General features: G+C 43.5%; 46 protein-coding genes and 4 tRNA genes (1 of these 50 only partly in view). 14 read left to right on the forward strand and 36 right to left on the reverse strand.

The annotated features are described in order from the left end of the window. The 11 genes from ACYTPF_RS16230 to ACYTPF_RS16280 all read right to left on the reverse strand — a co-directional run. Positions 1 to 41: transfer RNA gene (locus ACYTPF_RS16230), tRNA-Gly, on the reverse strand (it extends 35 nt beyond the left edge of the window). Between the two features lie 169 nt (positions 42 to 210). After that, the gene (gene pgsA, locus ACYTPF_RS16235) at positions 211 to 783 is read right to left on the reverse strand and encodes a CDP-diacylglycerol--glycerol-3-phosphate 3-phosphatidyltransferase (RefSeq protein ID WP_179983518.1); all 573 of its coding nucleotides are present in this window, start codon (positions 781 to 783) and stop codon (positions 211 to 213) included. Between the two features lie 122 nt (positions 784 to 905). After that, positions 906 to 2,723, reverse strand: a complete 1,818-nt coding sequence (uvrC, locus tag ACYTPF_RS16240) for an excinuclease ABC subunit UvrC (RefSeq protein ID WP_461852942.1) — start codon at positions 2,721 to 2,723, stop codon at positions 906 to 908. Between the two features lie 31 nt (positions 2,724 to 2,754). Continuing rightward, a complete protein-coding gene (gene uvrY, locus ACYTPF_RS16245) occupies positions 2,755 to 3,399 on the reverse strand; it encodes a UvrY/SirA/GacA family response regulator transcription factor (RefSeq protein ID WP_269917018.1) in 645 nt (214 codons plus the stop codon). Between the two features lie 180 nt (positions 3,400 to 3,579). Continuing rightward, entirely contained in the window at positions 3,580 to 4,299 is a 720-nt protein-coding gene (locus tag ACYTPF_RS16250) for a pirin family protein (RefSeq protein ID WP_461852943.1), read from the reverse strand. Positions 4,300 to 4,522: 223 nt separating this feature from the next. Further along, a complete protein-coding gene (locus ACYTPF_RS16255; protein WP_461852944.1) occupies positions 4,523 to 5,932 on the reverse strand; it encodes an aminotransferase class I/II-fold pyridoxal phosphate-dependent enzyme in 1,410 nt (469 codons plus the stop codon). Positions 5,933 to 6,272: 340 nt separating this feature from the next. After that, positions 6,273 to 8,387: a 5-histidylcysteine sulfoxide synthase gene (gene ovoA / locus ACYTPF_RS16260; RefSeq protein WP_461852945.1), complete on the reverse strand. Its 2,115-nt coding sequence runs from the start codon at positions 8,385 to 8,387 to the stop codon at positions 6,273 to 6,275. Positions 8,388 to 8,642: 255 nt separating this feature from the next. Next, positions 8,643 to 8,734 (reverse strand) — tRNA-Ser (locus ACYTPF_RS16265). 319 nt (positions 8,735 to 9,053) lie between these two features. Continuing rightward, positions 9,054 to 9,145, reverse strand: a tRNA-Ser gene (locus ACYTPF_RS16270). A gap of 159 nt (positions 9,146 to 9,304) precedes the next feature. Then, positions 9,305 to 10,201, reverse strand: a complete 897-nt coding sequence (locus ACYTPF_RS16275; RefSeq protein WP_461852946.1) for a DODA-type extradiol aromatic ring-opening family dioxygenase — start codon at positions 10,199 to 10,201, stop codon at positions 9,305 to 9,307. A 90-nt stretch (positions 10,202 to 10,291) separates the two neighbouring features. Further along, the gene (locus tag ACYTPF_RS16280) at positions 10,292 to 10,741 is read right to left on the reverse strand and encodes a DoxX family protein (RefSeq protein WP_179983524.1); all 450 of its coding nucleotides are present in this window, start codon (positions 10,739 to 10,741) and stop codon (positions 10,292 to 10,294) included. A gap of 194 nt (positions 10,742 to 10,935) precedes the next feature. Here ACYTPF_RS16280 and ACYTPF_RS16285 point away from each other — a divergent pair, with 194 nt between their 5' ends. Continuing rightward, the gene (locus tag ACYTPF_RS16285; RefSeq protein WP_461852947.1) at positions 10,936 to 11,841 is read left to right on the forward strand and encodes a LysR family transcriptional regulator; all 906 of its coding nucleotides are present in this window, start codon (positions 10,936 to 10,938) and stop codon (positions 11,839 to 11,841) included. Between the two features lie 198 nt (positions 11,842 to 12,039). On the opposite strand, the gene ACYTPF_RS16290 is transcribed toward ACYTPF_RS16285, so the two are convergent. Then, the gene (locus ACYTPF_RS16290; protein WP_461852948.1) at positions 12,040 to 13,506 is read right to left on the reverse strand and encodes a DUF3360 family protein; all 1,467 of its coding nucleotides are present in this window, start codon (positions 13,504 to 13,506) and stop codon (positions 12,040 to 12,042) included. A gap of 143 nt (positions 13,507 to 13,649) precedes the next feature. Next, a tRNA-Ser gene (locus ACYTPF_RS16295) sits at positions 13,650 to 13,741 on the reverse strand. Positions 13,742 to 13,980: 239 nt separating this feature from the next. Between ACYTPF_RS16295 and ACYTPF_RS16300 the strand changes: the two genes are divergently transcribed. The 5 genes from ACYTPF_RS16300 to ACYTPF_RS16320 are packed head-to-tail and all read left to right on the forward strand — an operon-like array spanning position 13,981 to position 16,115. Next, the gene (locus tag ACYTPF_RS16300) at positions 13,981 to 14,646 is read left to right on the forward strand and encodes a Bax inhibitor-1/YccA family protein (protein WP_014949619.1); all 666 of its coding nucleotides are present in this window, start codon (positions 13,981 to 13,983) and stop codon (positions 14,644 to 14,646) included. A 56-nt stretch (positions 14,647 to 14,702) separates the two neighbouring features. After that, positions 14,703 to 15,092: a sulfurtransferase complex subunit TusD gene (tusD, locus tag ACYTPF_RS16305; protein ID WP_461852949.1), complete on the forward strand. Its 390-nt coding sequence runs from the start codon at positions 14,703 to 14,705 to the stop codon at positions 15,090 to 15,092. Continuing rightward, positions 15,092 to 15,460 (forward strand): DsrE family protein, encoded by a 369-nt coding sequence (locus ACYTPF_RS16310; RefSeq protein WP_461852950.1) that lies wholly within the window; start codon positions 15,092 to 15,094, stop codon positions 15,458 to 15,460. The genes tusD and ACYTPF_RS16310 overlap by 1 nt, the downstream gene beginning before the upstream one ends. Then, entirely contained in the window at positions 15,460 to 15,768 is a 309-nt protein-coding gene (locus ACYTPF_RS16315; protein ID WP_461852951.1) for a hypothetical protein, read from the forward strand. Before ACYTPF_RS16310 ends, ACYTPF_RS16315 begins: the two co-directional genes overlap by 1 nt. Then, complete coding sequence (locus tag ACYTPF_RS16320; RefSeq protein WP_461852952.1) at positions 15,768 to 16,115, forward strand: TusE/DsrC/DsvC family sulfur relay protein; 348 nt, start codon at positions 15,768 to 15,770, stop codon at positions 16,113 to 16,115. The genes ACYTPF_RS16315 and ACYTPF_RS16320 overlap by 1 nt, the downstream gene beginning before the upstream one ends. Positions 16,116 to 16,159: 44 nt before the next feature. On the opposite strand, the gene ACYTPF_RS16325 is transcribed toward ACYTPF_RS16320, so the two are convergent. Then, on the reverse strand, positions 16,160 to 16,936 hold the full coding sequence (locus ACYTPF_RS16325) for a hypothetical protein (protein ID WP_461852953.1): 777 nt from the start codon (positions 16,934 to 16,936) through the stop codon (positions 16,160 to 16,162). A gap of 355 nt (positions 16,937 to 17,291) precedes the next feature. Here ACYTPF_RS16325 and ACYTPF_RS16330 point away from each other — a divergent pair, with 355 nt between their 5' ends. Next, entirely contained in the window at positions 17,292 to 17,729 is a 438-nt protein-coding gene (locus ACYTPF_RS16330) for a host attachment protein (RefSeq protein ID WP_179983531.1), read from the forward strand. A gap of 87 nt (positions 17,730 to 17,816) precedes the next feature. Here ACYTPF_RS16330 and ACYTPF_RS16335 read toward each other — a convergent pair whose 3' ends face one another. The 9 genes from ACYTPF_RS16335 to lrp form a co-directional block, all read right to left on the reverse strand. Then, on the reverse strand, positions 17,817 to 18,521 hold the full coding sequence (locus tag ACYTPF_RS16335; RefSeq protein WP_461852954.1) for an SOS response-associated peptidase family protein: 705 nt from the start codon (positions 18,519 to 18,521) through the stop codon (positions 17,817 to 17,819). Positions 18,522 to 18,657: 136 nt separating this feature from the next. Further along, the gene (locus tag ACYTPF_RS16340) at positions 18,658 to 20,625 is read right to left on the reverse strand and encodes an alpha/beta hydrolase family protein (protein ID WP_461852955.1); all 1,968 of its coding nucleotides are present in this window, start codon (positions 20,623 to 20,625) and stop codon (positions 18,658 to 18,660) included. Between the two features lie 65 nt (positions 20,626 to 20,690). Continuing rightward, positions 20,691 to 23,690, reverse strand: a complete 3,000-nt coding sequence (locus ACYTPF_RS16345) for a TonB-dependent receptor domain-containing protein (protein ID WP_461852956.1) — start codon at positions 23,688 to 23,690, stop codon at positions 20,691 to 20,693. Positions 23,691 to 24,120: 430 nt separating this feature from the next. Next, positions 24,121 to 25,422, reverse strand: a complete 1,302-nt coding sequence (serS, locus tag ACYTPF_RS16350; protein ID WP_461852957.1) for a serine--tRNA ligase — start codon at positions 25,420 to 25,422, stop codon at positions 24,121 to 24,123. A gap of 10 nt (positions 25,423 to 25,432) precedes the next feature. Beyond that, positions 25,433 to 25,816 carry a fluoride efflux transporter CrcB gene (gene crcB / locus ACYTPF_RS16355; RefSeq protein WP_136781676.1) on the reverse strand — a complete coding sequence of 128 codons (384 nt, stop codon included), beginning with the start codon at positions 25,814 to 25,816 and terminating at the stop codon, positions 25,433 to 25,435. A 75-nt stretch (positions 25,817 to 25,891) separates the two neighbouring features. After that, positions 25,892 to 27,199, reverse strand: a complete 1,308-nt coding sequence (locus tag ACYTPF_RS16360) for a replication-associated recombination protein A (RefSeq protein WP_461852958.1) — start codon at positions 27,197 to 27,199, stop codon at positions 25,892 to 25,894. Continuing rightward, complete coding sequence (lolA, locus tag ACYTPF_RS16365; RefSeq protein WP_461852959.1) at positions 27,186 to 27,983, reverse strand: outer membrane lipoprotein chaperone LolA; 798 nt, start codon at positions 27,981 to 27,983, stop codon at positions 27,186 to 27,188. Before lolA ends, ACYTPF_RS16360 begins: the two co-directional genes overlap by 14 nt. A gap of 16 nt (positions 27,984 to 27,999) precedes the next feature. After that, complete coding sequence (locus ACYTPF_RS16370; RefSeq protein ID WP_461852960.1) at positions 28,000 to 30,825, reverse strand: DNA translocase FtsK 4TM domain-containing protein; 2,826 nt, start codon at positions 30,823 to 30,825, stop codon at positions 28,000 to 28,002. 289 nt (positions 30,826 to 31,114) lie between these two features. After that, the gene (gene lrp, locus ACYTPF_RS16375; protein WP_179983537.1) at positions 31,115 to 31,600 is read right to left on the reverse strand and encodes a leucine-responsive transcriptional regulator Lrp; all 486 of its coding nucleotides are present in this window, start codon (positions 31,598 to 31,600) and stop codon (positions 31,115 to 31,117) included. A gap of 185 nt (positions 31,601 to 31,785) precedes the next feature. On the opposite strand from lrp, the gene ald reads away from it, so the two are divergent. Further along, entirely contained in the window at positions 31,786 to 32,919 is a 1,134-nt protein-coding gene (gene ald / locus ACYTPF_RS16380; protein WP_179983538.1) for an alanine dehydrogenase, read from the forward strand. A gap of 254 nt (positions 32,920 to 33,173) precedes the next feature. Here ald and pyrF read toward each other — a convergent pair whose 3' ends face one another. From pyrF to gyrA, 10 genes are all read right to left on the reverse strand, one after another. Then, a complete protein-coding gene (gene pyrF, locus ACYTPF_RS16385; RefSeq protein WP_461852961.1) occupies positions 33,174 to 33,872 on the reverse strand; it encodes an orotidine-5'-phosphate decarboxylase in 699 nt (232 codons plus the stop codon). A gap of 6 nt (positions 33,873 to 33,878) precedes the next feature. Continuing rightward, positions 33,879 to 35,048, reverse strand: a complete 1,170-nt coding sequence (lapB, locus tag ACYTPF_RS16390) for a lipopolysaccharide assembly protein LapB (protein ID WP_179983540.1) — start codon at positions 35,046 to 35,048, stop codon at positions 33,879 to 33,881. Then, positions 35,048 to 35,305, reverse strand: coding sequence for a LapA family protein (locus ACYTPF_RS16395; protein WP_179985207.1), 258 nt, complete (start codon positions 35,303 to 35,305; stop codon positions 35,048 to 35,050). The genes lapB and ACYTPF_RS16395 overlap by 1 nt, the downstream gene beginning before the upstream one ends. Before the next feature lie 80 nt (positions 35,306 to 35,385). Then, positions 35,386 to 37,728, reverse strand: a complete 2,343-nt coding sequence (locus ACYTPF_RS16400) for a PilZ domain-containing protein (protein ID WP_461852962.1) — start codon at positions 37,726 to 37,728, stop codon at positions 35,386 to 35,388. A 202-nt stretch (positions 37,729 to 37,930) separates the two neighbouring features. Beyond that, positions 37,931 to 38,218 carry an integration host factor subunit beta gene (gene ihfB, locus ACYTPF_RS16405; protein ID WP_014949641.1) on the reverse strand — a complete coding sequence of 96 codons (288 nt, stop codon included), beginning with the start codon at positions 38,216 to 38,218 and terminating at the stop codon, positions 37,931 to 37,933. A gap of 76 nt (positions 38,219 to 38,294) precedes the next feature. Beyond that, positions 38,295 to 39,965, reverse strand: coding sequence for a 30S ribosomal protein S1 (rpsA, locus tag ACYTPF_RS16410; protein WP_179983542.1), 1,671 nt, complete (start codon positions 39,963 to 39,965; stop codon positions 38,295 to 38,297). Between the two features lie 118 nt (positions 39,966 to 40,083). Continuing rightward, positions 40,084 to 40,755 carry a (d)CMP kinase gene (gene cmk, locus ACYTPF_RS16415; RefSeq protein ID WP_014976668.1) on the reverse strand — a complete coding sequence of 224 codons (672 nt, stop codon included), beginning with the start codon at positions 40,753 to 40,755 and terminating at the stop codon, positions 40,084 to 40,086. A gap of 184 nt (positions 40,756 to 40,939) precedes the next feature. Continuing rightward, on the reverse strand, positions 40,940 to 42,223 hold the full coding sequence (gene aroA, locus ACYTPF_RS16420) for a 3-phosphoshikimate 1-carboxyvinyltransferase (RefSeq protein WP_461852963.1): 1,284 nt from the start codon (positions 42,221 to 42,223) through the stop codon (positions 40,940 to 40,942). A 1-nt stretch (position 42,224) separates the two neighbouring features. After that, a complete protein-coding gene (serC, locus tag ACYTPF_RS16425) occupies positions 42,225 to 43,310 on the reverse strand; it encodes a 3-phosphoserine/phosphohydroxythreonine transaminase (RefSeq protein WP_461852964.1) in 1,086 nt (361 codons plus the stop codon). A gap of 145 nt (positions 43,311 to 43,455) precedes the next feature. Then, positions 43,456 to 46,170 (reverse strand): DNA topoisomerase (ATP-hydrolyzing) subunit A, encoded by a 2,715-nt coding sequence (gene gyrA / locus ACYTPF_RS16430; protein WP_461852965.1) that lies wholly within the window; start codon positions 46,168 to 46,170, stop codon positions 43,456 to 43,458. 302 nt (positions 46,171 to 46,472) lie between these two features. Here gyrA and ubiG point away from each other — a divergent pair, with 302 nt between their 5' ends. The 4 genes from ubiG (at position 46,473) to yfaE (ending at position 51,588) form a co-directional block, all read left to right on the forward strand. Continuing rightward, positions 46,473 to 47,177 carry a bifunctional 2-polyprenyl-6-hydroxyphenol methylase/3-demethylubiquinol 3-O-methyltransferase UbiG gene (ubiG, locus tag ACYTPF_RS16435; protein WP_179983545.1) on the forward strand — a complete coding sequence of 235 codons (705 nt, stop codon included), beginning with the start codon at positions 46,473 to 46,475 and terminating at the stop codon, positions 47,175 to 47,177. Between the two features lie 547 nt (positions 47,178 to 47,724). Further along, positions 47,725 to 50,046: a class 1a ribonucleoside-diphosphate reductase subunit alpha gene (nrdA, locus tag ACYTPF_RS16440; protein WP_179983546.1), complete on the forward strand. Its 2,322-nt coding sequence runs from the start codon at positions 47,725 to 47,727 to the stop codon at positions 50,044 to 50,046. A 126-nt stretch (positions 50,047 to 50,172) separates the two neighbouring features. After that, complete coding sequence (nrdB, locus tag ACYTPF_RS16445; RefSeq protein ID WP_136781688.1) at positions 50,173 to 51,303, forward strand: class Ia ribonucleoside-diphosphate reductase subunit beta; 1,131 nt, start codon at positions 50,173 to 50,175, stop codon at positions 51,301 to 51,303. Positions 51,304 to 51,315: 12 nt separating this feature from the next. Further along, entirely contained in the window at positions 51,316 to 51,588 is a 273-nt protein-coding gene (gene yfaE / locus ACYTPF_RS16450; protein WP_461852966.1) for a class I ribonucleotide reductase maintenance protein YfaE, read from the forward strand. Between the two features lie 109 nt (positions 51,589 to 51,697). Here the strand turns inward: yfaE and ACYTPF_RS16455 are convergent, their stop codons facing one another. Beyond that, positions 51,698 to 51,940 carry a DUF2164 domain-containing protein gene (locus tag ACYTPF_RS16455; RefSeq protein WP_461852967.1) on the reverse strand — a complete coding sequence of 81 codons (243 nt, stop codon included), beginning with the start codon at positions 51,938 to 51,940 and terminating at the stop codon, positions 51,698 to 51,700. A 373-nt stretch (positions 51,941 to 52,313) separates the two neighbouring features. Between ACYTPF_RS16455 and ACYTPF_RS16460 the strand changes: the two genes are divergently transcribed. Next, positions 52,314 to 52,628, forward strand: coding sequence for a hypothetical protein (locus tag ACYTPF_RS16460; protein ID WP_461852968.1), 315 nt, complete (start codon positions 52,314 to 52,316; stop codon positions 52,626 to 52,628). Positions 52,629 to 52,914: 286 nt separating this feature from the next. Continuing rightward, the gene (locus tag ACYTPF_RS16465) at positions 52,915 to 54,012 is read left to right on the forward strand and encodes an NADH:flavin oxidoreductase (RefSeq protein WP_461852969.1); all 1,098 of its coding nucleotides are present in this window, start codon (positions 52,915 to 52,917) and stop codon (positions 54,010 to 54,012) included. 39 nt (positions 54,013 to 54,051) lie between these two features. On the opposite strand, the gene ACYTPF_RS16470 is transcribed toward ACYTPF_RS16465, so the two are convergent. Together ACYTPF_RS16470 and ACYTPF_RS16475 are read right to left on the reverse strand one after the other, a co-directional pair. After that, positions 54,052 to 56,406, reverse strand: coding sequence for a sensor domain-containing phosphodiesterase (locus tag ACYTPF_RS16470; protein ID WP_461852970.1), 2,355 nt, complete (start codon positions 56,404 to 56,406; stop codon positions 54,052 to 54,054). Positions 56,407 to 56,658: 252 nt separating this feature from the next. After that, entirely contained in the window at positions 56,659 to 57,525 is an 867-nt protein-coding gene (locus ACYTPF_RS16475; RefSeq protein ID WP_461852971.1) for a DMT family transporter, read from the reverse strand. Positions 57,526 to 57,671 lie beyond the last annotated feature (146 nt).

Below are 57,671 nucleotides of genomic sequence, written 5' to 3' on the forward strand. Positions count from 1 at the left end.
ACCTTGGCAAGGTCGTGCTCTACCAACTGAGCTATTCCCGCATGTCTTAATCGACCATTTCGTTTGGTTGATGTCCTCTCGAAATGTGGGGTGCATTCTACCTACCCATTCAAAACTGTCAACACAAAAAAGCGTTTAAATTGAGATAAATGCGGTTTTTTATGATCGTTTGCTATTTTTTTATTCACTTTGATTAAACCGCGATCAATTCTACTTTGCTGCGCCACTTCGAAGGTGTGGCCACGCCGCTTTTGTATAAACAAACATTGACCAAATTGACAGCACTGCAGAGAAATATAAAAGGATATAACCTAAAGAAACCCAATAAATTGTTACGCCCATAAAAGTTTCTAACCCTGAAAGTAATCCAATTAAGGCTAACATTTGAGCAGTTGTTTTAGCTTTACCTATAAAAGACACTTTAACAGCGTCTCTTACGCCGTTTGACCCCATCCATTCTCGTAGTGCCGATACATAAATTTCACGCACTAAAAGCGCAATGGATGGCAAAGTTATCCAAAGGTTTGCATAACTATGTGTGATCATAAGAAGCGCGGCACCAACGATAAGTTTATCTGCTACTGGGTCTAAGAAGGCGCCAAAGGGTGTAGATTGCTGAAGTTTTCTAGCTAAATAACCATCAAACCAGTCGGTAATGGCTGCCAGCCAAAAGATAAAGGCCCCTGCCTCGTGCGCCCAGCGCCAATCAAGAAAATAAACAACCACAAAAACAGGTATAAGGATTACTCGAAATAAAGTAATACAGTTTGGAACAGTCCACATAAAAATTACATCTCGGTGTTATGCCTCTATGGGCGTTTTAGCGCAGTAGCTTTTAACTCAGCTTCTTGCATTTTCACAACACATTACCTTAATTTGCAATGTATTGCTTGTTACTCAGTCATTTATTGATGAAGGTGGTCGTAAATAGTGTCCGCCAGTTCTGGGCTTATGCCTGGTACACTTGCTATTTCATCTTTACTGGCCTTTTTAAGACCTTGTAAGCCGCCCATAAACTTCAACAACGTTTGTCTGCGCTTAGCGCCTATACCAGGAATACTTTCAAGGCTTGAGGTCGTTTTCACTTTCTGACGGCGGTTGCGGTGCCCAGTGATAGCAAATCGGTGTGATTCATCGCGAATATGCTGAATAAGGTGAAGCCCAGGCGAATGGCTATCCATTGGAAGCACTTGATGACTGCCTGCCAAAATCAGGGTTTCTAAGCCGGGCTTACGGGTAGTGCCCTTTGCTACACCTAAAAGCATGGGCTTTTTATCATGAGGCCAGTCTTCAAAGAACGCCTCAGCTTGGGCAAGCTGACCTTTACCACCATCTATTAATAGAAGGTCCGGAATTTTCTGCACTTCTTTAACGGACTTATAGCGACGCTTTAATGCTTGCGCCATAGCCGCATAATCATCTCCAGGTGTGATGCCTTCAATGTTGTAGCGACGGTAGTCACTTTTATGTGGCCCTTCTCGATTGAATACCACGCAGGACGCCACTGTTTGTTGACCAGAAGTGTGAGAAATATCAAAACATTCCATGCGCTGAATAGGGGTATCCACTTCAAGGGCCGCTTCTAAGTCTAAATAACGGGCAAACACAGACTTTTGTTGGCTATATTGAGCATCTAACGCGGTTTGTGCATTTGATTGGGCAAGCTGAAGATACTTACGCTTCTCTTCCCTCGCCCCTTTGAAGAAATGCACCTTGTGCCCTGCTTCACTGGCAAGTACATCTGCAATAGCATCTTCATCACTAAGTGTGTTGCTTAACACGATTTGTTTAGGAATGACTTTGTTGCCAGCTAAATAAAATTGTAGGAAGAAAGATTCGAAAACTTCTTGCTCGTCTGCTGTATTGGGTACTTTAGGGAAATACGCTTTACTGCCTAATAACTGCCCTTCGCGAATAAACATAACCTGGATACAGGCCATGTTGCCTTTGAACGCGAAGCCAAACACATCCATTTCGTCTTGGGTACCGGCAACCCATTGTCGCTCTTGTACTTTTCTTAATGCGTTTATCTGATCGCGATAACGCGCCGCGGCCTCAAAGTTTAATGCTTCGCTCGCTTTTTCCATTTTGTCCACCAGCCCACCAATGACTTGCTGGTTTTTACCTTTTAAGAATAAGCGAGCAAAATTGACCTGTTCTTTATATTCCTCATCGCTCACATAGCCTTCAACGCAAGGCGCGCTGCATCGCTGCATCTGATACTGAAGGCAAGGTCTGCTGCGCGCACGGTAATAGCTGTCTTCGCATTGACGTACAGGAAAAATACGCTGCATAGAGCGTAAGCTTTCTCGCACTGACCATGCACTCGGGTATGGCCCGAAATATTCGCCCTTTTTCTTTTGAGGGCCGCGATGGAAAGAAAGCCGAGGATGTTCGTGATCTGATAAAAAGATAAAAGGGTAAGATTTGTCGTCACGCATTACCACGTTGTAACGTGGCTTATACTTCTTAATGAAGTTGTTCTCTAGTAGAAACGCTTCGGTCTCACTATTTACAACGGTGACATCCATGTTCGCAATCTGGCCAACTAGCGAACGAGTTTTAGCGTTATCAAGGTTAGTACGAAAGTAACTTGATACTCGCTTTTTAAGGTTTTTGGCTTTTCCTACGTAAATAACCTCTTCCTGGCTGTTATACATACGGTACACACCAGGTTGAGAGGTTAAATTCTTAAGAAATGCTGCTGAATCAAATGCAGACATAATCACTTTGACGTTATGCGTCTAGTGACGCTTAAAAGGTATTAGGACTGATTAGCTTATGACGGTAGGCTAAGTGTGTTAACTCTACGTCAGACGTCACGCCTAATTTTTGGAACATACGATAACGGTAGGTATTAACCGTTTTTGAATTGATGCTAAGTTCTCGAGCAATATCTGGCACTTTATGACCTTCGGTTAATCTCATGGCTATTGTAAGTTCTCTACTCGATAGCTCATCAAATGGATTATCCGAACTTGGCAATAACTTACTTATCGCAATGCTATTGGCCATTTCATTGTCGAGATACATTTGCCCCGCCGCTACTTTATGAATGGCAAGAATGACCTCATCTGGCTTTGCGTCTTTGGTAAGAAATCCAAACGCCCCCGCTTCCATTACCTGCATAGGTATTGGGCTTTCTTTGTGCATTGAAACACATATCACCCGCGTATTTTCTGACATGCGAACAATTCTCTTTGTCGCCTCGAGTCCGCCAATACCGGGCATGTTCACGTCCATGAGTACCACATCTGGCGCATTTTTTCGGCACATTTGTACCGCATCTTCACCGTTACTCGCTTCATCGATAACAGTAAAATCTTCTACGTCTTCCAGAATTCGGCGTATCCCTCTTCTGACCAAATCGTGGTCATCTGCTAGGATTATTTTTATCACTCTAGTATCTCACTGACTTCAGTTTTCTAAACAACTAGGTTAAAGACTGTCAATATTCGTTAATGATAACTATTAACAGCCTAAAACCTTATCATAGCCATCATACCACGAGATAAAGATTCTTGAAGTAGAGATACACAAATTGAAACTAAATTATTGATCTAGATTACCTTTAGCCAATTAAATTGGTAAATCAAACCAAAGGGCAATTAAATCTTGAGAGGCAGTGAGCGTAATACTATCGTCCTCATAGATCCCAACAGCATCGCCAGATTCCAGTTCAACTATTTGACGTGCACTTTTCGCCGAAGCTTTTGCCCCACCTGAAATGATATGAAGATACCCTTTTTGCCCTTCAGCATTTCGTTGCCAAACTTCTTGAGCCTTCAAGGTCAAGCGACTTATTGACGCATTCTGTTTAATTTTCAACGAACCATCTTTGCCGTCACCACTTACGAGCAACTCCAGCTTTTCATTACCACCCGCATTACTACCGAAGGTTTTCTGGGTATAACCTGGGGCCCCACCTTTTTCATTTGGCACAATCCAAATTTGAAGAAAGTTCACAGGTTCTTCACTAGAGGGATTAAACTCTGAGTGCATAATACCGTGACCCGCACTCATCACTTGTATATCACCCGCAGGTACCACGTACTCATTGCCCGTGTTGTCTTCGTGTTTCAAAGCACCGCTCACTACATATGAAATTATTTCCATATCTCTATGGCCGTGAGTCTCAAAGCCTCTACCTGCTTGAACAATGTCATCATTAATCACCCTTAACGCTGAAAAGCCCATGTGCTTAGCATCATAATAGTGCCCAAATGAAAAACTGTGTCGGCTTTCTAGCCAGCCAAAATTAACTTTTCCTCTTTCGTTCGCTTTTCGCAAGTACATCATTTTGATTCCTTAAACCTTTCTGCTCTTACAACACCTTTTAACTTTCCACATGCCACGTAGGAGCTTCTATATTGATTGATTTGATTCACAATACAGTTAGTTTAATTCTTTTTAGTAGGAATAAAATGCGGAATTATAGAGTTGGTTATTCTACTATTTAGAATGTAAAAAGATCGATTAGAAACTTATTGGCGTGTAATTCAAGTTAAGCAGTAACTAAGAGTTACAACGTAAAGCACAAACGCTGCAGTGCGGTTTCGATAACCGCGGGATGACAGGCCAAATTAAGCCTTATATAATTTGGCGCGCCGAAGGGGGCTCCGTCGTTACCTACTACGCCCCGCTCTATACACTGTTCCACACTTGCAACAGGTGAATAACGAAGAAACTGTTCAGTCTCCTTTCCCATTGAATCTTTTGCCGTTTCCATAGAAACCATTGGTTGTGAGATCTTCAATGGAAATGAGGCGAGATCTAGCCAGAGGAAGTAGCCAGCGCTTCCCATGGTATAGCTTACATTGATGCCGTAGTGCTTGAAAAAGCGCACAACTAGCTTTCTATTAAAGGCTAACGCACTTTTAACCGTATCCAACCAGTTGCTGCCATTCTCGTAGGCGGCAATAAGAGCAACTTTGCCCAAATTGCTTGCGTTAAGGTGCCGGGCACTAATTGCTTGTGAAAATTTATCACGGGTTCTTTGATCTTTAATAACTGCGTACGAAGCACCGGGAACACTGGCTAGGTTGAAGGCCTTAGAAGCACTATTAAGGTGGATAATTCGCGGTGTGTGACCGATATTTTTATCTATCGGTTTATCTTGCTCACTTTTTTCAGCTTCGTTCAAACCTGCGCTATCAAGTTCACAGCCAAAGATAGGGATAAGGGTCGGCTCGTTATGTGAGTTAAAGGCAAATTCACTGAGTACTTCATCAGTGATCAACAAAATATTGTGATAAGCGCAAAAATCCACGATTTTACGTTGTGCTGAAGCGCTTAATACTGTGCCAGTAGGGTTGTTGGGGTGACAGATAACAAATGCAACTGCAGATTTGTCTAAAGCGTCAAGGTCTATGTCGTTAAACGAATCATCGATACTTTGCTCATTACTAGTGTGTGACCAAGCTACATCAGTATATTTCTCTTCATTGGTAAAGTCCGGCTGCCCTACTGGTATGTATATTGGTTCTAAATCATTGTTTTTCACCGTTTCGACTATGGGCGAATAGGTCGGTGTTAACACCATCACCTTCTGTCTGGCTTTACAAAATGTTCGAAGCGCTACGTCTATTGCGCCAATAACACTGGCCACATCAACTACATCACTGCTCTTTACCTCAAAACGGCTGTATTTCGGTGAACTGCGTTCAAAACGTTTAGCCACAGCCTCACCAATATCAAGAGACTGATACCCATATGTTGAGCGAAGGTTTTTTGTAACTGCACTTAGAATATAATCGCATGGTGGTACATCCATATCGGCTATCCACATAGCAATAGGCTCTTGCTGAGAATCTATGACCGATGTTTGCTGAGCCACCGTGCTATAAAAGCGAGGCAATATTGCTGAATACTTTAGCCGAGTTTGGTCGAGTTTCAGGTGAGCGGGAGCCTGCCACACATCTTTGTGAGGCATAAACTCGTGCTCAAATGCGCTGAACACTGGGAGTTGATTTTGCCCTTCGTTCACCCTCGACTTACTCACTACTTACTATTCTGGCAGTATTTTGCCCTTTTGCCTGCTCTGCTAATTTTGTGCTTTTGAGTTTCCCTGTTGACTCGAGCTAAGGGCTTCTTGGCACTGTAATAAGCATAACGCGTTCTCAGTTATTATTTGTATAGGTGCTAATTTAAACAACATGCCACCTCTGATATCAAGCCACGCTTTGTTTAATGTTATAACCCAAAGCGCGGCTCCAAAACGAGGCACCAAGGCATGGCCCTAAAGCATGACACAAGCGTCTTTTATCTAGCCTTTAATCGCTTACCTTTTCAAATACGTTGAACTCGGAAAGCGTGTGCTGATATTTACGTTTGGTTTCTCGAATGACAAACGGCAGCTCTGTGGGCTCGCCAACGCGCTTAAAGCCGCTACCTAGCGCATCTTCTAGTGCTTGCGTAGAACTCAGTGTTTCACCATTTTCATCTTTATAGCCCCCTAACCACTCGCTTCTCTCTGTGTATTCTTCAAGCCATGTGAAGGGGCTGGCAACAACAAGCAAACCGCCTTTGTTTAAACGTTTTGCCATATCAGCCAGTACTTTCCTAGGGCTATAGACCCTATCAATTAAATTCCCCATAAAGATAAGGTCGTAGCCCGTATACTGAGGTTTTAAGTTACACGCATCGCCCTGAGCAAAAGTAACCTTTTCTGCACTTTCTTCTAAACCTAAAGCGGATAGTTTCCTTGCCTTAAATGACGTTAATTCACCTTCTTCTATTAGGTTGTAGCGGATCTCACCACGCTCTTGCATATCAAATGCGGTTTTAATGAAGCGAGCAGAAAAATCAATGCCATCAACGTGGTCGAAGTGTTTGGCAAGTTCAAACGTTGAACGACCCACAGCACAGCCTAGATCTAATGCTTTGCTATGTTCACGTCCTTGCATATTGTTAACACAAAACTGAGCACTGGCTTTAGCGAAATTGGGCACACCATAATATTCGTCACCATAGTGAAACTCGCTATATTGCGACACTTGTGTATCGCTTTCATAATCAAAATCGTTCACTGCTATAACTCGCTTTCCTTGAACATATCTAAATCCGGCATGCTGAAAGAAATGTCGCCTAAATGCGTAACGGCTGTCTTTCATTGCCTCGTTACCAGTAGATACCCAGCTACCACCTTTAATGAGGTTATGCTTGTTATCATACGTTGGCGTAGTAAAGTCGTCGTACAGAGGGTGCACTTTAAAACCTTCAAACGGATAGATAGGTGTTTCAGTCCACTGCCATACGTTCCCTACTACATCAAAAAACTCGCCTGACTCATTTACATTAACAGGCTCACTCGATGCATATTTTTGCAGAGCGATGTTGAATCCATCGGCGTAAATCGGTTGTGATACACCAGCGTACTGACGCAGCGCTTGCCACTCATTTTCAGTGGGCAAGCGAATAAGCGACCCAGTCTTCTCGCTTAAGTAATTACAAAAGGCTTTTGCTTCATGATAATTAACGTCTACTGGCCAATCTAAAGGGAGTGGGTGTTCTTCAAGCATACTGCGATACACATAGTCATCGCCTTTTTTAACCCAAAACACAGGAAGTTGGGCTTGGGTATATTCACGCCACTTATTGCCTTCGGCTTCCCAATACTTCGCATTATGATAGCCGCCGTCTTTAACGAAAGCTAAATACTCGCCATTGCTTACCAGATACTTAGATGCACTAAACTCGCTTACAGATTCTTGCTGAGTTCCATATTCATTGTCCCAGCCGTAGTAGGCACTATCCCAAGTCTTATCATTAATTACCGTTTGCGCTGGAACCGTAATTAATGCGTTGTGATCAAGCTCTTCAGGCTTAGTGAGCATTGTAGGGCAAACAGGCCAATCTGAACCAGGTCGCACAGATGAAATAGGTAATTGCCTAATAAGTACAGACGAGGTTTCTAAATGAATGCGTTCGTGCTCTATTCCCATCACTAAAGGCCACATTGGGCTGTCCCAGTCGATAGGCATGCTAAACGGCATGGTATCTATAAGGTCACATACCAAGGTGCGCACCTGATTTCGATATTGACGCACCTCTTCAACCTGCGGCCAATCGTAGTTTTCATCATTGAGGTCATCCCAACTCATTTCATCAACGCCAATAGCGAAGAGCGATTCAAACTTAGGGTTAATACGCTCGTTGATGGCCTTTGAAAGCACGAGCTTATTGATAAAAAACGTGGCTGTGTGGCCAAAATAAAAAATTAACGGATGACGCAGCTTTTCAGGTCGCTCGTAATAGACCTCGTCATTCGCTAGGCAAGAGAAAAGTGATTCATATGTGTTGAATGAGTCGAGGAAATACGCCTTTATTTCCTGTCTTTTTTGTTCAACCGTACCTTCCCGAAGATTAAGTGTGGGCATTGCCTGCATAATGTCCTCTTGAATTCTTGTTATTACTACCAACTGCGTAGGACCAACGATACACGTGTGAGTACACCGCTTTAATATGCCGTAATGATTTCAGTTGATTGTAAACCTTTTTATATATATCAAGCTTTTGTGAATAAAGCGCGACATAACTTGGTTTTTATGAAATGTTTTGTAATTACAAGATACAGACAGGATGAGATCAGAAAATATTTCACCCATAAAAAAACCCGCAACAATGTGCGGGTTTTCGTAATGTGGCGGAGAGTGAGGGATTCGAACCCCCGGTGGGTTTGACCCCACGTCTGATTTCAAGTCAGGTGCATTAAACCGGGCTCTGCCAACTCTCCTGAAGTGGTGCTTATCTTAATGATTTACGGCACGCTGTAAAGCACTAATTTCAATTAAATCAATCAACTGGTGAAATATTCATCTTTTTGCAAGAAGCTTAATCACCTTTGGTTAAAACGGCACCAATTTTCATTGCTAACGCGCTTATTGTTTCTAGCTAATGATTCCGTAATGTACAACTAAATGGATATAAATGCCCTTTCCACAGCGCCAGTCTTTCGCGTTTATTAGTCGAGGGACGGCGCTCCTACTCTCACTCAACAAAACATTTATTTTAGCCATAAAAAAACCCGCAACTATGTGCGGGTTTTTCGAATATGGCGGAGAGTGAGGGATTCGAACCCCCGGTGGGTTTGACCCCACGTCTGATTTCAAGTCAGGTGCATTAAACCGGGCTCTGCCAACTCTCCTTGAGTGCTGCGTATCTTAATGATTTCTGAGGGCCTGTAAAGCACTAATTTCAAGATTTCGACCTAAGCGAACAATTGATAAACAAAGTGCTCAAAATTTAATTGCTCTGGTTTAAATTACACATTATTTGATCATACGTTACATTGACGCAGCACTGGTTAATCACTCCACACAAACATGCTTGCAGGTTTGGTTAAAAGCGTTAAAGACATGGCTTTATCAGCTGCTCTGTTATTAACACCATAGCAAACATGGAGTGGAAGAAGGTGCTCTTCTCTAGGATGTGCATATCGCGCATCCGGTGCGCTGTACCATTCAACAAGCCGAGTTTTGCGTTCATTCTCACTATAGGCACTGGTTTGCATGGTTGTCTGAAGCCAGTTATTAAAGCGCGTAGCTTTACGCATTGCATCATCAGAGCTATCAAAAAAGCCATGCATATTGTGAAATGAAGAACCCGAGCCCAATACTAAAATATTCACTTGGTCCGTTGCATCACTATTTACAGGCCTTATCCCGCGTTCTACAGCTTTCCTAATTGCTTCTCCCAATAGCACATGCTTTTCCGTATTCAAACACGACGTAATGGATACTTGAATACAGGGTACATCAGCGTTGGGATACATGATACTTAGTGGGATAAACATTCCGTGATCGAAGCCACGTGCCCTATCCTCCCGCACAGCAATGCCTTGTTCCGTTAAACGCTTTAATAGCAAAGTTGCAAGTGAAACTTCTCCTTTCGCCGGGTATTTAAGAGAGTACGCCTCTTGAGAAAAGCCATAATAGTCATAAACCAAAGAAGGCTCTGAGTGAGTAGTCACACTAACTTCTGTTTCTTCCCAATGAGCGCTAATTACTATGATTACATCAGGCCTGGGTAAATCTGCTGATAACATTTTGAGCGCTTCAATCATTTCCTTGTGATACTGGGGGGAATTCGCTTCACCATTTGTCTGCATTTCAAGCAGTGGTAGCGGACCTCCGCCATGAGATATATACGCTGTACTAATTTGTACTGGCAATGGCGTTGTAATTTCGATTGGCTGTTTCATAGCACTACTCTAAATCGTATCCGTGTGGGGGGCTTACCATAGAAACCGGCTGTTTAAAGCCGGCTTCAAAAAAAATGGGCGTAGCTCGCCTTACTTATAAAGCTTGTCACTGATCAGAGAGTCTATAGAAAATTTACCCCCTCCCTGAATTACGAGAGCCGTTGTTGCTGCAAGCAGTGCTAACGCAAACTCATAACCATTGTTGGTCATAAACAGACCGTTGGCTGCGTGCACGCTAAAAATTGCAATCACCATAGTGAATGCACTTACCAAAGCGGCCGGGCGTGTTAGAAAACCTACAATAAGTGCTAATCCACCAAAAAACTCAGCACTACCGGCCAGCAATGCCATTAAAAAGCCTGGCGCTAGTCCAATGCTTTCCATCCATTGCCCAGTGCCTTCTAATCCGTAACCACCAAACCAAGCGAAGAGTTTTTGTGCGCCGTGTGCAGTAAGAATAATGCCAACTGGCACACGTAAAACCAAACTAGAAAAACTGCTGTTAGAAGTAAAAATGTTTTTCAAAAATTGCTTACTCATTTGTCGAATCCTTAAAGTCTTTGTGATTGAAAGTGTCATATCAAAAAAATGATGAACGCAGTGCCTGTCTTCATAGCGTTGGCACTGCGCTAACCTGATGCATACAGAATAGTTACCAACATCTATTGAATAAAGCGCTATAATATTGAATGATTACCAACACCATGTTGTTTATTAGAATGATAGGCTGAGCGATGGATAAATTATTGCTATTGAAAACTTTCAGCGTTGTTGCAAATGAAGGCAGCTTTACAAAAGCTGCAGAAAAGCTAGACACGTCAAATCAGCTGGTAAGCAAATATGTTGCAGAACTAGAGAAGCAACTTGATACGCGCTTATTCAATCGCACTACAAGAAAAATCCACTTAACCGAGGCAGGACAACAATGCTTGCAGCATGCTAACCATATTCTTGAAAGCGTAACCGATATGGAAAGTCAGCTTGGATTGCTTAACACAGAAGCAAAAGGCGTTTTGCATGTTAGTGCGCCAGTTTCGTTTTCCACTCTGCATTTAGCTGGAGCGCTCAGTACATTTCAACAAGCACACCCGAGTGTTTCGATAAACTTGCAGCTAAACGACAGAAAAATTGATGTGATAGACGAGGGGTTTGATGTAGCAATACGTGCAGGCCACCTTGCTAACTCAACGCTGGTGGCTAAGAATATCACAACCGTCAAACTCGCTTTGTGCGCTTCTCCTACATATCTGAAAAAATACGGTACACCACTACACCCCAAAGATTTAAGGCCTGAGCACTATCTTGAATATTCTTATGTGAATTATGATAACGATAAGTCAGCACTTTTTTCAGCGCTAAAAACGAATGCACAGAAGGTAACCCCAAAGCTAATATCTAACAACGGCGAAGTACTTGCCAATGTAGCCAAACAGGGGGAAGGTTACGTACTTCAACCTACATTTATCGTTGGTGAAGCGCTCAAAAACGGTGAATTGGTAGCTATACTCAATGAGTTCATACCGCAAGCAATTTCGTTATACGCTGTTTACCCGCACAGAAAGCTTATTTCCAATAAACTAAGGGTTTTCATCGACTTTTTATCTAATTATTTCACAGACACGCCCTATTGGGATAACTAAAACAGTTACGCATAACCGGTGAAAAGTGCATTCTTACTGGGCTTACCCTAAATCTGCTGTAAATTGAAAGCGGCGTAAAGGTTACTCTACGCCGCCGGTGTTAACCACTTCTGAGTCTATTAGTCTTAAATTTGATTGAGCAAAACTGATGGGGTTATGTATACACCACTACCTTTACCCCTAACCCGTTCAGCGCTATTAAACTCTAAACGTTTCCATAATTGCAGGTACACCAGGGAACATACCGATTAACGCCATAACCGTACACAACACCAAGAAAGTAATACCAGGAATAACCCAGCGCCCTGCTTTACCTAAGTCGCCTGCCCTGTCTTTACACCCAACTAAACCCAAATTATCCAATAGCATAGTAAAAGACCAACCAAATACCGGGTTAACTAATACAGATGAGATAACAACTAGTGCAGCTGACTGAGTAGTTTTACCTTCCCGTGTCATTTGCATACCCGCTTCCATTAACGGAAGAAACACGCCAACAATCAGTGCAACGCATAGTACTGGAGGCCAAATAGCTAGGTCCATAGGATAACCCCAAAGTGCGGCAACAACACATAGAAAGCCGGTTACTAAGGCACCTCCAGGTATAGGCCTACGCGCAATAGACGCAGGGATAATATACGTGCCCCACGAAGATGAGATATTGCCACCACCCAATAAGCTTCCTACCGCCTGACGGCTTGAGGCTGCAATCATGGTGTCGTCAATGTTCATATGCGCCCTTTCACTTTTTTTCGGGTAGCTAAGCTTTTGAAAAACCTGATGCCCCAAGAAGTCTGGCGACCACATTGACACAGCGAGCACAGCAAAAGGCAACACAGCAATGAAATGCGACCAGTCTGGTAAACCTAGCTTCCAGCCTGTGTCTTCACCCCACCAATACGCAGGGTTTAAATTAGGCATACCCGGCGATGTTGTGAACTCAAACGGCGCGCCAAAGGCAAACGCTATTGCTGCTGCCATCACCGCACCAAGCGGAATGGCCAACCAGCGCTTTTTAATATGCTCTAGCCATGCGTACATAAGAATAGTGGCAATAATCACTACAAAGGCTAAATAAGCCATATCGAAGCTCTCTGCCCACGCAAATAGTTTTTTAACCTGTCCTGTAATGCCTATAAAGCCTAAGTATAACAGTAGCCCACCGCATACACCGTTACTGGTAAGCTTTGCCAGTATGCTACCGCCTTTTGTTATCCCTAGTATGAAACCAAATAAACCGATGAGCAGGCCGAGCGCCATTGGGTGACCACCAGAAGCAACGATAAGAGGCACCAGTGGCAAAAGCGGACCGTGGGTTCCCGCTAAATTGGCAGATGGATTAAGAAAACCTGAAATCAAAACAACGAACAATACGGCGGCGATAAGCAACTCGAAGCGTACGTTTTCAATAACAAATTCAGAGGATAACCCAAGTGGCGCTGCAAATGCGCCAACAACTGCAGCAACCATAACAATTTTACCTATGGTTGCAGCCATACCGGGCACAAAGTCTTCCCACTCAACGCGGTAATCTTTACCAGGCAGGTTTAACCGCCAACGTTTGGGAGAAAGTATTTGTAATTCGTGGTTTAAATAGTCGTCTCTTGATTTAAAACTACTGCTCGGTTTGTGAAGATTTTGATAAGAAGAACTTTCCTGTGACACATAACACCTTTAGATTGCGCGAAGAAAACGCAAGCCTAAACATGTGAATGGAATGTAACAATGCGACTGTGGTCTTATACCAAAGTTTAATGTTGTAGATAGGCATAAAAAAACCCGCAACAATGTGCGGGTTTTTCATAATATGGCGGAGAGTGAGGGATTCGAACCCCCGGTGGGTTTGACCCCACGTCTGATTTCAAGTCAGGTGCATTAAACCGGGCTCTGCCAACTCTCCAGAAGTGCTGCGTATCTTAATGATATTTTTATGACTGTAAAGCGAAAAATTAAAAAAGTTGTTCAAGTGCCGACATTTCAATCAAATACGCTATTTAGCACGTATAAAAGATGTTTTTATATTCACCTGACACCATTTTCATCTGAAACTACTTGAAAATGGGAACTAAAACCCATACAACATACACTAAATAATTGTGTACCATTTTGGTCATATCATAAGTCCTGTTGGAGGAAACAATGGATCAACGTTCGATGTATTCAAGTGCATCTCAACCATCGGTATTGCAGACGAACAAGGTTCTACGCAACACCTATATGCTGCTTGCGATGACACTAGCGTTTAGTGCGGTTTGTGCTGGTATAGCAATGGCGGTAGGCATTTCTCCTATGATGTCTCTTGTTATGACTATCGGCGCATTTATTACTCTTTTTGTAGTTCAGAAGAAAGCAGACTCTGCTTCTGGTATTTATTGGGTATTTGCTTTCACTGGTTTGATGGGCGCGTCCTTAGGTTACACGCTTAATTTCTATTTAGGTGTAGCAGGCCCCGGCCTAATCATGGAAGCACTGGGTGCAACAGCGCTTGTGTTCTTTGCGCTTTCTGGCTACGCCCTTACAACTAAGAAAGACTTCTCTTTTATGGGCGGCTTCTTGGTAGTAGGTCTAGTTGTAGTGCTTGTAGCGGCTATTGCGAACATCTTCTTCGCGGTACCTGCGGTAAGTCTAGCAATTAGCGCAGCGATTGTGTTTATTATGTCAGGCTTCATCTTGTTTGATACAAGCCGTATCATCCACGGTGGTGAAACAAACTACATTCGCGCTACAGTTTCGCTATACTTGAACATATACAACTTGTTCACGTCTATTCTTCACCTTCTAGGTGCGTTTGGTGGCGACGATTAATTTAGCGTTAAAGGTTAAAAAGACAAACACCCCTTAACCGGGGTGTTTTTATTTGTATGGCAGAATATTCAGTACTTATCACATCATCACCGTTTCAAGGCGATACAGCTTTACGCGCCCTCTCCTTTGCACAAGGTGTAATCGATAATGGTGATGTAATAAACAACGTTTTCTTTTATAGCGAAGGTGTACACCACACCAATAACTTAATGCTAAAGACGGGTGACGAGCTGTTCGTACTTGAGAGCTGGAAGACTCTAGCGACTGAACACAACGTAAAATTACTTGTATGCATTACCGCCGCCGTTAAGCGAGGTATTGTTAGCGAGTTAGAGGCGAAAGAGAATGGCTTGTCTCAGGCCAACTTAACCGCGCCTTTCGAGCAAGCTGGCTTGAGCGAATTCTTCACCGCGCTTCACGATTGCAACAGGTTGGTACAATTCTAATGGCACATTTACTTATTAGATTTACCCAAAGTCCTTTTTCCAACGAGAAAAGCCAAGACGGTTTAGATTTTGCGCTTGCTGCAACAAATTATGGGCACGAGGTTAAGGTGCTATTCGAAAATGAAGGCGTGCTGCAACTGGTTAAAGCGGCGTCTACCAAAGGGCTTAAAAATCACACTAAGCGAATTGCTAGCATGCCGTTCTTTGACATAGAAGAATGTTATGTGTGTAAAGCGAGCGCAGAAACTTATGATATTGAACACGTACTCGCCAACACTGACTTAGTTGAAGAGCTTGAATGCAACTGGGTAACTTCATCTGCAAAAGTTACTTTAATTCAAAGCGCTGACCATGTGGTGACCTTTTGATGCTTATTTCTATCTCAACGCCAACCATTTCCGTTGCTGACAAACAGTTTCTTAAAGCAGCCTTAAAGCAATTAAGCGTAGATGTCTGCGTGGTTTGTATAGGCGACGGTGTTTACGCCCCTTCAATCGAAAGTTTGTTTTTTGAAGAACTAACGAATCACGTGAAAGAAGAATCACCACTTAATTTGGCATTTGTCGATAGCGATGCATTGGCAAGAGGTGCTAAATTGCCAGAGCAAGCTATGTCTATCACTTCCAGAGAGTTTGCTGCTTTGTCAGCAAAAAATACGCATTGGGTAACACTTTAATGACACAAGAAACCTTTAGCTTTACCTATAATGGTCAAGAGATCCCTACTGATAAAGCCGGCTATTTACTCGACTACACGCTTTGGGAAGAAGGTATGGTTGAGTTGCTGGCGCAAGAAGAGAACATTGAATTAACCGAAGCCCACTGGGAAGTCGTTCGATTCGTACGCGCATTCTATGAAGAATACGAAACTAGCCCCGCAATTCGTGCTTTGGTGAAAGCCATGGCCAATAAGTTTGGGCCAGAAAAAGGTAATAGCCGTTACCTGCAGCGTCTCTTTAAAAAAGGCCCGGCTAAGCAAGCCACCAAATTAGCTGGATTACCTAAACCTGCGAAATGCTTGTAAAGGCGTTGCTGAAAAGGCCAGGCATAATTTAGTTCTGTTTTCCGTCAATCGCACCGCTCCGGAAAAGAGTACACTGTCTCTGTACAAGGATTCTGGCCCTTATTCGCATAGCAAGTACGCATACTCACTGTTCTTTTGCATATTCCTGGAGAGAGAGGCTCTAAAATATTTGGAGAATCTAAACCTGGGCCAATATAAGCCCCCCAATATTGGTTTTTTGCTTGGTTTTTAGCAAGTTCTCTTCGGCACTGCTCGTCGTCAGTAGTGGTATTAGTTGTTTCATTTATTTCGCCATCCATAAATGCTAGCGCATGGGTCATCCCATCAATTTTAGACATGCCTCTCTCTAAGCTTAGTGTTACCGAATTTAACTTATTTTCATGATTTGTAGAGCGTTCCAACAAAAGGCCAAGTCTAAAAACCAAGCGATTTTCAGCGTCACCAACAATAGCAATGTTAGACTCTCCACTTAAATCACGATGAACATTAAGGTCTACTGAATGGCCATCGATTTCAATCTCTAGACCAGTCAATTCTCCACCTTTATCTATATCATTGAGATTTAAATTCTTTCCCTTCACATGTTCCATAATACTGCTTTCAATTTGGTTGCTGACTACATTTTGCCGCTTTGTTCCATTGTAATATTCAGAGACAACATAACATGTGGCTGAGGTTTCAGATTGTGCCTCTGCAGGTGAAGTATTTGAGGTTTTTTCAGGGCTATTAACGGAGTTCGGCTGCCCAGATTCAATCATAGTCGTAGCATTTACTATTGCGGGTAAGAGTACCAACGCCGCTAACATTGTTATTTTATTCATTGAAAAGTCCTTATTTCTTATAGTAATAAATGTAGACTGCAGCGCCCCTTTAATCAATAATTTTGTTCAAAAATATCCATAATGATTTGGTAATTTATATCAAGCTTATAAATTAAGCATGACTCGCTTCGTCAAAATTATTATTCGACCAAAGCACTTTGCACGGTTTGAAGACTGCTCCAAGATAGTTATTAAAAGCGCCGCCCCATTACTATTTATCTTAGTTTTGGTGTTGATATTGCAACACCTCTTTTACATTAGCGTTTTATCTAGGGTTTCAGGCACATTTTTCATACTTGCCATTAGTAAACACCTTAAACGTGAATGTTTTACATAAATGGACATAGGAGGCTGTATGACAGTTCAAAGACACTACGTAATTGTGGCTAACCACGACGACGCCACAGCTTACACCTATACCAACCACGGAAGTGCACTCGTTGAAGTAAAGAAATGGCACAATGAGTTTAGCGGCGCGAGTGACCAAGATATTTACACGGATAAACCCGGTAGACAATCGGCTCCCGCTTCACAAGTGCCGGGCGTTGATAGCATGAACCGAAAAGATGCCGCTGAACTTGAAGATGAACGATTTGCCAGTGACATTGCTGATTGGCTAGATGGCGAGCGTAAGCGAGGTGCGCTAGGCTCAATAGATATTATTAGCGGGCCGGGTTTTCTTGGTAAATTGCGAAATGGAATGTCATCTCAATGTTCAGACGTTGTCGATAAAGAAGTGAAAAAGAATGTTTTAGGCGCGGACGAGGAAACCTTACTTTCCTACCTTAAATAAAGCGTTTTCCTGTAAATCTAAGATTAGAGGCGGCTGTGATTAAGGCCGCCTTCATTTTATTCGTATGTGCGGTTTTATTTAAAAGTTTTAGTCAGCCTTTAACATATTAACTTCACCGATAGCCTCGGCACTCTTAAACGTTTTTACTCGCGTGACTTCTAGGTCGGTATAGATACGAGGGTTATTCAAAATATACTCTACCTCATTATTTAAAGGGCCTTGTTTGTCAGCCGTTAGCCACGCGTTAATAGCATGCTTGTCATGAGGAAGAAAGCAGGGAATGGATTTTTCATGATACTGACTAAACTTCTCTGTGGGTGGACGCGTCACCACTGCACAAGAATATAAACCGTTACTAAACCGCCGATATACCGCACCAATAAGCAATGCCCCACTGGTGGGTTTCATTAAGTAATGTGCTTTGCCTTTCCCAATTGGATTAGACTCCCCTACTGCCGTTGCTACGACTATAGCCCGCCGTTCTCGAATAAACTTTCCCCAATAAGGGCTTTCTAGATTACGGGCATTGAATGTTGTTCTATTGCCAACCTCTAACGTGTTGTTTACGGGCTTGGCATCAAACCACCATGTAGCATCTATGGTGCTATCACCAGAAACAATTAAATTCGTAATTTGTCTTTCAGGTGCATTTCCAAATGCGGGATAAAAGTTTATGACATTGCTTGTAGAAGATTCGTTGACAAAAAGCGGAATGGTTTGTGTGAGACCCACTTCTTCGAGTAGCGCTATAACGTCTGGTGAGTCAGTAATACGTTGTATAAATCCGCACATGAGTCTTCTTTTAGCCTAAACAATATCCCACTTTAGCTAATAATTAAGATGAGTATCAATAATAATTACAAATAAAAAAGGGAACGGTGTGACAACCGTTCCCCCCAAATTTAAAGTTAGGCTTGATACTAACTATTTAGTGAGTATGCTTGTCTAAAAATTTGATCATAGCATCCCAACGCTCAATATTGTTTTCAGGCTTATAGAATCCATGGCCCTCGCCTTTTTTCATCATCCATTCATAGGGCTTGTTTTGTTTTTCCAACTCATCGCGCAATTTAAATGCGTGCTCTTTTGGTACACGAACATCTTCTTCGCCTTGAATTATAAAAACAGGAACTTTTATTTTATCTACATTCTTCACAGGCGACTGAGCAACTTGCTCTGCACCTTCAGGTAGTACGCGATTTAAATAATTAACCCCAGACTTACGAGTAGGGATATCACCTCCTTCCCTAAAATGTTGAAGACTATAGACACCCACAAAACCAATGGTGCATTTATACAGATCAGGCTCTCTAATTACGCTTTGAAGAGCGGCATATCCACCGTAGGAGCCACCATACACACACATCCGGTCTTTATCTACGATGCCTTGTTTAACCAAGTGTAGAGAACCGTCAGTCATATCATCAATCATAGTTGTTCCCCACTTTCTAAAGCCTGCGGTTAAAAAGTCTAAACCATATCCGCCCGAACCTCTAAAATTAGGTTGTAGTACCGCGTAGCCATGAGAGGCTAGAACTTTAGCGTCAGCGTTGATTTCTGTGATGGTATCGTAGACACCGTGAGGACCACCATGTGGAAGTAACACAAAAGGCAAGTTTTTGGATTCACCAGAAGGAAGGGTAAGCACTGCTGATATCTCTTGCCCATCTCTTGCTTTGTATGTAATCAACTTAGACGCTGGAATGCTAATATCATTCATCCACGGTCTTGATTCAGCAAGTTTGACAAGTTGCCGTGCTTCTTTATCAAACAAATAGAATACCGACGGATTATTCGCATTGTTCACTCTAAAAATAGTCTTATTTCCATCGTTGGTCGATGATGTTGCACTTATAGTTTGTCCTTTGAAAGATTTTAAAAGACTCGCAATTATCGACTGTTCAGATTTGTTTTTTACATCTTGAAATAAAACTGCATCTGGTTGTTTATACTCATAAAAAGCACCAAGCAATTCGCGCACCTGACCACCTTCAGCGTGAAGAATAGGTGTTACATCTACTTTTTCATGAGCATAGAGTACCGTATGCTCTCTCGTTTCTATATTGTAGGTCGCTATAGCTTTGGTGGGCGTCTCTATTGAACTTAAACCAACTAGGGTCTTATCATCGTCTAATAGTACAATAGGCTCAAAGAAAGGCGCATAATCTTCCGCTTCAAAAGCCACAAACCAATCTTCATCTTTCGAAGCTCGAACCAATAGCTTTTGTTTATTACCTTCATTTGGGTCGGTATTAAAAGTTGCAATTGCATAACCTTCACTATTCGTAATTACACCAGATGTAATCCCGTCGTATCCGCGCAATGGTAAACGGCCAAGACCACTTTTACGGCCATTACTTACTTTCATTTTGTACAGATCTAAATATGGCTCTTTAGCATATAGGTCTACACTTGAAACAATTACGGCATCTGGTTCATTTGGAAGAAAGTCTACCATCTGAGAAAAGCGCTTATCGCCACTTTCTGAACGCCATCCCGTCAATATTGTATTGTTTGAACCGTCAGCATTCATTGCGATTAGTTCACCCGTTGGAAGGGGTCTTTCGAATGAACCAACTTCGCGAGCCATCGTAAGCAAAAGGCGTTCATCATTCAGCCAATTGAAACTACTTACCGATTTCTTCCCTTTTCCACGAGTTATAGATACTACTTTTTGATTTTTTATATCTAGCACCGTTAAAAAGATTACACCGTCTTCTTTATCCCGTGAAGTTGATGCCAAATAGGTGCCATCGGGGGATATTTTAATATCTAGATAAAGTGAAGGGTTTGCGTAAGCCTCTAATACTTGCTTGTTTACATCTGCCCTCGCGGCAACCAATAAAAATTGGTTTCCTAGCATTAACGTTATGAAAAGTAACACACGCGCTTTCATTTATTTATTATCTCCATGTAAAAAAGCCTCCGATTAACGGAGGCTTACTACTTCAAGTCGTGCTTTTAAAAGTTGTATTTTACGTTAGCAAATACTCTTCGACCGATAAAGTCGTACTGAGAGAATAAAGCAGAGTTACCTAACTCAAAACCACTTCTAGATAAACGAGGTGGCTCCTGGTCAAACATGTTCGCTACACCCACAGTAAAATCGAAGTCTTCGTAAACAAATGAGCCCGACAATGCGTGATATGTCGTCCATTTTGTTTCGTCAATAAACGTCACTGTTTCGCCATTTAGCGTAGTGGTATTGGTTTCGCTACCGTAGTACTCATAATCGTTTGTAGAGTCGAAGTAGCTAGCTGTCCACGTAACGCTCCAGTCGTCTCTACCATAGGTAAGGCGAGCCACACCTACGTGTTTAGGCATACCGTTTTCGCCAACTTCGTTATTATACGGAGAGTCTTCAAATAATAGGCCGAACTTTTCAATCTGCATAGTGTGTTCTACGCGGAAACGAACGTTACCCCAATCGAATTCCTCATCATAAGTAAAGTTGTAGTCAACACCACGTACACGTTGGTACGAAATGTTCACGTAACCACCGTTAACTTGGTCAATACCAAAATCGTTTGCGTCTGAACCGTCTCTACGTGTGAACAAATCACATAGCGGCTCGTTAGCAAAATCGATAGAGTTATAACAACGGTTTACGATGTCTGCACCACCTAAGTTGTCAATCTCGTTTGAAATTTCAATGTTGAAATAGTCGATTGAGAAAGCGTACGTATCTTCAGGGCTGGTAAGTACAAGGCCAATACCTTCAGCAACTGAAGTTTCTGCTTCAAGACGGCCTACACCGCCACTTGTCACAAGCAACGCAGAACTTCCGCCTTGCTCGTAATCTGCAGGAATACCTTCAGCTTGGCAGTTTGCTAATACGGTGTCTGAGATTGCACCAGCGTTAAACTGATTAACGTAGTCAAGACAAGGGTCGATAGCTAGCTGACCAGCGAAACCAGTCTGCTCTGCAAGGTATAGCTCGTATAGTGCCGGAGCACGGAAAGACGTACCGCGGCTTGCACGAACGCTAACTCCATCAATGATTGACCAGTTCAGGCCTAGTTTAAACGTTGTGTCTGAACCATAAGTATCAACATCGTTCCAACGACCAGAGGCGGTTAGATCCAAGCTTTCGAAGCCAGTAACGTCTTCTAAAACTGGAATTTTAACTTCTGCGTAAATTGCTTTAGTTAACTGGTCACCTGCAGTGATACCTGCGCCAGATAAACCCCAAGAATTGCCATTAAGAGTATTTTCTCCAGGCGTATCTTCAATTTCGTCTTTTTGGATTTGGAAACCAAACGCGGCGCCCACTTCACCAGCTGGTAGAGAATACAAGTCGCCTGTTACATAACCTTCAAGGGTTTGCTGGTCGTAAGTTGTTTGCCCGTAATCACGACCAAACAAAAATGCTTCTTGTGCTGGAGTTCTGTTACCGTAAAGGAATTCTGGGTCTGTCCATGGAATATCAACACAGGTATTGCCGCTAAACTCTGTTACTTCGCCAGAGCAGCTAACGCCGTCTGCAGCATTGTACTGCGCCATTAACATAGCATCGTTGTAGATGATATCTTGTTCGTACTTACCATCATTGTAGCTGTACTGGTAAGATAAATCCCAAGTCCAAAAACCAATATCGCCAGTTGCACCGACAACACCACGGGTATAGTCAACTTGAATTTCTGAGCTGAAGTGATCCGTTAGGGCAACAGGGAAAACTGAACCTGCCCCATCAAAACCGTCCAATACATCAGTAGATAGAGTGCCCACATCAGCAGTCCAAAACTGACGATAATCATCAGTTTTTGTTGTACGACGGCTGTGAATGAACTCACCGTAAATCATAACATCGTCAGTAAGGTTATATTCACCGGTCGCATAAATAGACGCATTTTGCGTTTCTGGAACAACAGTTTGCGAGCCTAAGAACGGGTGATTCTGATCCCACCAACCTTCACTGGCATAGTCGTCGTTAAACGATACGGGATACCAGCCTTCAGGCGTAGTAAAGCCAACGTTTGCGTCGTTAATGCTTTCAAAACCATTGTTTGCAAAAAAGTTATCGTAGTCATACGCGGCTTGTAAGCTACCACCGTATGCTGATGATACATCACCGTACAACCACAAACCGTAACCAGTTTCGGCACAGTGGTATTCCCCTGTACGAGGGTCGATAGGATCGGTACGTGAACCGTCCTCAGCAAACTGTAGACGTTCAGTACAGTTGAAGTAGTCACGATCACCGCGGCGAAGCGTTGACACCTTTCGGTAGTCAGCCGTTACACGGAATGAACCTTCTGCGTACTCTTCACCAAAAGAGATGTTAATACGGCGGTCTTCACCACCCGACTCCATTGGCTGGCTAATATCAACGTTTACCGTCTTCTCGTCGCCTTTTTTGGTGATAATGTTAATTACACCGGCTACTGCGTCTGAACCGTAAAGCGCAGATGCACCGTCTTTAAGGATTTCAACACGCTCGATAGCTGAAAGTGGCAGACTGTTCAAATCGAACGAAGAAACTGCACCACGTGTACCCGCAGGTCCTGCACGACGGCCATTTAATAGAATAAGTGTACGGTTTGCACCTAGGCCACGAAGACCGACAGTTTCTGCACCGGTACCGCCATCAGTTACGTAACCAACCGTAAGGGCTGCAGTAATCTGGCTTGAACCAGCTGCCGCAGTACTTGTACGAAGTAGTTCACCCAAGGTCTTAAGACCTTCACCTTCAGCATCTTCAACAGAAATAATGTCGATAGGCGTGTCATTAGCAAAAGAGTCTGTACGGATACGAGAGCCTACAACTGAAATCTGTTCTACAGATTCAGCACTCTTATCAGCTTCTTCTTGAGCAGCTACGAATGAAGCTCCCCCAAGACCAAGCGCGACGATTATCCCTTGAGATAATCGGTTTAGTGTGTTTCGGTTTTCCATTTTTGTTCCCTGGAATTCGGCTTTCTGAACAAACAGAGCTACCGAAAGGTAAGTCCATTTATTCATGAAGCTTTCTTTTTTTAATTTAATGTAAATACGACCTATTTTCATTATTGTGATGAAGGTGCATCTACATTTCAGTTTTGTTACGTCAAGCGCAACATTAGCCAAAAGTATAAGATATAACTGCAAGTGTCAATTATCACTTTAGCGTTTAAAATATAGGTAATTTTCGACTAAAAATCTCATCCATTAACATTTTGAAACAACTTTTATCGATGAATTTTAAAATGAATAAGCCGCTGTTTATATGAGAAATTTTACGCATCAAATATTTGTACAAATAATGCACAAGCTTGCTTGATAATAGATTCGATGTTCGGGATTAATAGGAGATAGAAAAAATCCGATACCTACTTGCGGTACCGGATTTTTGATATTTAACAGTAATAGAGTTGGCTTAAATTGCCGTGGGTGCTCTATTCACAGGTACTGTCTATGCAGATGTCGCCTTAATCACTTCCTGGCCTGCCATATAAGGCACGAGTGCCTTTGGAATGGTTACGCTACCGTCTGCTTGCTGGTTATTCTCCAGAATAGCTACAAGCGTGCGCCCTACCGCCAAACCAGAGCCGTTCAATGTATGAAGCAGTTCCGTTTTATTCGTTTCAGGATTACGGAATCGAGCCTGCATACGTCGTGCTTGGAAGTCCAGCATGTTAGAACATGATGAAATTTCACGGTAAGTATTTTGTGCAGGTAGCCATACTTCAAGGTCGTAGGTTTTACATGCACCAAAGCCCATGTCACCCGTACATAGCAACACTTTGCGGTAAGGTAGTTCCAACTTTTGCAGAATAACTTCCGCATGGCCAGTAAGTGCTTCTAGCGCGTCGAAGCTATCTTCTGGCTTAACTAGCTGTACCAGTTCTACCTTGTCGAACTGATGCTGACGAATTAGGCCACGAGTATCACGACCGTAAGAGCCGGCTTCTGAACGGAAACAAGGCGTGTGTGCTGTCATTTTCACAGGCAGTGTTTTCGCGTCTAAGATCTCATCGCGCGCAATATTAGTTAGCGGTACTTCTGCCGTTGGGATAAGGCTCAGCCCCTGCCCCTCTTCGGTTGCAGGCTTAGTATGGAATAAATCCTCACCAAACTTAGGCAATTGGCCAGTGCCGTACAAACTGTCCGCATTAACTAAATAAGGCACGTACATCTCTTGGTACCCGTGTTCTTGAGTATGGGTATCAAGCATGAACTGAGCAATAGCACGGTTTAAGCGTGCCATATCGCCGCGCATTACCACGAAACGGCTGCCTGTTAGTTTGCTAGCTGTGGCGAAATCTAAGCCGTTGTTTAAGCCTTCAGCAACGTCTACGTGATCTTTTACTTCAAAATCAAATGTGCGAGGCTCACCCCAACGGGAAATTTCCACGTTGTCGTCTTCATCCTTACCTTCTGGTACAGACTCATCCGGCAAGTTAGGAATACCTTGCGTAAGGGTGTTTATTTCTTCCAGCAGTTCGCTAAGTTCTGCTTTAGCGGCGTCAAGCTCATCACCCAATTTACCCACTTCAGCTAAAAGCGGTGCAATATCTTCGCCCTGCGCCTTAGCTTTACCGATGGATTTACTTCGTACGTTACGCTCGTTTTGCAGATCCTGTGTTCTGGACTGAAGTGTTTTTCTTTTTTCTTCAAGCGAACTGAAAGCTGCTACATCGAGGTTAAAACCACGGGCAGCTAATCGCTTAGCTGTTTGTTCTATATCGCTTCGCAAACACTTTGGATCTAACATGTGTTTCTAATTATCCTTTCATCAATTGAATGGCTAGCCAACCTGCTACTAAGCAAGCGCCAACGTTAAGAAATACATTCGCTGCGGCTTTAAGCCACAACCCGTTTTCTAATAAAGTTAAGGTTTCAACAGAAAATGTTGAGAATGTAGTAAAGGCACCTAATAGGCCTACACCGATGAGAGCACGGTAGGGAGAGTCGCTTAAATCGTGACGTTCAATAATACCGTACAATAATGCGAGTGCAAACGACCCAACCACATTCACCGTTAGTGTACCAAACGGCATGTGTTTTCCAAATAAGGAATCAACGCTTGTGGTAACAAAATAGCGTAAACAGGCGCCAGTCGCCCCGCCTGCGGCAATAAAACAATACAAAGCTAACCCTTGAGGCACGTAAAACTCCCTAGCCCGTTCTTATTATGAACTAATCCATAGTCTTTGAATTAGTGGAGGTGCATGTGTACAACTCTACCTTTTATTATTGCTTCTCGCATTAAGAGAGTCGAGAAATTCCCGTTTGGCTTTAAGCGCTTTTTCTAAACCGCGCTCGTTAGGATTGTATAAGCGAGTTCCGGCAAGGCTTTCTGGTAAGTATGTTTCGCCAGCGGCGAAGGCATTCGGCTCGTTGTGTGCATAGCGATAACCGTCTCCATGACCCAGTTCTTTCATAAGCGACGTAGGCGCATTGCGTAAATGCATGGGTACCGGTGCATCAGAGGTCTTTCGCGCTAACGATTTTGCTTCATTAAACGCCATGTAAACCGCATTACTTTTTGCAGCTAAAGCACAGTAAACGGCGGCTTGTGCGATGGCACGTTCGCCCTCTGCAGGTCCTACACGATGAAATGTATCCCATGCGTTTATGCATAGCTGCATAGCCCTGGGGTCGGCGTTACCAATATCTTCAGACGCGATAGCCAGTAATCGTCTCCCCACGTAAAGTGCATCACCGCCGCCATCCAAAATTCTTGCATACCAGTAAAGTGCAGCGTCAGGGTCTGACCCCCTCACTGATTTATGAAAGGCTGAAATCAAATCGTAGAAGGTATCGCCTTTGTTGTCGTAGCTGGCGACTTTCTCGCCTACCGCATGCTCAACATCGCTAACGGTAATATCGTTAGCACTTGTGAAGTCTGCAGCCAGCTCTAAATAGGTAAGAAGGCGCCGGGCGTCGCCACCGCTTAAATCTATAAGAGCGTTTCTTGCTATGTCTTCAATACCAAGGGCTCTGTCGCCCAGACCTTTTTCACTGTCACTCAGTGCTCTATCAACTAATTCAAACAGAGCGTGTTGTTCAAGTGTTTTTAGTACGTAAACGCGAACACGAGATAACAGCGCTTTGTTTAATTCAAACGACGGGTTCTCTGTCGTTGCGCCAATAAAGGTAACCACACCAGATTCAACAAATGGCAAAAACGCATCTTGCTGGCTTTTGTTGAACCTGTGAACTTCATCTACAAAAAGCAGCGTTCGCTGATTATAGCGGGCGTTCTCTTCAGCTGTGTCCATAGCGGCTCTGATATCTTTAACCCCAGAAGTAACGGCTGAGATCCGCAAAACAGACGCATTAGTGTACTGTGCGATAAGTTCAGCGAGGGTGGTTTTGCCCGTTCCGGGCGGCCCCCACAAGATCATAGAGTGGCAGTGGCCCGCCTCTAACATTTTACGAAGCGGTTTGCCCTCGCCAAGTAAATGTTCCTGTCCGCTGTACTCGTCTATGGTAACTGGGCGCATGCGCGCCGCTAGGGGCGCAAATTCTTGATTAACGCTGGTCATCAACTATGAAGCTATCTGGAATATCAACTGAGAAGGTGTCGGCGGGTACTGGAAAGCGTGTTTCAATATTATTGAACACTAACGTGCTGATTTGCTGTTGCGCATCAAGCATATTAAGCGAAGCGAGTTCATCATCTTGATTGAACGTTAACGTAAGCGTGACAATTTGACCGCCTTCTTCCTTCGGTGTGATTTGATAACTTTGCAAGGCAGGGCCATTGTTGATGTCACTCGTCGCGTTGTTAGCAGATACCCCACTGCTCATTTGGCTAATAGAAAATTTCGACCACGTTGCTTCATCCGTAGAAGTAAGCAAAACAATAGGGTTGTCTTTTATTGCATTCGCTTGGGATATTACCGTTACTTGTTCTACGAAGGTATCTACATTCCACACCGCTTCACCATCGGCTACCAGCAAGGTTTCATCAGGAAACGTGGTTTCCCAACGTAACTTATTTGGGCGGGTCATGGTTAACGTACCCTGGGCCTCGTGCACAATATTTTGCTGCGCGTCCACCACTGTTTGGTCAAAGCCTGCACGAAACTGTTTCATGTCACTTAATAAAGCTTGAAGCGATGAACTGACAGCATCACTTTCGCTAACTGAAGTAGCAGTAGCAACTGTGTCAGCGCTATCGTTGTACACACTCTGAATGTTAGTGGCGTTAAGCTCTACTGAAGCATTTGCAGAGGCCTCTGCTACACCCGCTACGGTTAGTGCGCTTATAGAGAATGCGCTTATAGAAAATGCACTTATAAAATAAACCGAAACTGCTTTATTCATTTATTCAATCCATTCGTTATTCTTTGTGGGGCGGCGGTGCAAGCACCTCACGGTTTCCGTTATGCCCCTGTGCACTTACGACACCACTCATTTCCATTTGTTCAACTAAGCGCGCTGCACGGTTGTAACCAATTCTAAATTTACGCTGCACGCTTGAGACACTGGCACGACGAGTTTCGGTAACAAATGCAACGGCCTCATCGTAGAATGCATCGAATTCTTGGTCTTCGCCCTCGGGCTGCTCACCTGGCAATAATACTTCTGCGGTTGCTTCGCCGTTAAGGATCTCATCAATGTACTCTGGCTCGCCGCGCTTCTGCCAGTCGGCCACTACCGCGTGTACTTCATGATCGTCAACAAACGCTCCGTGAACACGGGTAGGTACTGGGCTTCCCGGTGGAAGATAAAGCATATCACCCATACCTAGTAAGGTTTCTGCGCCTTGTTGGTCGAGTATAGTTCTTGAGTCTATTTTGCTTGATACCTGGAATGCACAACGGGTTGGGATGTTCGCTTTAATCAAACCGGTGATAACGTCTACCGATGGACGCTGTGTAGCAAGAATAAGGTGAATGCCTGCCGCACGGGCTTTTTGGGCAATACGCGCAATAAGCTCTTCAACTTTTTTGCCCACAATCATCATCATGTCGGCAAATTCGTCCACTACCACAACAATAGCCGGAAGTTTTGCTAAGTCTGGCGCTTCGGCATCCATACTTTCTTCGTTTTTCCAAAGCGGATCTTTAATTGGCGTACCATTAGCAATGGCTTCTTCTACCTTAGCGTTATAACCTTTGAGGTTACGCACACCAAGGGCGCTCATTAAGCGATAACGGCGTTCCATTTCACCTACACACCAACGAAGTGCATTGGCGGCCTCTTTCATGTCGGTCACAACCTCAGAAAGCAAGTGCGGTATACCTTCATACACCGAAAGTTCAAGCATCTTAGGGTCTATCATGATCATGCGAACGTCTTCAGGCGTGCTTTTATAAAGCAAACTCAAGATCATTACGTTTACACCCACAGATTTACCTGAACCTGTAGTACCAGCAACTAAAAGGTGAGGCATTTTAGCTAAATCAACCACTACTGGCTGACCAGAGATATCTGCACCCAACACCATGGTTAAAGGCGATTTATTAGACTGGAAGGTATCGCAGCTAATTACTTCACTTAAACGCACCATTTCGCGTTTTTTGTTGGGGAGTTCTAACCCAATAACCGACTTACCTGGAATAACCTCTACTACACGCACAGAAATAGCTGACATTGCACGGGCTAAATCTTTTGATAAACCTGTAATTTTACTCACTTTAACGCCAGGCGCTAGGTCTAGCTCAAAGCGCGTAATTACTGGGCCTGGGTACACACCCACTACAGTGGCTTCAATATTAAAATCAGCAAGCTTTTCTTCCACCAAGCGAGAAATTCCTTCAATCTCTTCTGGTGTTAACGGGTTCTCATGTTTGTCAGCACGTTCTAGCAAATCAAACGACGGCATAGGTGGCAAATCAGGGTCAACCTCATTCGATTTCGCCTTAACAGGTTTAGCACCAAGTGCTGCAGGCGCGAATGCTTGATTGCTTTCTTGGCTCGCTGTTTGTGCCTGTTCTGTTTGTGAATGCGCCTCTTGTGATTGAGGCGTTTTTGCCTGTGCTGCAGGCGCAGGTGTTTCACTAACATTTACGGAAGACGTAGGCTTACTTCCCGTTTCATAAGGCAAGTCTTCGTCAAACTCTTCTAGCTCGTCAAAGTTAATATGTGGGCTTTGCTGAACCTGAGGCTCACTTCGAGTATTTTCACTTTCTGACGACACTGGCTCATCTTGGTTAGAATTACCTAAACCTGATTTATCTTTAAAGCTACCCGTTACCGCATTACGCATACCTGATAGCGAAAATGCTGACTTCTTCGTCTCAGGTTCACTTTCGCCAGCGTTTGAAAGTGCTTCATCGCTTCGTAAGTTTTCGCTATCTTGTGTCGACTTACCTTCAGCTTGTGCGTTATCGCCGCCATCATAAGTATAGAACGGTGGCTCATTATTAAGCTCATCAATACCGAAAGAGGGTTCATTGCGAGTCGAAGTTGCTCTCTGCGTAGGCGTTTGCGGTTGCTGTGACTGTTCTTGAACTTGTGCGGAAGAAGCTAAGGGTTCTGCTCGCATACTAGTAATATCCAGCTCGGAAGTATCGGTGCTTTCTTGATTTGATGATTTGTTGGCCAACGCCAGACGGGGCATTTCAAGTGCCAATAAACTTTGTGGTGCAGACAGGGTTTTACGCCCCAACCACAGCGTTCCTTCTCCCAACCTGTCAATAATAGTAAGCCAGCTAATACCTGTTAATAACGTAAAGCCCGTACAGAAAAAGCAAAGCAGCAATAGGATAGTACCGGCAGTATTAAAGTACGGTATAAGCGCTGAACTAATCACATCACCAACAAAGCCGCCTGCTGAAAAGTTGTATATATCATCAAAATTGATGCTGGCGATGCCCGTTGCGCCGAGGGCCATTAATAACCCACCGATAATTCTCAACCCGATGGTGAGGTAGTCGAATTCGTCCAATTCTTTAATGTGCTGAAAAAGGAACCACCCTAAAAATGCAGAGCCAAATGGGAGCAAATAAGCAAGGAAACCAAACGAAAATAGCAATAAGTCTGCAACCCATGCCCCAGTCGCGCCAACCCAATTGTGAATGTCTAATTGTAAACCAGCCTGACTCCAACCTGGATCACCTGGATGAAAAGATACTAGTGCCAGCAATAAGAAAAAGGCGAAAACACAGGCGATAATCATGCCTGCTTCCCACACTCGCTGAACCCCTGTTAATCGCGCCATAACCCTAAAGAACCTTCAATTTCTATCGCATGTAGTTTTATATCGACTAATAGTCTTAGTCTATACGTACTATCTTTGCGCTAAACGCCACAAAGAGCTTAGCGAACTCTTTGCAATCCCTACATAATTATTATTTAAGTAATTTGGTAAGTAGCTGAACCTAGTGATAAAACTATCGGTATGCTCCCCTACCCTATTGTATGTGAACCGCAACAATCCTTTCGTTGCACACAAACACTGTATTTTTGCACAGCCTACCATAAAAACCCACTATTGAGCCATGGTTTCATTACTTCAAATTAATGCGTAATGATGATGTGCTTTTTACTTCTTCCATCACAACATATGTCCGCGACTCACTTACCCCCGGTAAACGCAACAATGTATCACCCAACAGTTTTCTATAACTGCCCATATCCGCAACACGCGCTTTTAATAAGAAGTCGAAATCACCAGAGACCAAGTGACACTCTTGAATATCGTCATGTAGTTTTACCGCAGCAGAAAATTCTGCAAAGATATCCACCGATGTTTTGGTTAATGTAATCTCAACGAACACGAGCATAGCAGCGCCAAGCTTTTCTGGGTCAACTAAGGCGTGGTAGCCTTTTATATAGCCCTGAGCCTCTAATCTCTTGACTCTCTCTAAGCAAGGGCTTGGGCTTAAGCCGACTTCTTTAGCAAGTTCGACATTAGATATACGCCCGTTTTTCTGCAGTTGCACCAGTATATTCCTGTCTATTCGGTCAAGGTGTTTAGGCGTCTTCACTAACATATAAAATACCTCACAAGTTATCTTTCAAAGAATTATATGCCACACAAGCCCATTATTCAGCAGATAGTTCGTTTTTTTATGGCGTATACTCGCTAAGTATGTTTACGGGCTTTCAAGACCGATTGCTACGAAACAAAGTTCAACCAGAGCCACATAGAAGCTCGTTATTAAATTGAGGACGATACATGTTAGTTGGTGTACCAAAAGAAATTAAGAACCACGAATATCGTGTTGGCTTGACGCCAGCAGCAGTAAAAGAATTTGTTACTCACGGTCATAGTGTTCTTGTTGAAACTAATGCTGGTGATGCTATCGGTTTCACTGACGAAATGTATGTAGATGCTGGTGCTGCGATTGCACCTACTGCTGAGCAAGTGTTTGCTGAAGCGGAAATGATTGTAAAAGTGAAAGAGCCTCAACCAAACGAATGTAAAATGCTTCGTAAGGGACAAACGCTTTATACTTACCTTCATTTAGCCCCAGATCCTACTCAAACTAAGTTATTAGTTGAGTCAGGCGCTACCTGCATTGCTTATGAAACAGTAACTGACGACCGTGGTGGACTTCCATTACTTGCACCAATGAGTGAAGTAGCGGGACGGATGTCAGTGCAAGCGGGCGCGCATTATCTAGAAAAAGCGCATGGCGGCAGCGGCACCCTTCTTGGTGGTGTACCTGGCGTAGCACCAGGCAAAGTTCTGGTAATTGGTGGTGGTGTCGTAGGAACTAACGCAGCGAAAATGGCACTTGGCCTTGGCGCTGATGTAACTATTTTAGACCGTTCACTTCCGCGTCTTCGCCAGCTTGATGATATCTTTAATGGCCAAGTTAAAACAGTTTACTCTACCGTTGATGCAATCGAGCAATACTCTTCTGAAGCAGACCTTGTTGTTGGTGCAGTACTTATTCCTGGCGCAGCAGCACCTAAACTACTTACTCGTGAACAAATTAAAGCGATGAAGCCGGGCTCTGTGCTTGTAGATGTTGCTATTGACCAAGGTGGCTGTTTTGAAACGTCTAAAGCCACTACGCACCAAGACCCAGTTTACGTTGTTGATGACGTAGTTCACTACTGTGTAGCTAACATGCCAGGCGGTGTTGCACGTACTTCTACTATGGCGCTTAACAATGCGACCTTGCCATTTGGTTTGGCTCTGGCAAATAAAGGCCCAGCCAAAGCTATGTTAGAAGACAAGCACTTACTAAACGGCTTGAACGTTCACGAAGGTAAAGTAACCTATAAAGCGGTTGTTGATGCACTAGGTGAAGAACTAGGTTTAACCTATACGCCAGCTGAAGTAGCGCTTAAAGGCGAATAAGATTTTTCGATTATTCCCAGAGCGTTCGAGCGCTTTGGTGAATAAAAAGCCTTAGATAATGGCATAAGAAAAAAAGCTCGGTATGTGAATACCACATCCGAGCTTTTTTGTATCTGTTCACTTAGTGACGAGATAAACTTAACTTTTATTGCTTGAACGCTTTGATTCCAAGTTATCCTGGTAGCGCTTTCAGTGCGTAACTCACCCTGTATCAAGCCAAATAACTAAGCATACAAAAGGTTTCTTAAGTCGCGCTAACCGTTTATAGAAGTGTTTACAGCTTTTAATACAGCAATCGGGTCATCTGCTTTGGTGATAGGCCGCCCCATTACCAAATAACTCACGCCCGCTTTCATTGCATCAGGTGGGGTCATTACACGTTTTTGATCGCCGGCGTCTGCGCCTACTGGACGAATACCTGGCGTAACTAACAAAAAGTTCTCACTGTGTTTTTCGCGCAACGCACTGGCTTCTTGCGCTGAACAGACGATGCCATCTAACCCTGCTTTTTCTGTTAGCGCTGCTAAGCGCAATACTTGTTGTTCAGGTGTTACACCGCTTACCACATCTGCAAGCTGTGCCTCGTCCATGCTGGTAAGTACGGTAACCGCAATAAGCTTAGTTTTAGGATTACTGCTTGTTGCAATGGCTTCCTTCGCCGCTTGCATCATAGGTAGGCCGCCCGAAGCATGTACGTTTACCATCCATACACCCAGTTCCGCCGCTGCTTTGCACGCTTTCGCAACCGTATTTGGAATATCGTGGAATTTTAAATCTAGGAAAACATCAAAACCTTTGGCAATAAGCGCTTTTACAAATTCCGGCCCGAATAAGGTGAACATCTCCTTGCCCACTTTTAGCTTGCACAAGCTTGAATCTAATTTGTCAACAAACGCCAATGCAGTGTCTTTATTGTCATAGTCTAATGCAACAATAACGCGTGGGTCATGCATGTTCTTTTATTCTCCGTCTAGCCCTTTGATAGGTTTTACTACGCCCCACTTTTTACAGCTAGGGCATAACCAATATAATTTTCGTCCAGAAAAGCCACAGCTGCCACAGCGATATTTAGGGCGCTGCAACATTTGCTTTTCTACTAACTCTTTAAGTAAACGTAAGCTATCAGCCGTGGTTTTATCTGAAAGCTGGTCAATATAAAGCCCCATAAGGGTTTTAAAGCCGCGCATGGTTGGACGTTTTCGAAGCTGTTCTAATAGGTATTCTGCGGCTTGCGCTGTTTCACCGCGTTTCATCAAAACATCAACCATGGCCAGGTAAGATGTAGCGCACTCTTGCCAGTGAGCTTCTAAGTTTTTCTGGAAACTATCCCAGTCGTCGGTTTCTTCGGCAATTTTTTCAAGGCTTGGTACGGCTTCGCTGAACCAATTAATATCGCGCTCTGCGACTTGCGTAAAATAGGCATTCGCGTCAGTGAAGCGTTTTTGATTAAGCGCTATATCACCTAACATTAGCCACGGTCTAACCGCATGCTCATCTGCATTAACTGCTTTCTGTAACAGGGTTAACGCTGCTCCCTGACTCTCGTTCTTTAACTCAACGGCTGCTTGCTCACAATAAAAGTGGGCAAGGCGTTCGCACAGTTCATCATTATCGCCATGACACTGCACCATGCGCTCAGCTAATTCTATCGCTCTTTCCCATTCTTTCGTGGTTTGATAGATGCTAAACAGCTGCTGCTGAGCAACTAGGTAATGTTTTTCACTGTTTAAAAGTTGAAGAAATGCGTTTTCTGCGCGCTCTAAGAAGCCCGCTTGCGTGTAGTCGTGACCGAGTTCTCGAAGCGCATTTTCTCTTTGCGCTGGTTGTAGTTCGTCGCGACTAACCAAGTTTTGATGAACTTTAATAGCCCGGTCTATTTCCCCGCGATGACGGAAAAAACTGCCCATTGCAATATGGGTTTCAACCGTGTCGCTATTCACGTTAATCATTTTGATTAACGTATCAACGGCCTTATCCGGCTGGTCTGAAAGAAGGAAGTTCAGGCCTTTATAATAATGCTTAGATAGGATGCTTGACTGTTTTCGCTGCGCTTGACGGACACTATTGCGCCCCATTATCCAACCATACCCTGCCGCAACAGGTAAAAGTAGAAACAGCAGTTCGAGCATTAGTGGTCTTGTTCCAAACTCTGTATTTTCGATTTAGCAGACATCAACTGAACCCGTAATTTAAGCCAGCTCATAAGCATTATTAATATTCCTATGCCCACGCCTATAGACAGCGTTATCGCTATTAACGTTGATAAACGCAAATTCGCCTGAGCAATTAAATAATTAACTGTTACTTGCGCTTCATTTTGAGAGCCAATAACAAACGCGATGGCAAGAAGCACCAAAATGATGAGAAACGTTAGGATCCCTTTCAACACTCAACCCTTTTTTATTGATTTATTTACAAGAATAGCAAAATGCGAAAAGAGATAACACAAAAAGCGTATTGGAAATTTTAAGCCGCGCCTTCACCGTCGAGTTCATGGCGCTGGGGTTTTGCTATCAGGTTTTCTACCACTAAGTCATGATGAAGTGCCGACATATTTGTTATAAAAATGCAGTGTGTGTAGCCCGCCTGCATGGTTTCAAGCTTGTCATACATGGCTTTGTCTAGCTTAGAAAGCTGTGCTAGTCGCTTTTTGGTTAACGGCGTAATAGCTCCGTGACAGCGTACTGCGGTAACGTCAGTAGCACTTAGCTGAATTTTTTCCTCATCCAACTGAGTTTTGATTTGTGTGCGAAGTTTAGAGAACAAGAAGTCTCGTTCTTTGATGTACACTAAACGGCTGTCGCTCTTTCTCACACAATGGACTACTAATGCTTGTTCAGAGGTTTCTTTAAACATGGCTTCTAATATTTGGGATTTAGGCTTTGCCTGGCCCTTGTCTGCAAAGAAACCATGAAGCGGTATAATATTTTGTGTACGAGAAAAAGGATATAGATCGTCAGATGCGTCGCTCTGATAAACGGTTTTTAGCCTATCGAGCGTAAACCTATTCATTACGCAAAGTACCGATAACGAAGGCATGTGCCTTACTGCAAGCTCCCAAATGTAACGATGTGTGGAACGTTGAATACGCGCAATATCTCTTACTTTGAAATAAGCGGTATTCTCTTCAACCATATGATCGACGTTAGAGCTCACTTTAGCTTTACGTGTGTCTTCTACAAGGCACAGCCTGACCACGCCGGTTTCAGCTTGGTAGTGTACAACTTTATATTTTTCGCCTTTAATTTTCAGTTCCGGTACAGAAACCCGAATTTCTTTTTGAAGGTCGCTGTGTGGTGCTACCGTCAATTTCATACCGCTGGCGCTTAAATCGGCCACTCGCGCGTCAAGAGACGTAAGCAGGCCTACTTTAATGGAAGCTGGTTTGTCTATAACGTAGCGGGTTTCGCTCCGTCTATCTAAGTCTTCTTCCATGACATAATCTATGCGCCAATTATTACCGCTGGCTTTCAACGTTTTCGACAAAGGCTTAAAGTCACATTTTGCAGAAAGCGTTAAATTTGTGAGGTAGGCGGAGACATCTTTGCAGTATAAAACGTGGGAAACCTGAGCAAGCTGCTCAAAATCCTTACTGGCAATATCGTGAATAGCAAAGGCCTTTTGCTTATCTTCACGAGTTACACTATCTAAGCGACAGTGGGTACATATAAAGTCTTCACTTTTTGCAAGCAAGTATACAAGTGCATTAAGTTGCTTAAGTTCAAGTAGCTGCCTGTGCGTAGCGGTTATCTGTACGTTACCATTTTTGGTTTTAATATTGCCATGAAATACATAAGCTTCGTTGTACTTACGCAGTTCATCAACTAACGTGGCGAAAATAGGCTTATCTTGCAAACTTGCCAGTAGTTTTTCTGCATCATTGTGTTCAACATTTGCCTTAGTAAAAAGTGCAATTATAGGTTTGAGCGATTGCTTTTCAGGTGCAAGAAAAACAGGGAGCCACGGGCTATTTTCTAGAATACGGTCACGCTCGAGCTCTTGCATAGCACGCTCTATTTCTAGGTCACGTTGTAGCGGTTGCTTGTATGAAGTTACTGCTACATAGCGTTTTAGTGTTGCAAGAAAGCTCTTATCGACGTCGTCTATAAAGTTAAAGGTCGTTTCGTATTTTCCCAAATGCTTGTTGTATTTAACAGACTCTAATTCGAGCGTAATTTCAGTGGGTTCTTTAGTCAGGCCTTTAACTTCTGGGATAGTGAAAGTAATAATATCGCCAGTGGATGCATTGGGGGGCCTTTTTGTCTCCAGAGCAATACCTCGATGCGACATAGAGCTTATGGAGCAATGGCGACCTTTCTCAAATTCAGGTGAAGACAAAGTAAAGTTTGGGCGAATGGCAATGTCATCGCCAAAGTCGATATCGGTAAATGACTGACTCTCGACATTAAACGCGTCAACAATTTTTTTAAACTGTTCTTTTTTTATTTGGTTTTGGTAGAAGTCTGAGTTCATTACTGACTCAAACACACCTACAGTATACCTGTCTTGATAGAGTGACGTTTCGTTTTTAAGGATTTGCGCCCCTACCTTATCAAGACGCATTTGCACACCGAAGTGCTTAAATTTCATGACTGGAAACTGAGCAAAAGCAGAATTGTCGGCAGGTGCATCAGTCAGTGATGTTAATCGTACCACCTCTTCTTTCACGACCTTTCGGACACTACTAGGCAGACGCTTCGAAAACTTATTAATTCCTTCCAACAATCTATTTTGTTGTTCGTATGGAATTAACGCGCGAATGAGCGGCTGGTACTGTTTTATTATTGCTTGTTCATCGCCGGCTGACATTACTTCTATGTATACCGTTTATTATTATTTGAATAATATATAACCCTACTTTAGCCGGGGTCAATAGGTATAAAAATTTAAACGAATGTATATTGGGATATTCGTGATTTAGAGATGGGAGGTAGAGCAAAAATAGTGAAGTCGTGACCAAGGTTAATCGACAGGCACAAAAAAGCCGCTTTACAGCGGCTTTTAAAATGCATTATGCGATTGAGGCGTCTACCCTTTCGCGAAGCTCTTTACCAGGCTTAAAGTGCGGCACATATTTACCGTCTAGTTTCACTGTTTCACCCGTTTTAGGGTTTCTACCTACGCGTGGAGCGCGATAGTGAAGAGAGAAACTGCCAAAGCCTCTGATTTCAATACGCTCGCCCTTCTGAAGGGTTTGCGCCATTTGCTCTAGAAGCTCTTTAATTGCCAGTTCGAGTTCTTTCGCCGGAATATGACGCGCTTGATCCGCGAGCCGTTCAATTAATTCAGACTTGGTCATGTTTAACCTCATTGTCAATATTATTGTTTAAACAGCTATCGCGAATTGGGTGTGCAAATGCACACCCACAAAAGCATTATTCGCCTTTAGCAGCTTTAAATGCTTCTGCCATCGCGTTAGCGAAACCAACATCTTCTTGCTGGTTAACTTTATCGATAGCTTCTTTTTCGTCAGCCTGATCTTTCGCTTTAACAGATAGGTTAACAGTGCGGTTCTTACGGTCAACGCCCATGAACTTCGCTTCGATGCTATCACCAACGCTTGCTACTTCAGTTGCGTCTTCAACACGCTCTACAGCAAGATCTGCAACGCGGATGTAGCCGTCAACTTCTTCAGCTAGGTTTACAGTAACGCCTTTCGCATCAACTGCTGTTACTGTACCAGTAACGATAGCACCTTTTTTGTTATCTGTCAGATACTTGTTGAAAGGATCTTCTTCGATTTGCTTAACGCCAAGAGAAATACGCTCACGCTCTGGGTCGACTTGTAGTACAACAGCAGAGATTTCGTCGCCTTTCTTGTAGTCGCGAACCGCGTCTTCACCAGACTTGTTCCAGCTGATGTCAGAAAGGTGAACTAGACCGTCGATGCCGCCGTCAAGACCGATGAAGATACCAAAGTCAGTGATTGACTTGATCTTACCAGAAACTTTGTCACCTTTTTCGTGTGACTCAGCAAATGTTTCCCAAGGGTTAGCAATGCACTGCTTAAGACCTAGAGAAATACGACGACGCTCTTCGTCAATTTCAAGAACCATTACATCTACGGTGTCACCTAGGTTAACAACTTTAGATGGGTGGATGTTCTTGTTAGTCCAGTCCATTTCAGAAACGTGTACAAGACCTTCAACGCCGTCTTCAATTTCAACGAAGCAGCCGTAGTCAGTAAGGTTAGTAACCTGACCTGTGATCTTAGTACCTTCTGGGTAACGAGACGCAATTTCTTGCCATGGATCGTTGCCCATTTGCTTCATACCAAGAGAAACGCGCTGCTTCTCTTTGTCGAACTTAAGTACTTTAACGTTGATTTCGTCACCAACATTCACGATTTCACTTGGGTGCTTAACGCGCTTCCAAGCCATATCAGTGATGTGTAGAAGACCGTCTACGCCACCAAGGTCAACGAACGCACCGTAATCGGTAAGGTTCTTAACGATACCCTTGATTTCGTGACCTTCTTCAAGGTTAGCAAGAAGCGTTTCGCGCTCTGCGCTGCTTTCTGCTTCGATAACTGCACGACGAGAAACAACAACGTTGTTACGCTTAGCGTCTAGCTTGATTACTTTAAACTCAAGCTCTTTGCCTTCAAGGTGTGTAGTGTCACGTACTGGACGTACGTCAACAAGAGAACCAGGAAGGAACGCGCGTACACTGTTAACTTCAACAGTGAAACCGCCTTTAACTTTACCGTTGATAACGCCTTTAATTGTAGCTTTATCTTCGTAAGCTTTTTCCAGCTCAACCCAAGCTTCGTGACGCTTCGCTTTTTCACGAGAAAGGATAGTTTCACCGAAACCATCTTCAACTGCATCTAGTGCAACGTCTACTTGGTCACCGATAGCGATTTCTAGTTCGCCTTCAGCATTTTTAAATTGGTCAGCTGGGATAGCACTTTCTGATTTCAAGCCTGCATCAACAAGAACGATGTCTTTGTCGATAGAAACAACAGTACCTTTTACAATTGAACCAGGACGTGTTTCTAGTTCTTGTAAGCTCTCTTCAAAAAGTTGTGCAAAATTTTCAGTCATAAGTCTCAAATAACTTTTAAGTTGATATCCACGCTTCTTATCCGGATAACGCGGGGTTATTAAATTTAGTCGCCACTTCCTGTAGCAACACTGCTTTGGATGCGATCAGCTCTCGTCATTAAAGGCGTGAGGAAATAATATCCATCGCTTTTTCAAAGACTTGGTCAATATCCAAGTCCGTTGAATCTATAATTACTGCATCTTGTGCCGGTACCAAAGGAGCCACCGCACGTTGTGTATCGCGCTCGTCTCTTGCCTTGATATCGGTTAAAAGGCGCGCAATATTAACATCCATGCCCTTTGCTTTCAACTGGCTATAGCGGCGTTCAGCGCGGGCCTCTGCGCTAGCTGTAAGGAAAATCTTTACAGGCGCATCAGGAAATACCACGGTACCCATGTCGCGACCATCGGCAACAAGACCTGGATCTTGTTGGAAAGCGCGCTGTCTGCGAAGTAACGCTTCGCGAACACGAGGTAATGCTGCAACTTTTGATGCCACAGCGCCAACTTCTTCAGTGCGAATATCGTCAGTAACGTCTTCGCCTTCTAAGATAATGCGAGTGGTATCGCCATTCGTCTCGAAACTAACATCAAGACCGGTTGCTAGAGGAACAACACATTCTTCATCATCACACGGAAGGTCGTGGTGAAGTGCAGCAACTGCTAATACGCGGTAAATTGCACCGCTATCTAGAAAGTGCCACCCTAATTTTTTTGCCAGCAAGCTACTTAATGTACCTTTGCCTGCACCACTAGGACCGTCAACCGTGACTACGGGTGTGGAATGCATACCTGCTCCATCGTTTAAATTACTAAAAATCGCGCGCAATTATACGCTTTAGTGAGAGATAAGCAATGCCGCCTCTTAGTGACGGCATTGTACATTAGGATAAATCTGATTCAGATCAACGAAGCAACTAAAGAGTTAACCTACGTAGCCCTTTATTAACCTGTGACTTATTTATACAAGGCTTTTACGCGCTATATAAAGTTTTAAAGCGGGTAAAATAGTCGGGGAAGGTTTTACGTGTACAACCTGGGTCGTTAATTGTTACCGGAGTATCGCTTAATGCAACTAGAGAAAAGCACATTGCAATACGGTGGTCGTTATACGTATCTATTTCAGCATGTTTTAGTGAATCAGTTGGCCACACTTTTATGTAGTCGTGCCCTTCTTCTACTTTCGCACCTAGCTTTTGAAGCTCGGCCGCCATAGCCGCAAGTCGGTCTGTTTCTTTAACACGCCAGTTATAGATGTTAGTCATGGTCGTTGGACCTTCAGCAAACAGCGCTGTAGTAGCAATGGTCATGGCAGCATCCGGAATATGGTTCATATCCATGTTTACGCCTTTAAGTGGCGCACCGGTTATTTCAACAAACTCATCATTCCATACTACCTTTGCACCCATAGCTTCTAGCACGTCAGCAAAGCGGATGTCGCCTTGAATACTTTTCTGCCCAATTCCGGTTACGCGTACCGTTCCGCCTTTAATGGCGCCGGCTGCAAGGAAGTAAGATGCCGAAGAAGCATCGCCTTCTACCATAAATTTACCTGGCGCAACGTACTTGGCGTTGCCAGAAACCGTAAACGTCTGGTAGTTGTCGTTTTCTACAGTAACGCCAAACTTTTCCATGGTATCTAACGTGATATCGATATAGGGTTTAGAGACCAACTCACCTTTTATACGAATAGTCACATCACCTGAAAATAATGGCGCAGCCATTAAAAGCGCGGTTAGAAATTGACTAGACACGCTGCCATCAACCGACATTTCGCCACCGTTTAATGTCTTACCTTTAATTTGAAGCGGAGGGTAGCCTTCATTTTTAAGGTAGGTGACGTCAGCATCTGCTTCGCGTAGCGCATCAACTAAATCGCCTATTGGGCGCTCTTCCATTCGCGGTTCACCCGTTAACACGGTATCCACGTTACTCGCGGCAAGTGCTGCGCATAAAGGACGCATTGCTGTACCTGCATTACCTAAGAAAAGCTCAAGTGGTTCAGCCACCTCAAATGCGCCACCATTGCCTTGCACAACGCATTGAGTTTTATCTTCGCTTAAGCGATAGCTAACACCTAACTTTGTTAGTGCATTGAGCATATGCTCTATATCTTCGCTATCAAGCAAGTTCGTTAGTTCAGTTTCGCCTTGTGCTAACGCAGCAAGCAACAGTGCGCGATTAGACAGACTTTTTGAGCCAGGTACATTGACCTCTCCCGATACTTTTGCAATCGGGTCTAATGTTAACTGCTCCATTTTATCCATTCACTCTTTCAAATTCGCGCATAAATTCAACTAGCGCAACAATGCCCTCTACCGGCATTGCATTATAAATACTGGCACGCATGCCCCCTACCGAACGGTGTCCTTTCAATGCAAGCAAACCTGCATCTTGCGATTGCTCAAGGAATAGCTTATCTAAATCAGGATTAGCCAAATGAAACGGCACGTTCATTTTAGAACGGTTGTCAGGATGAACTTTACTTGAATAGAAATCAGAACTATCAATGGCAGAATACAAAAGTGCAGACTTCTCTGCATTGCGCTTCGCCATAGCATCAACGCCGCCCATGTCTTTAAGCCACTCAAATACAAGCCCAGCTAAATACCATGAGAAAGTAGGCGGTGTGTTGTACATAGAGTCTGATTTTGCCGCTAATGCGTAGTCGAAAATAGAGGGCGTTTCTTTACGCGCTTTACCAACGAGGTCTTCGCGAACAATGACCACAGACAAACCGCTTGGCCCGATATTCTTTTGTGCGCCGGCGTATATAACACCGTGTTTTGCCACGTCTAGCGGTTGTGACAATATCGTCGAGGACATGTCAGAAACCAGTGGCACATTACCAGATTCGGGCAGCCATTCATAAGCAATGCCATCTACCGTTTCGTTTGGACAAAAATGATAGTAGGCCGCAGACTGATCGATATCGCTAACATCAGGCTTAGCGATATAGTGAAGCCCGTCTTTTTCTGTAACGTCGCCCACAACTACCGCATTATTGTATTTATTCGCTTCACTCACCGCGCCTTTTGACCAAGAGCCGCTCACTAAGTGAAGGCTGGTATCACCAGCGGATGATAAATTGAGGGGAACAGCAGCAAATTGACCGCGTCCACCACCATGTGTGAAAAGCACATGGTAGTTAGACGGCACAGATAGCAAGTCACGCAAATCCTGCTCTGCTTTTGCGGCTATCTCAATGAAGTCTTTACCACGATGGCTCACTTCCATTACAGAACAGCCTAAATCGCGCCAATTTGTAAATTCTGATTGTGCCTTTTCCATCACTTCTTTAGGAAGCATGGCCGGCCCAGCACTAAAGTTAAAAACCTCTTTCATTGCGTTTTTCAACACCTGTAGATAAGTACCGTTCAACCCGCTTTATTACAAACATTTTGCGGGCCTATTAGGTAAACAAGCGGCAAAAGCCGCTTGTTTGAAAGAACACTGATAATGCGCAAGTATGAATACCTGCGCCCTATCCCTACTCTTCTGTCGTTGAGCCGTCACCGTCTTCTGCGGTGTTCTCTTGCTCTTGAACAGCAGTTTCTGCTTGTTCTGGCGCATCGTCTGAAATGATTAGGTTACCGTCTTCGTCGAATTCTTGTAACTCTTCCACTTCTTCAATACGCTGTAACCCTACAACGTGCTCACCTTCTACTGTACGTATCAAGCGAACGCCCTGTGTGTTACGGCCTACTACTGACACTTCGCCTACACGGGTACGAACCAATGTGCCTTGGTCACTAATAAGCATAATTTCATTGGTTTCGTCTACTTGAACCGCGCCAACCACTTTACCGTTACGCTCGGACACCTTAATTGATACAACACCTTGTGTCGCACGGCTCTTCGCAGGGTAATCTTCAAGCGGAGTACGCTTACCGAAACCATTCTCTGTTGCTGTCAGGATTGGGCCGTCGCCTTTAGGAACAATAAGTGATACCACTTTTTGTCCATCTTGAAGACGAATACCGCGAACACCTGTTGCCGTTCTTCCCATTGGACGAAGTGCCAGAAGCTCTTCACCCGTCTCTGGGTCACGCTTAACTTCACCGGTTTCGCTGTCGCGAAGCTTCTCGTTAAAACGAACTACTTTACCCGCGTCAGAGAACAACATGATGTCGTCATCACCGTGGGTAATATCAACACCAATTAGCTCATCACCTTCATTTAGGTTAACAGCGATAATACCGCTTGAACGAGGGCGAGAGTATAGGCTTAGGTCAGTCTTTTTAACTGTACCGTTTGCCGTTGCCATAAGTACAAACTTGCCTTCTTCAAATTCTTTAATAGGAAGAATAGCAGTAATACGTTCGTTTTCTTCAAGCGGTAGAATGTTAACAATTGGGCGTCCGCGCGCATTTCGGCTAGCGAACGGCAATTGATACACTTTCAACCAGTATAAGCGGCCACGGGTTGAGAAGCACAATATGTGATCGTGTGTATTCGCAACAAGAAGCTTTTCGATGAAGTCTTCATCTTTCATCTTAGTTGCAGACTTACCACGACCGCCACGACGTTGTGCTTCGTAGTCTGTAAGCTTCTGGTACTTCACATAACCTTCGCGAGAAAGCGTTACAACAACGTCTTCTTGCTCGATTAGATCTTCAATATCTATATCGTGGCTTGCAGCGGTAATTTCAGTACGACGCTCGTCACCAAACTCATCGCGAACTTTTTCAAGTTCTTCTTGAATCACTTCCATCAAACGCTCTGGGCTATTAAGGATGTGAAGAAGTTCTGCGATTAGCTCTAGAAGTTGCTTGTATTCTTCAAGGATCTTCTCGTGCTCAAGACCCGTTAGCTTGTGTAAGCGTAGGTCAAGAATTGCTTGCGCCTGCTGTTCCGTTAGGTAGTACTTGCCGTCGCGGATACCAAATTCCGGCATTAGCCAGTCTGGACGCGCTGCGTCATCGCCTGCGCGCTCAAGCATTTGCGCTACGTCGCCTAAGTCCCAACCTTGTGCAACAAGCGATTTCTTCGCATCTGCAGGGCTCTGCGATGCTTTTATCAACTCAATAATTGGGTCGATATTAGCAAGCGCAATTGCCAAACCTTCAAGGATGTGGGCACGATCACGGGCTTTGCGTAATTCAAATACAGTACGGCGTGTTACCACTTCACGGCGGTGAAGAATAAAGGCTTCAAGCGTTTCTTTAAGGTTAAATACTTTAGGCTGACCATTGTCTAGCGCAACCATATTGATACCGAATACCGTTTGAAGCTGGGTATTCGCATATAAATGGTTAAGCAGAACTTCGGCAGATTCGTTACGTTTAACTTCAATAACAATGCGCATGCCGTCTTTATCAGACTCATCACGCAGTGCCGAAACACCTTCAATACGCTTCTCTTTTACCAGTTCAGCGATCTTTTCAATAAGACGTGCTTTGTTAACTTGGTAAGGAATCTCGTTAACAACAATGGTTTCTTTACCGTTGTTGTCTGTTTCAATTTCCGCTTTAGCACGAAGATAGATTTTACCGCGACCGGTGCGGTAAGCATCTTCGATACCTTTACGACCGCTGATCATCGCTGCCGTTGGGAAATCAGGACCAGGAATATGCGTCATCAAATCATCAATGGTAATTGATGGGTCTTGAATTAAGGCAACACAGCCGTTGATCACTTCAGTCAGGTTATGCGGCGGTATGTTTGTCGCCATACCAACTGCGATACCTGATGAACCGTTAACTAAAAGGTTAGGTACCTTAGTTGGTAATACTTCAGGGATGAATTCAGTACCGTCATAGTTAGGTACAAAATCGACGGTTTCTTTATCTAAATCGGCAAGTAATTCGTGCGCAATTTTCGCCATGCGAACTTCGGTATAACGCATCGCAGCGGCAGAGTCGCCGTCTACAGAACCAAAGTTACCTTGACCGTCAACCAACATGTAGCGCAGTGAAAACGGTTGGGCCATACGAACGATAGTGTCGTAAACCGCAGAGTCACCGTGAGGGTGATATTTACCAATTACGTCACCTACCACACGGGCAGATTTTTTGTATGGCTTGTTAAAGTCGTTTTTCAGTTCGTTCATTGCGAACAGCACACGACGGTGCACTGGCTTCAAGCCATCTCTTACGTCAGGCAAGGCTCGCCCGACAATAACGCTCATCGCGTAATCAAGGTAGGAGTTCTTTAACTCTTCCTCAATATTAACGGGGAGGATTTCTTTAGCGTTATCAGACATAAACTGCTTAATCCCTTTATTTTGGTTTGTTCTGCGTTATCCAGCGCTTTACTTCACATCATTGTGAAAGCAAGGCTTGGGAGCGCACTGTTGTTATTATGTGGGTCATAATCGTGCTTCGAGTGTACCACTTGATGACAGAATTATGTAGCGCTTAATTACGCTTATTAATCAACTAAAAGGCAAGCGATTATTTTTCGCTCATCCCTTCGTATAATTTAGCTATTTCTGTTTAAAAACAGTGAAACATAACCCGAATTTACGATATCTTAAAAAGAGATAGGTTAAGGATTGTTTTACTAATGACGAACGTCGATCAACAAGAAATCAATAAATTCTCTGAACTTGCGTCTCGCTGGTGGGATCCAGAAGGCGAATTCAAGCCACTACACCTTATTAACCCACTCCGCCTAGACTTCATTAATCAACATAGCCAAGGGTTATTTGATAAGAAAGTCGTGGACATAGGTTGTGGTGGCGGCATTCTCGCTGAATCTATGGCCCGTGCTGGTGCAATAGTAACAGGTTTAGATATGGCTGAAGCGTCGTTAGAAGTGGCCAAACTTCACGGTTTAGAGTCTGGGGTTAAAGTTGACTACGTCTGCTCAACGGCTGAAGCATTTGCTGACGCAAACGCAGGTCAGTTCGATGTAGTAACTTGTATGGAGATGTTAGAGCACGTGCCCGACCCTGCCTCTGTTGTTATGGCCTGCGCAAAGTTAGTAAAACCTGGCGGCCACGTTTTCTTCTCTACACTGAACAGAAACCTGAAGTCATATCTGATGGGGATCCTCGGCGCAGAATACATTCTGAAATTAGTACCTAAAGGTACGCACGATCACGGTAAATTTATAAAGCCTTCAGAACTTATGGCAATGACGGATCAAGCAGGTTTGCTTCCTCGCGACATGACAGGTTTGCATATGGACCCGATTTCTCAAGGCTTTTATCTTTCGTCTAATAACGTAGACGTAAACTACTTACTATATACAGTAGCGCAAAGTTAATTTAACACTATATGTTGGGCTGCGGTGATATTTTAAACACCATATATCGTGTCTGTATAAAAATTGAATTCTAAGAATAAATTAATTTTTATACTTAAGATTTTGTTTAAAACGCTTGCATTCCAGATATTTTACGCTTGTAGAACGCTAAAAAGTTAGTTGTTACTAACATAAATTTCATGCCAGATTGAGTGCTTGAAATACCACCAGATATTGGGTTGCAATCAAGACAAAACCTCACTATCTTGTGTTTAATTCAGCACGGGATCCCACCAATAATTTTTCGGGATCTCAACTAATGACAAACTGTCTCTGGGACACCACTGATAGTTTGAAACAATAATCTCGCTGAAAATAAAAAAGCAGTAAAGAATTTAATGAGCAGTCTCTACTACAATACTTCTTGGTATTAGTTTAGGCCGCTTTTTGTGTGTGTTTTTAACTGGCGTGAGCCAACAACATTAACAACATACGCATTTAAAATTAAAACGAAAATGGGCAATAGATAGCCCACGCATCAAGCGCTAACAGACAAACGGCCAGTAACATGAACAACAACTTATTCGTCACCAAACGAAACGGTGAAAAAGAGTCCATCGACTTAGAAAAAATCCACAAAGTCGTTACATGGGCAGCCAAAGGATTAAACAACGTTTCTGTTTCACAAGTTGAAATAAAAGCGCAAATTCAGTTCTATGACGGCATTAATACCAGCGAGATCCACGAAACACTGATTAAGTCAGCGGCTGACCTGATCTCTACTGATGCGCCAGACTACCAGTACTTGGCAGCGCGCTTGGCTATCTTCCATCTTCGTAAGAAAGCGTACGGACAATTTGAGCCGCCAGCGTTACTTGAACACGTTGGAAAAATGGTAGATTTAGGAAAGTACGACAAGCATTTACTTGAAGACTACACGCCTGAAGAATTCGCAGAGATGGAAACCTATATTGACCATTGGCGCGATATGAACTTCAGCTATGCTGCGGTTAAACAACTTGAAGGCAAGTATTTAGTTCAAAACCGTGTTACTGGTGAAATTTATGAAAGTGCACAGTTCCTTTATATTCTTGTAGCAGCGTGTCTTTTCGCAAATTACGACAAAGCGACGCGTATGGATTACATCCGTCGTTTCTATGATGCTGCATCAACGTTTAAGCTATCGCTACCTACCCCAATTATGGCCGGCGTACGAACGCCTACGCGTCAATTCAGCTCGTGCGTACTTATTGAAACAGGCGACAGCCTAGACTCAATTAACGCAACGGCAAGCGCGATAGTTAAATACGTAAGCCAACGCGCGGGCATCGGTGTAAACGCAGGGCGCATTCGTGCACTGGGTAGCCCTATTCGCGGTGGTGAAGCATTCCACACTGGCTGTATTCCGTTCTACAAATACTTCCAGACCGCAGTAAAAAGCTGTTCACAAGGTGGCGTTCGTGGTGGTGCGGCTACGTTGTTCTACCCTATCTGGCATATGGAAGTAGAATCTCTACTAGTGCTCAAGAATAACCGTGGTGTAGAAGAAAACCGTGTACGTCACTTAGACTACGGTGTTCAGTTCAACAAACTGATGTATCAACGCATGATGAAAGATGGCTACATTTCATTGTTTAGCCCATCTGACGTACCAGGTCTTTATGATGCGTTCTTCGCCGATCAAGACAAGTTTGAAGAGCTATACGTTAAATACGAAAACGACGACAGCATCCGTAAAAAGCAAATTAAAGCTATGGAACTGTTTAGCTTGTTCATGCAAGAGCGCGCAAGCACAGGTCGTATATACCTTCAAAACGTTGACCATTGTAATACGCATAGCCCATTCAACCCAGAAGTTGCGCCAGTTCGTCAAAGCAACTTGTGTCTTGAGATTGCGCTACCGACTAAACCACTTCAACACGTTAACGACGAAAATGGTGAAATTGCCCTTTGTACGCTGTCTGCATTTAACTTAGGTGCAATTGAGTCAGTTGATGAGTTTGAAGAGCTTGCTGACCTTGCAGTACGCGCTCTTGATAATCTACTTGATTACCAAGACTACCCTGTTCCTGCTGCGTACAACGCAACTATGGGCCGTCGTACTCTGGGCGTGGGCGTTATCAACTTTGCTTATTACCTTGCTAAGAACGGCGTTAAATATTCAGACCATAGTGCGAATGGTTTAGTCCACCGCACGTTTGAAGCAATGCAGTACTACCTACTGAAAGCGTCGAACAACCTGGCTAAAGAGAAAGGTGCGTGTCCTAAGTTTAACGAAACTACCTACTCGCAAGGCATCATGCCAATTGACAGCTACAAGAAAGACCTTGATAGCGTGTGCAATGAACCGCTTCATTACGACTGGGATGCATTACGTGAAGAAGTTAAAACACACGGACTACGCAACTCTACGCTGTCTGCATTAATGCCTTCAGAGACATCTTCTCAGATCTCTAATGCGACCAACGGTATTGAGCCGCCACGTGGTTTTATCAGCATTAAGTCGAGTAAAGACGGTGTACTTAAGCAAGTTGTACCTGAATACGAAACTTTAAAAGATAAATACGAGTTACTTTGGGATATCCCTTCTAACGATGGTTACCTGCAACTTGTGGGTATCATGCAGAAGTTTATCGACCAAACTATCTCTGCAAACACTAATTACGACCCAAGCCGTTATGAAGGTAACAAGGTCCCAATGAAGCTTCTGCTTAAAGACCTTCTTACTACTTACAAGCTTGGTGTTAAGACACTTTATTATCATAACACTCGTGACGGTGCTTCAGACACCTCGGCGTTAGACGCTAAAGCAAACGAGCCTATGCCACGTCAAGAAGAAGTCGTAGTAGAGGAAGATGATGATTGTGCAGGCGGTGCGTGTAAAATCTAGTACACGCCCTTTTGCAAAAATGGCAGGTTCGTAAAAGGATTTTAAGGTTTCGCCTGCCATTAACGTTTCGCAGCAAGAACACAAACAATAATACGCGTTAATCACTAAGTTTTTAGTTAGGCCATCATGAAATACACTACGTTTAATCAGCAAAGTACTAATCCATTGATCGAGCCGATGTTTTTCGGTAACCCCGTAAACGTTGCACGCTATGATCAGCAAAAGCATGCCATCTTCGAAAAGCTTATTGAGAAGCAAATTAGCTTTTTTTGGCGCCCTGAAGAAGTAGATGTTTCTCGTGATCGTGTCGATTTTCAAAAATTGACCGACCCAGAAAAGCATATCTTCATATCGAATCTTAAGTACCAAACCCTGTTAGATTCGGTACAAGGCCGTAGCCCGAACATTGCGTTCTTGCCTATTATCTCGCTACCGGAATTAGAGACGTGGGTTGAAACATGGTCTTTCTTCGAGACTATTCACTCACGTTCATACACGCACATTTTGCGCAATCTGTTCTCTGATCCAAGCGAGATATTCGAAGATATCGTTGTAAACGATGAAATTAAGCGCCGTGCGGCTGACATTTCTAAATACTATGACGACCTTATTTTCGCGACTCAGCTTTGGCAAACTCAGGGTGAAGGTATTCATACCGTCAATGGCACTGCATACACCGTTAACATGTACGAGCTTAAAAAGAAGCTTTACCTGTGTATGAACTCGGTAAATGCACTAGAAGCGATTCGTTTTTATGTATCTTTTGCCTGTACGTTTGCCTTTGCAGAACGTAAGTTGATGGAAGGTAACTCTAAGATTATTCGGTTGATTGCTCGAGATGAAAATCTGCATTTGTCATCAACACAGCACATTCTAAACTTGTGGGCTAAGGGTAAAGATGACCCTGAAATGGCGCAGATTGCGGAAGAATGCAAAGACGAAGCCCGCGCGATCTTCATGAACGCCGTTGAGCAAGAAAAGCAATGGGCTGATTACCTGTTCCAAAACGGCTCTATGATTGGTTTAAACAAAGAAATTCTTTGCCAATACGTTGAGTACATTGCGAATCAACGTATGTCAGCGATTGGTCTAGATACGCCATTCGAGATAAGCAGTAACCCACTTCCATGGATGAACAACTACTTAAATTCAGACAATGTGCAAGTGGCGCCACAAGAATCTGAAATAAGTTCTTATCTTGTTGGGCAGATAGATTCTGCTGTGAGCGAAGACGATTTTGCTGATTTTGAGCTGTAAACCCAGAGCTTAATGAGCAGTAACGATAAATCACTCCGCATCGACGTTGTCGATGTGGGGGCGATTATTGCCCCCTCTGATATCACTATCTTAACCGCCCTTGAATCAGCAGGCGTCAATATTCACTACCACTGTCGCGAAGGGTTTTGCGGTGCGTGCCGTACAAAGCTTATTGAAGGCGAAGTTGAATACACTACTGACCCACTCGCCTTTATTGACGACGATGAAATTCTTCCATGTTGCTGCGTAGCTAAGTGCCCGTTAAAAATAAAAGTGCCGCTTTAGATTGTTAGCATGTTGATTTAAAAGTCTGCATAACTCTGGTCGGATATTCCCATGGCTTTTTGTTTTTATCATTACGAGCGGAAAAAACACATAGCGTCGCTATTTCGTATTAAAGCACTTTCTCGATGGCGTACAGCTCTTCATCAATAACCTGTAGTCGCGATGCAACAACGGCCCTCGCGTCGTTAACACCTTTGTTATAAAAAGATGCGCCCATTTCCTTAATAAGGAAGTCGAGAAGAAACTCTCCGTCAAATTGACCAAGGTCCACGTGTAACTCATCATCAAAATATCGTTGCAGTTTAGCGACTAACGCGTCTTTTTCTTCACGCGTAAATGCAATCTCACTCATTTTTTATTCCTCCTTTGTAACGTTTAAAGTGCCACGCTTTTATCTTATGTCAAGTGATAGACTTTATACCCTTTGCCTTTGGTAGACACGTAAACGCTAACATACCTATACCCTTATTTTTCTGATAATTTCGTAGAGCTAGATTTCAGCTTGGTATGGTTTTCGCAACACGTATACTTCTAACGAGGAGCTAATTTTTTGCGAAGAAACGACACGACGCTATCATTAGTTTCCATTTTGCTAAAGATAATTGCTTTAAACGCAGAGCGTAATTGCTCTTGCACTACAAGCGCTAACCCCAAAGTTTGCGTTAATTTCTTGAATAATCTTCTCAAGATTATGTAGCGCTTATTAGTGATTTGAGAGGTTATCAATGAAAATTTTATCCATTATAGGTATCTCAGCCGCAGTTATACTCGCTAGTTCAACGGCTTATGCTGGCCCTAACAACCCACATAAAGATAAATCACTTCCACCGGGCATCGAGAAAAAATACGAACGGACGGGAGAATTACCGCCAGGTTGGGAAAAAAAGCTAACTGTTGGAAAGCGCCTTGACCATGATATTTATGACCATGCTCGCGTCGTTGTGCCATTGGGAGATGACGGGTTGATCACTGTTCGTATAGAAAATAAAGTTGTACGCCTTATTCAAGCTACAAGAGAAATCGTTGAGATTTTAGATTAACCCTACGGATATCTGAATAAGGGCTCTCATCATAGAGCTCTTAGCTCACTTTTACTTATGGCTTACTATCAACATTTGAAAATTGACTTGCCCCTACTCACCAGTAGTATCTGGTATCGACTACAGCCTCTTTAGCCCATTAGTGATTATGTGAATCCTGCAAGGCTTTACAAAGTAAAATCACTAATGCAATTAATTACTTAAGGCTCTTTAAAGAATAATAACGTTTCATTTTCTGGGTGAAATGCACACAGCCTTAATTGCAATAAAAGATCAGGATTAAAACATGGCAGCTAACGCACTATTTAAGCCTTATTCACAAGGTAATCTCTCACTAACCAACCGCATTGTTATGGCGCCCATGACTCGCCAGTTTTCCCCAAACGGGATTCCAACGTCTGATGTAGCGGCTTACTACAAACGACGTGCGCAAGGTGGAACTGGGCTTATCATTACTGAGGGCACCACAGTCGACGACAAAGTTGCAACAATGGACGCCAACATCCCTCAATTTCACGGAGACGAAGCCTTAGCCGGGTGGAAAAATGTGGTTGATGAAGTTCATAGCGAAGGCGGGAAAATCATGCCACAACTGTGGCACGTGGGTATGGCACGCGTTGCAGAAAAAGCCCCCTACCCCGAGCTTCCAAGCGCTGGGCCATCGGGACTATTCAAACCTGGTAAACAGGGTGCTGAACCCATGACAGTCGAGCACATTGAATCTGTTATATCCGCATTTGCCCAAGCTGCAGCTGATGCCAAAGCTATCGGCATGGATGGGATAGAAATTCACGGTGCGCATGGTTATCTCATCGACCAATTCTTCTGGGAAGGCACTAATCAGCGTACTGATAGCTGGGGCGGTAGTATGGAAAACCGCGGTCGGTTTGCGGTGGAAATAATTAAAGCCATTCGCGCTGCCACTGGTCCCGATTTCCCCATCGTGCTGCGCTATTCTCAGTGGAAACAGCAAGACTACACCGCTCGCTTAGCACACACACCTCAGGAACTAGAGCAGTTTCTACTTCCTCTCAGTGATGCTGGCGTAGATATTTTTCACTGTTCTCAACGCCGCTACTGGGAAAGTGAGTTTGAAGGCAGCGAACTAAACCTTGCAGGCTGGACTAAGAAGATTACTGGAAAACCCACAATTACAGTTGGTTCAGTAGGCCTTAATGATGACTTCTTCGGCGCATTTAAAGGCCAAGACTCAAGTACCCGTGCTGTTGATGACTTACTTGAGCGACTTGATGCCGGTGAATTTGATTTAGTCGCGGTTGGAAGAGCATTATTACAAGACCCCAACTGGGCTAATAAGATTAAAGAAAACCGAACAGATGAACTAAAACAGTACTCTGGCAAAGCCCTAGCTACACTATCCTAGTTTTATGAGCTAATTGCACTGATGTGCAGCGTAACCATGTCAACTAGCACTTCTCACGGTGCTAGTTGCCTTTAAAAGGGATTCGAAATCGACTTTCCCCATCGGCCTCGCTATGTAATACCCTTGTCCATAGTCACAATTCATTGCTTTTAAGATCTCAAACTGCTCTTGAGTCTCAATGCCCTCTGCAACTACTTTAATTCCAAGCTTTTTAGCCATAATAATAATAGCTTCGCACAATACTTTATCGTTACTCACGTCTGTCATGGTTTTAACAAAGCTTTTGTCGATTTTTATAAAATCGGTAGGAAACTTTTTCAGATAAGAAATAGAAGAGTACCCCGTACCGAAATCATCAAGGGCTATACCAACACCGGCTTGCCTAAACTGAAACAACTTTTTAGAAACCTCTTCGTCAGCCTTCATTAAAAGGTTTTCTGTGACCTCAAGTAAAATAGACCTCGCTGAAACATTTATCTCAAGCAATCTGTTAAGCCAGCTCGTAATATTCGACTCTTGATGAAAATATTGGCAAGGTGATGTATTTATACTTATTTGAAGATCACGGCAATAATGCAACTGCCAATACTTTACATTCCTGCACACCTCTTCAAAAACCCAGTCGCTAATTTCGATAATTAAACCCGACTCTTCTGCTAAAGGAATAAATTCATCGGGCGGAATTCGTCCTTTTTGTGGATGCTGCCATCGAAGCAAGGCTTCCGCCTTTAAAATCTGACCATTACCGAGCGTCGTTATAGGCTGATATTCAACGAAAAGTTCATTGTTTTTAACGGCATAACGTAGATCATTTAAAAGAGAAAGTCGTTTTACCGCCGCTTCATGCATGTCTAAGGTATAGTATTTGTAACTATTTTTCCCCGACGCTTTCGCTTTGTACATAGCTTGATCGGCGTACTTCAACAAGTCCTTAGTGTTATTAGCATCATCTGGATATAAGGTTACTCCTAAACTACCGCTGGTATGCACCTGCTCTACATCGATTAAAAAAGGTTCAGCTATCGTTTCTAGCAGTTTCTGTATTATATCGTCTACTGAACTTAAACTATTGATGCTGTTTAAAATGATGACGAATTCATCCCCGCCCAGCCTAGCAACAGTATCACTAGCGCGTACGCTTTGCTCTAAACGCTTAGCACACTCTTTTAAAAGTTCATCGCCTACATCGTGGCCGAGCGTGTCATTTATATCCTTAAAATTGTCGAGATCCAGGAAAAGGACCGCAACCTTATCATTCTCCCTGTTAGCAGTCTTAATCGCTAAGTCGAGATGATCCTGCATTAGGTTTCTATTTGGTAGGCCAGTGAGCGTATCAAAATTGGCTTGTTTCCAGATAAGGTCGTTCGCTATATCTCTTTCAATAGCAATGCTCGCAATATGTGCAAATTGTTCTATCAGAATAACTTCTTCAGAGGTCGGTATCGCTTTATATTTGTGATATATACCAAAGGTCCCAATTACATTTCCATTGGCGCCTCTAATTGGCTGAGACCAGCAAGATGCCACCCCCGCTTTTGCAGCTAATTCGTGGAAGCCAGCCCAATAGGGGTGCGTACTAATATCTTCAACTACGGTAGGGCTATTGGTGGCTGCTGTATTACCACAGGAGCCTACCCCTTCACCAATTATCAAACCGTCAATAGCATCATTGTAGAATTCAGGCAAAGATGGAGCAGCACCTTTTCTAAGTTTGCCGTCTTGTTCGAGTAAAATACTACAGAGTTTATTGGGGTACTCGCTTTCAATTGCACTCACAATATCAAAAAGTACACTGTGAAGAGATTCTGCATTTACTACTTTTTCAAGAATAGTACTTCTAACCCGCGTAAGTTTTTGCGTTTGCTCGAGTTGGTCTTGGTACTCAGTAATCTGTTTTGACAGCTCTGTGTGTTCTTCTCTACAAATCTCTTCGTTTGCCAGCTCAGCTAGCTTTTCAAGCTGAAAAAGTTGGCTTTCGTTAAAGTCATGCGGCTCTGTGTCAAGTACACACAAAGTACCCACAGCGCAGCCATCTACAACAAGCTTTATTCCTGCGTAGAAGCGAATATGGGGTTCGCCCAAAACAAACGGATTATCTTTGAAGCGCGCATCTTTTTGGGTGTCAGGAACAATTAATGGGTCCGTTTCACAAATGGTGTGGCTGCAAAAGGCGATATCGCGAGCAGACTCTTTAATCTCAAGATTGACTGAAGATTTAAACCACTGTCTATTGCTATCAATTAACGTGATCGTCGCGAATCGGCAATTAAGCACACTGCTTGCTAAACCCGTAATCCGGTCAAAACGCGCTTCATCGGGCGTATCTAGTAGCGCTAATCTTTTGAGAACAGATACTCTTTCGAGTTCGTTAGATAATGCTCCTGTAACTACCACACTACGCTCCAATAAACTTTTCCACCAATAGTCACTGTTTCATTTCGCCACTTTGCGCCCAACGATATACACATTGTTAACCGCTGAACTTTAGCATCACGGATGGAAATATAACATTTTTCTTTAGTCTACAAAGATGCGCACCTTTCGCTACACCTTTATAAAAAAGCGTGAAGGTGAACAATCTGTAGAAAGACCACCAATTAAATATGTGCTATTTAAAAGGGAATGCATTATCTTTCGCGTGGCTAGCTACCTTTTTATAACTAAGTAGATGCCACCCAGCGTCATGATAGAAGCGATAACAACCTGAATGCTAAGTTGCTCACCAAGTATAGCCCATCCCATCAAAGTTGCGATTACTGGAACGCTTAACTGAACTGTGGCAGCAGTAGTTGATTTGATAACTGGCAGCACGCTATACCAAATTGCATAACCACATCCTGATGCCACAATGCCAGAAACAAGTGCTAATAAGGCGCCAGTATTGTCGAACACTAATACACGACTATTTAGCGATAATAGAAACCCAACTAAGGGAATAGATAAAATAGATGCGTATATGAAGTTGCCCGATGTAGCAAACAAGGCGGACTTACTTTTTTTGCCTAACAGCGAATATACGCCCCACGCAATACCTGCAGTGACCATGATTATGCCAGCTAAAAGTGGCGGCGCCGATGCACTCGGCAGTAACAAAATTATTAGACCAGCGAATGCTAAAAGAAAACCTAGCCATTGAAAACGCTTAAACCGTTCTCCTCTTGCTAGTCCAAAGCTAATCATAGTTAGCTGAACTGCGCCGAATAACAACAATGCCCCGGTGCCAGTAGCCATAGAAATATAGGCATACGAAAAGCACAGTGCGTACAAAAACAGTGACGCGCCACCGAGGAAGGTTGCATTACTTTTTAGGTTAACCCAAAGGCTTGAATCCCCTGCTGCTTTTCGCAAAGAAAAGAGCGACAATAACGTGAGTGCTAGTGCACCGCTTATTAAGCGCAACGCGGTAAAGCTAGCGGGGTCAATATCTGTATTTGCCAGCGCCATTCTGCACAGTAACGAATTTGCAGCAAAAGCAACCATTGCTACCGTGACTAAAGAAAGTGTTTTAAACAATGACCGCTCCTTTGCGCATATCTCTATTTCTAAATATTCATTCTTTCAAAGAATGTATCGTTAAAATAATAACTTAAAAGAGTTTTCTTCAAATAACCAACTTTTAAATGTTAGTCATAAAGGCTTAAACAAAAAAAGAGGACCTG

The organism is Alteromonas sp. HB246098 (genome assembly GCF_054890645.1).

What these genes read in the sequence shown, in the direction of transcription:
- pgsA (WP_179983518.1), bottom strand. Translation starts at nt 783, where the DNA reads ATGTGGACTGTTCCAAACTGTATTACTTTATTTCGAGTAATCCTTATA.
- uvrC (WP_461852942.1), bottom strand. Translation starts at nt 2,723, where the DNA reads ATGTCTGCATTTGATTCAGCAGCATTTCTTAAGAATTTAACCTCTCAA.
- ACYTPF_RS16250 (WP_461852943.1), bottom strand. Translation starts at nt 4,299, where the DNA reads ATGATGTACTTGCGAAAAGCGAACGAAAGAGGAAAAGTTAATTTTGGC.
- ACYTPF_RS16255 (WP_461852944.1), bottom strand. Translation starts at nt 5,932, where the DNA reads ATGCCTCACAAAGATGTGTGGCAGGCTCCCGCTCACCTGAAACTCGAC.
- ovoA (WP_461852945.1), bottom strand. Translation starts at nt 8,387, where the DNA reads ATGCAGGCAATGCCCACACTTAATCTTCGGGAAGGTACGGTTGAACAA.
- ACYTPF_RS16275 (WP_461852946.1), bottom strand. Translation starts at nt 10,201, where the DNA reads ATGAAACAGCCAATCGAAATTACAACGCCATTGCCAGTACAAATTAGT.
- ACYTPF_RS16280 (WP_179983524.1), bottom strand. Translation starts at nt 10,741, where the DNA reads ATGAGTAAGCAATTTTTGAAAAACATTTTTACTTCTAACAGCAGTTTT.
- ACYTPF_RS16285 (WP_461852947.1), top strand. Translation starts at nt 10,936, where the DNA reads ATGGATAAATTATTGCTATTGAAAACTTTCAGCGTTGTTGCAAATGAA.
- ACYTPF_RS16300 (WP_014949619.1), top strand. Translation starts at nt 13,981, where the DNA reads ATGGATCAACGTTCGATGTATTCAAGTGCATCTCAACCATCGGTATTG.
- tusD (WP_461852949.1), top strand. Translation starts at nt 14,703, where the DNA reads ATGGCAGAATATTCAGTACTTATCACATCATCACCGTTTCAAGGCGAT.
- ACYTPF_RS16310 (WP_461852950.1), top strand. Translation starts at nt 15,092, where the DNA reads ATGGCACATTTACTTATTAGATTTACCCAAAGTCCTTTTTCCAACGAG.
- ACYTPF_RS16315 (WP_461852951.1), top strand. Translation starts at nt 15,460, where the DNA reads ATGCTTATTTCTATCTCAACGCCAACCATTTCCGTTGCTGACAAACAG.
- ACYTPF_RS16320 (WP_461852952.1), top strand. Translation starts at nt 15,768, where the DNA reads ATGACACAAGAAACCTTTAGCTTTACCTATAATGGTCAAGAGATCCCT.
- ACYTPF_RS16325 (WP_461852953.1), bottom strand. Translation starts at nt 16,936, where the DNA reads ATGAATAAAATAACAATGTTAGCGGCGTTGGTACTCTTACCCGCAATA.
- ACYTPF_RS16330 (WP_179983531.1), top strand. Translation starts at nt 17,292, where the DNA reads ATGACAGTTCAAAGACACTACGTAATTGTGGCTAACCACGACGACGCC.
- ACYTPF_RS16335 (WP_461852954.1), bottom strand. Translation starts at nt 18,521, where the DNA reads ATGTGCGGATTTATACAACGTATTACTGACTCACCAGACGTTATAGCG.
- ACYTPF_RS16340 (WP_461852955.1), bottom strand. Translation starts at nt 20,625, where the DNA reads ATGAAAGCGCGTGTGTTACTTTTCATAACGTTAATGCTAGGAAACCAA.
- ACYTPF_RS16345 (WP_461852956.1), bottom strand. Translation starts at nt 23,690, where the DNA reads ATGAATAAATGGACTTACCTTTCGGTAGCTCTGTTTGTTCAGAAAGCC.
- serS (WP_461852957.1), bottom strand. Translation starts at nt 25,422, where the DNA reads ATGTTAGATCCAAAGTGTTTGCGAAGCGATATAGAACAAACAGCTAAG.
- ACYTPF_RS16360 (WP_461852958.1), bottom strand. Translation starts at nt 27,199, where the DNA reads ATGACCAGCGTTAATCAAGAATTTGCGCCCCTAGCGGCGCGCATGCGC.
- lolA (WP_461852959.1), bottom strand. Translation starts at nt 27,983, where the DNA reads ATGAATAAAGCAGTTTCGGTTTATTTTATAAGTGCATTTTCTATAAGC.
- ACYTPF_RS16370 (WP_461852960.1), bottom strand. Translation starts at nt 30,825, where the DNA reads ATGGCGCGATTAACAGGGGTTCAGCGAGTGTGGGAAGCAGGCATGATT.
- lrp (WP_179983537.1), bottom strand. Translation starts at nt 31,600, where the DNA reads ATGTTAGTGAAGACGCCTAAACACCTTGACCGAATAGACAGGAATATA.
- ald (WP_179983538.1), top strand. Translation starts at nt 31,786, where the DNA reads ATGTTAGTTGGTGTACCAAAAGAAATTAAGAACCACGAATATCGTGTT.
- pyrF (WP_461852961.1), bottom strand. Translation starts at nt 33,872, where the DNA reads ATGCATGACCCACGCGTTATTGTTGCATTAGACTATGACAATAAAGAC.
- lapB (WP_179983540.1), bottom strand. Translation starts at nt 35,048, where the DNA reads ATGCTCGAACTGCTGTTTCTACTTTTACCTGTTGCGGCAGGGTATGGT.
- ACYTPF_RS16400 (WP_461852962.1), bottom strand. Translation starts at nt 37,728, where the DNA reads ATGTCAGCCGGCGATGAACAAGCAATAATAAAACAGTACCAGCCGCTC.
- ihfB (WP_014949641.1), bottom strand. Translation starts at nt 38,218, where the DNA reads ATGACCAAGTCTGAATTAATTGAACGGCTCGCGGATCAAGCGCGTCAT.
- rpsA (WP_179983542.1), bottom strand. Translation starts at nt 39,965, where the DNA reads ATGACTGAAAATTTTGCACAACTTTTTGAAGAGAGCTTACAAGAACTA.
- cmk (WP_014976668.1), bottom strand. Translation starts at nt 40,755, where the DNA reads ATGCATTCCACACCCGTAGTCACGGTTGACGGTCCTAGTGGTGCAGGC.
- aroA (WP_461852963.1), bottom strand. Translation starts at nt 42,223, where the DNA reads ATGGAGCAGTTAACATTAGACCCGATTGCAAAAGTATCGGGAGAGGTC.
- serC (WP_461852964.1), bottom strand. Translation starts at nt 43,310, where the DNA reads ATGAAAGAGGTTTTTAACTTTAGTGCTGGGCCGGCCATGCTTCCTAAA.
- gyrA (WP_461852965.1), bottom strand. Translation starts at nt 46,170, where the DNA reads ATGTCTGATAACGCTAAAGAAATCCTCCCCGTTAATATTGAGGAAGAG.
- ubiG (WP_179983545.1), top strand. Translation starts at nt 46,473, where the DNA reads ATGACGAACGTCGATCAACAAGAAATCAATAAATTCTCTGAACTTGCG.
- nrdA (WP_179983546.1), top strand. Translation starts at nt 47,725, where the DNA reads ATGAACAACAACTTATTCGTCACCAAACGAAACGGTGAAAAAGAGTCC.
- nrdB (WP_136781688.1), top strand. Translation starts at nt 50,173, where the DNA reads ATGAAATACACTACGTTTAATCAGCAAAGTACTAATCCATTGATCGAG.
- yfaE (WP_461852966.1), top strand. Translation starts at nt 51,316, where the DNA reads ATGAGCAGTAACGATAAATCACTCCGCATCGACGTTGTCGATGTGGGG.
- ACYTPF_RS16455 (WP_461852967.1), bottom strand. Translation starts at nt 51,940, where the DNA reads ATGAGTGAGATTGCATTTACGCGTGAAGAAAAAGACGCGTTAGTCGCT.
- ACYTPF_RS16460 (WP_461852968.1), top strand. Translation starts at nt 52,314, where the DNA reads ATGAAAATTTTATCCATTATAGGTATCTCAGCCGCAGTTATACTCGCT.
- ACYTPF_RS16465 (WP_461852969.1), top strand. Translation starts at nt 52,915, where the DNA reads ATGGCAGCTAACGCACTATTTAAGCCTTATTCACAAGGTAATCTCTCA.